The sequence below is a fragment of the Burkholderia sp. Ac-20365 genome (assembly GCF_017104715.1).
Classification (GTDB): domain Bacteria; phylum Pseudomonadota; class Gammaproteobacteria; order Burkholderiales; family Burkholderiaceae; genus Paraburkholderia.
In genome coordinates this window covers 1-57671 of record NZ_JAAGPI010000043.1, presented here as the reverse complement: position 1 = coordinate 57671, position 57671 = coordinate 1, and the positions used below count along the sequence as shown (strand labels likewise).

Here is a 57671-nt window from a genome sequence, read left to right as displayed (position 1 = left end):
GGATTCACCCACGCACCGAGCGCGACGAGCGCCACGAATATCGCCGCCACCGCGAGGTACACGCGCCGGATGCCGATCAGCAGCACCAGCGACATGACGAGGTAGAAAAACATCTCGAAGTTCAGTGTCCATCCAAGCCCCAGCACCGGTTCTGGCGCACCCGTCATAGGGTTGGTGGACGGAACGAAGAACAGCGACCGCAGGACGTACGCCAACTCATAGCAGTTCTTGTGCTTGAGTGCGGGCAGCGCGAGACCGATGCCGACCGAGAGCAGCGTCGCGGTCCAGTAAAGCGGCACCACGCGCACGATACGTTCGCTGATGAACCAGGCGGCGGTCTTGCTGCCCGGGCGTTGCCCTGAAACGATATACGTCATCACGAAGCCGCTGACGACGAAGAAGATATCGACGCCGAACAGCCCCTTCTGGTTGACGAGGTGCCACAGGTGCGATGCGGGTGCGCCGTTGCTGCTCACCTCGCCCGCCGCGTGGCAGAACACCACCAGCAAGGCTGCGACTGCGCGGAGTACCTGGATCGAATCCAACTTCTTCATTGCCTTGCCCCCAAAAGCCGACGCATGCACGCATTGCGCAATGTATCGGCACGCCGCGCGGGAGACCGTTCGAAAAGCCACACACCATCTGTGCGCGGATCCGCACCCACGGGCGCCCGTCTCACACGGTATGTCGACGCGATCATCGCCCCGCTTCCGGCTAGCCGGGCGTCACGGCTCTCACGGCATCGAACAGGTTTCGTGCGGCCTGTTTCCAGGTGAATATGTCCGCCTGCCGACGCCCCGCCGATATCAGGGCTTCACGCGTCGCTTCATCGTCGAGTACGGTTCGAATCTTCTGGCTCCACGCGTCCGCGTCGAAGGGGTCGGCATAAAGCGCGGCCTCGCCGCAAACCTCCGGAAGCGCGCCGAACGGCGCAGCCACAACCGGACAGCCCAGTGCCATCGCTTCCAGTGGCGGCAAACCGAACCCTTCCGTCAGCGATGGAAAAGCAAGCGCGCCGGCGTTGGCCATCAACCCGACGAGTTCCGGATCGGTGACCCGGCCAGCGAATCGCACGTTGGGCGGCACGGCATGCCCCAGATTCTCGAAATCGCCTTTGCTCGCGCCGCCGAACAGCACGAGCGTGACGTCCTTCAGTTCAGGCTTCGCAAAAGCCTTGAGGAGCATCGCGACGTTCTTGTGCTTCTGCGTGTTGGCGAGCGCGAGGACATAGCGCTTCGGCTCGAGGTTCAAGGTCGCAAGCTGCCGTTCGTCGGGCCGTACCTGCAATACATGGTCGCAGCCATTGTGTACGACCACGATCTTGTCGGCACTGGCCACGCCATAGTGCACGAGCTCTTTTCTGGAGAACTCCGATACGGTGACGATAAGCTTGTGCCTTCTGCCGATAAAAAAGAACAGAAACTTGTACCAGAGCCGAAACGACAGAGAATAGGATTCGGGGGCGGAATACACCTGGGCATCGTGTATCAGCGTCGCTGAATCGTGATGAAACAGTGGCCCGAGATTGCAAAGATTGAGAATGAAGTCCTTCCTGCGAGCCAGAGGAAGATAGGCTTGCTCCCACGCTATCCGGTGCATCCGGTGAAACAGTGGATTCTCCCGAACGCACAGAATATTGCGGTAAGGCGGCACCTTGACGCTCGTGCGGATGACGAGCGCATAGGGCGCACCATGAGCGGACTGCTCTGCAATCAACGCATCGGTAGCGGCAATGAGTTGCTCGGCAACCCTATGCACACCGGTTGGCTCCGCCCCGAAGAACTTGCCGTTGAACGCTATTGTCTTGTACATGCCGCACCGCCTCGTTCACAGATGGGCCGGCCGGGTTCGCCAGTCTTCATAGCTTTGCCGCCCGCTCAGGCGTCAGCCTGCCTCGCACGAAGTCCCACAGGCCGATCAGATTGCCGCCCAGGCGGCCCCGGCGGTCTATCCAGGGCTCCGGTGCAAAACTGCGCACGATATTGCTCGCGACATTGCGCAGAACATGGTCGAGCGCATCGCGCCTGGGCATGGTCTTCTTTCTCACCAGATAGAGCGGGTTGATGACCTGCGAATAGCCGAGCTTTCGGCCGGACACCCTGCCACGCTTGACACCCAGGTGCACGCCCAGTGCCGTATTGATGCGAACCACACGACCGCCGCGATTCCAGATCTGGCCGCCAAAGTCGCGATCCTCCTGCCAGCCATAAAGGACGAGGCGCTCATCGAACCGGAGCCCGGCAATACTGCTGGCCCGAAAGCCCATGTTGCATCCATAGGGGCCACCCGTCGAAGCGACACTCAGGCTATCCGGAACGTCTGTCACGCTTGCCAGAATGGCCTGTCCTTCTTCAATCGAATAGCCTGGCCCATGGATGCCATCGGCGAGTACCGTTCCCGTGACACAGGCAATGGAGGGATCGCTATCCAGCGCCTTGAGCAATTCCGCGATCCACGTGCGATGCATCAGAAAATCATCGTCGAGGATGATCACGACGTCGAAGTCATCGGGCACATGATCCAACGCTCTGTTGCGTTGTACGGAACTGCCGGGTCGGCCCTTGATCACGAGCAAGCCCGGCCGGCTTGCGAGCTTGCCGACATCCTCGTCCGTTACACAGGACACGATGATCAGATCGGGCTGCACGGTCTGCGAATCGACGCAGGCAACGACACGTTCGAGCACTTCGGCACGCCCGAGTGTGGGGAAGATCAGGCAGACCTTTGCCTGCCTGACGGACGACGGCAGCCTCATTTCGCCGGACGGCGCTACTTGCGAACAGACAGTCGAATTCAACATTCACCTCGTCGGCCAATGCATGCTTTTCTGGAAACGGAAAAACGGCAGTGCGTCCTGCGCGGGCCTCCATCGTCCACACGACGTCAATGGAACAGGCCATTCCTGCCAGCATCGCGAGAACCATGCTATCGGTGCCGCGGACGCAGCACTGCTGCCTACCCCACGCACACGCACGCATCCTGAGGACCGGAGCGTGCCGGGCACTCCCTGCGATTCACGACTTACCGCTGCAGGAAACGACACCCGACACTCATCCCTGAATGCGCCGCGTCCCCCATTCCTGACGCCTGGGCACGCGTTTCGGCGCACGCTGCGAAAGCGCGCTCGCTGCCGCCGCAAACAGGTAAAAGGTCGAACCCAGTTCGAACACGCCAGCCGCAAGCGAAGCGACGATCAAGGTCGCGAGCATGGCATGCCGTGCCGCGTGGCAGACGGCCCGTTCCGTCAGCGGGTAATGCGCGGACACGGGCGACAGCAGCGCTTTGCCCAGAAACATCCCGTAGCAGAACACGCCCACGGCGCCCAGGTTCGCCAGCACCACCACCGGGAAGCTCGATGCGCGAATGCTGCCCAGTCCCACGCCTACCCCATAGGTCTCGATGAAGTTGATCACGCCTTGCGTGTTCCAGCTCATCCGCTCGACGCCGGAGTCGCTGCCTGCCTTGTTCATGACAGTCGCATCGACGAAGTCGGCAAGCGCTTTCGCCACGCCCGGCATGAAAAGGATGACGTAGAGGGTGCCGAGCACGCCCGCGCAAGCGGCGATGATCCACATGCGCTGCTGGCGCTCGACAGCGTCCGGCGTAACACGACCGGGCCGGCTGAAGACCTGGACGCACATGTACCCTGCCAACCCCACATATGCCGTGCCGGAAGTGGACATCAGCAACAGTGTCCCCGTCGCGATCGCGAGCGCCCCTGACAGTTTCGAGCGATACCCGAGCATCCACAGATTGAGGCAAAAGGCGAACAGCGGCAGCGTGAAACTCGAAAACGAAGAAGTCTCGGCGAACGTGCCGGTGATGCGCACCAGTCCGCCCAACTCTTCCCCGCTCAAATCGGCGTACTGAGCCGTCTTGATGACCGAAATCACATCCAGACCGACAGCATGGGTGACGAAATCGATCACGCCCGCGGACACATCGAGGATGGTCAGCAGGAAAATGCCGTTCGCCAGTGCCCGGTATGCGCCGCGATACTTGAGAAACGCATACATGCACGCATACACGACGAGATCGCCGATCAGATAGATCGCCTGCGACAGGTTGCCGGATACGGGACCGAGCGGCTGCAGCACGGCGTTACCCGTGAGACTGCGGTCGACCGGGAACACGAACGTCGAACCCTCCAGCAGACGCGGCAGCACAATCGCGCCTGTGACACCCCACACGCAGGTACAGAGTAGCCAGAAGCCCGTCTTTTCCATCGAGAGCGCGTCGCCGATGCCCTTCGCACCAACAAGATTGAACGCCCGCAGGGCGAAGAAGACGAGAAAGAGTTGCGCCGGCATGATGCCGATCGAGCCCAGACTGAGCGCAAGCGTCATCGCGAACAGCGCAAATGCGGCCATCGCGTAGACCGCACCGCGAAATGACCCATAGAGCACCAGCAGCCCGATGATGATGACCAGGACTCCGTATATCGACGGCACCGCTCCCCCCCTCTATTCACCGCCCTCGTGCGTGATCAGACCTGCTTCGGCAAGGCTCAGGCAGACCGCCAGCGGCGAATCTCCGGCTCCTCATCGGCGGGTACGCTGCCAGCTTCGACTGCGCGCTCTATCACCCCGAGGAACTCGCGCCTGAAGCGCTCTTTCGTAAAGCGCAGCGCGTTGCGGCGGCACACTTCCGCGCGAAACGGCGGCAATTGCTCGAAGCGCTCGACAGCATCGACGATGGAAGCCACGCTCTGTTCGCTGAAGAAAAGCCCTGTCGCCCGTTCGGGATCCTGCGATTCGACGACGATCTCCCGCACACCGCCGCGCCCCAAAGCAATGACGGGCGTACCGCAGGCCTGTGCTTCGACCACCGAAATACCGAAGTCTTCTTCCCCGGCAAACAGAAACGCTCGCGCGCGCTGCATGTAGTCCACCAGTGCCGCATCGGGCTGATAGCCGAGCAGCGTCACATTGGGCGTCGCGCATGCCTTGGCGCGCGCAAAATCCGTCCCATCGCCGATCACTACCAGGCGGCGCGACGGCATCGCGGCAAAAGCCTCGACGATCAGCGGGATGCGCTTGTACGGCACCATGCGCGAGGCGATCAGATAGAAGTCCTCGCGCTCGCCGCCACCGAGTTCGAAGCGCTCGACATCGACGGGCGGATAGACGACGGTTGCATCGCTGCCGTACGCCTTGCGAATGCGCCGGCCCACGAAGGCTGAATTGGCGACAAAGGCATCCACGCCGTGCGCGGTGCGGTGATCCCAGATACGCATGTAATGAAGCAGCAGACGCACGATCCAGCTCTTCATGCCGCGCTGCATGCCCGCTTCGGCCAGATATTGATGCTGCAGATCCCACGCGTAGCGAATCGGCGAATGCACGTAGCTCACATGGACCTGATGCGGGCCTGTCAGCACGCCCTTGGCCACCGCATGGTTCGATGAAATCACCAGATCGTAGCCCGACAGATCGAACTGCTCGATCGCCAGCGGCATCAGCGGAAGATAGTGGCGAAACGATTTGCGCGCGCGCGGCAGATGCTGGATGAACGACGTATGCGCGCGTTTTCCGCCCAGCACGTCCCGCTGCTCCTCGGGGAAAAAATCGACGACGCTGTACAGATCGGCGTGCGGGAAGAGCTGGAGAATCTGCTCGACCACCTTCTCGGAGCCCGCATACGCGGCCAGCCAGTCATGTACGAGCGCTACGCGGCCAAAGCGACGAACGTCGTTGGCAGGAGTTGGAGCAAGCGTCACATTAGCCACGGCGAAATCTCCTCGATCAACCTGGCAGCCGTTGCGCGCCAGGTCAGTTCTTCCGTCCGTGCGCGGGCTCGCTCGCGCAGGCTTGCACGCAACGTGGCGTCGGCGGTGATCCGTTCGAGCAGGCGCGCCAGTTCCGCGGGATCGTCCGGCGACGTGTAGAGCACGGCATCGCCGCACGCTTCCTGTATGGCCGGCAGCCTCGAAGCGATCACGGGACAGCCCAGCGCCAGCGCCTCCACCGGCGGCAGCCCGAAACCCTCGTAGCGCGACGGATAGACAAAACATGCTGCGCGCCGGTAGAGCGCGGCCAGTTCGCCATCGCTCACGTAACCGAGATGCTTCACGAAGCCGGGCAGCGCGTCCTTGCCCGCCCCGTATACCCGCGAATCTCCGCCGCCCACCACCACGATGTCGAACTGCGCATCGTCGATCAGGCTCGCGGCCTCCGCCACGAGCCGAAAGTTCTTGTGACGGTTGAGGCTTCCGACCGCCAGCACGAAAGGACGCCCGTTCAGCTTCGGCGCCACCGCCTCTTCATCCTCCTGCACGCGCAGCATGTGCTCGCCGCTCTCCGACACGACGCCAATCTTGCCGGCTGGGATCCGGTAAGCGTCACACAGTTCGCGCCGCGAGAATTCCGACACGGTAATCACACGCTGCGATACCCGGCCGATGCGCGGCGCCATCAGGCGATACCAGGCAACAAAGGACCGGCTGTAGCTGTCGGGCACGCGGGTGGGCGCCGCGTCGTGCAGCACCGTCACCTGACGGCGGTACAACAGCGGCCCGGAGTTGCACAGATTAAGCAGCAATCCGCCGCGCGCAGCCCGCGGCAGCTCGAGTTGCTCCCAACGCAGCGAACCGCCCTTGCCGCTCGCTCGCAGCCCGACATGCCTGAAGGGATTCGACATACCCGTCAACGCCTCGGGCACGATGATCTCGGCGCGCAATGCGGCGACAAGCGGATCGCCCGACTCGATCATCTGATCGAGCGCACGGATGGTCTCGAACGCGAAGCGGTCGACACCCGTCGCACGGCGGCCGAGGAAGCGACCGTTGATCAGCAGATTGGGAGCAGGCGCGTGTTTCATCGACAGGGTTCCGGGCATCGCTCATAAGCGGACGTCGTCCGTGCATAAAGGTGCCGGTAGCACACGAACGGTTTCAACATGCCGCACCATGCAATTCATTGGCTTGCAGTGTGGCGGATCTCCGCGCCGATGAATGTTCGCCGACGCTCATGCCAGGCTAGTTCGCCCGCGCGGAGTCGGTACCGGGGAGTTGAAACCGGGTGATCGTGCGGATGAAGAGGTGCAACGCCGTGCGGCGTCTAACAGGAAATCGCATGCATGCTATGGCATCCGAAGCAATAATTTCCCGCCCGGACACCACAGCAGACAAGATTCGCAAGCGCGGCCGGAACCGGGCTTGTGCGCTCAGCGCTTGACCAGCCTTCTAACGGCATTCAGCGGTGCTTTCAACCGCACCACCGGCGTGTGGACCACTTCCGAAAAAGTCTTTGGATTGCGGTGTTCCAGCGTCGCGATGACGCTCCGCTTCAGGCTGTCGCGCAACGGCGATATCCCTGGCGACACCGGATTCAAACCCAGCATGCGCAGAAAGTAGTTAGCCTGATACACCCTCGCACGTCTTTCCAGCGTCTTCGTGCAGTAGTTGATACTGATGCTCACCGAGATATTGTCGTCGTTCTTTACCCAGTGCGGCGCGAGCGGCGGGTGATGCACGACTTCGCCCGGATTGAGCCGATAGACGGTACCGCGATCCTGCATTTCCTGCCGGTAATGCGCCGCTTCGAAGTTACCGCTGTAGTAGCGCTCGACCTCTTCGTCCGGTACCAGCTGGCGATCGGCCGCAGGGAAAAGGCATACGTCCTTCGAGCCTTGTATCTGGAACAGGAAGTTGCTTTCGTGATCGATATGAAAGGGCGTGGAGATCTTCGGCGAGGACAGCAACAGTGTCATCGATACAAACGTCATGTCCTTGCGCAGCGGAAAACCAGACAGACTTTCAAGCTCGGCGGTGATCGTGTTCAGAACCTCAGCGTACTCGGGGTCGTAGTCCTGCGCGCGGTTGAGCTTGATCCACGTGCCGTTTTCGCCAAGCCGGGCCACCGTCTCGGCCAGCCGCTCGCTTTCCGGCATGGCGCTGAACTTCGCATCGATCGAGCCCTGCTTGAAGTTGAGCGCACAGAAATTCCCGTTCCTTTCGATAATGCGTCGTGCAAGCCCAGTGATCCTCGGGATCTCGAACAGGCCACTCTGATGCAACGTATGGTTGAACTTGAAAGAACGCAGATTGAAATTGCTTTTGAATTCCTGACTCGACGCCCTGAGAATTGTGTCGCCTGAAGACGGCTGGCGTGATGTACCGCCCAACACAGCACTATCGATCGGCACAAACATGGCGCACCTTTGTCGGTTAGAGAGCACTTTTTGCAGCCTACTATCCGTGCTGTCGGCCACATGTGCGTTGACGAACATCCGCATCCAAGTTGATCAGCCGACGACCGCTCTAGATCTGGACCGGGGGAAAGTCCGGAGCGCCCAGATTCTCGATCTTGATGTAGTGCGGCAATTCATTTGCGGTGCTCGAGCACAAACCGGTCGTTGTTTCAGCGAATCCAATCCGCTTGAAATAGTCGTGACAGGTCGCGTTCTTTCCGGTGTCGACCAGCTCCGCCCGGATCTCCGGGCGTGCTGTCAGTGCCAGGCGGGTTGCAATCGCCCCGACGACCAGTTCCGCGCCGAGTCCAAAAACGCGACACGACAGAACGACCTGAACGATGTTCTCGCATTTGACAAGGCAAACGGAAATGATGCCGTTGTCGATCAGCTTGTCTCGCAGGGACGAAACAATGCAGTAACCGCCCTTGCTGATAAATTTCTCGAACTCTGACTTCTCCCATCTTTTGCCGGTCGTGTTGAACTGATTTGTCTTGTTGATAAGCTCGAACGCACGATCGAAATGCCGGGATTTGGGGGTCTTGATCAAGAAGAATGATTGACGAAGCTGCAACGAAGCCAGCCACGCTTCGCGCGAAACCCCGCTCGCAAGATCGGCACTCGCTTCGCGCCGGGAAATTGCACGAACAAGATCTGTACGTCGCGCGGACTCCTCCGTGACAATCGGGACCTGCGTTTCGGCCGATCGCAGGATGATGCGCCGCCAGTCGTAATGATTGCCGCCCAGGCAACGAATGTCGGGGATCGCCGACTTCACCTCGGACAGTTCCCGGTCGTTGTCGTCCATGAAGACGCAGTTGCCCGGGAGCACATTAACCTCCTTGATGATTTCAAGGATGTTCTGCGACTTGGGCTGCCAGTTGATGCGTACGCAAGCAAAATCGTCGAGCGTGATCGCTCCGCGCCAGATGCTGTTAAACCTTTCGACGGTGGGTGCTTCGTCATTCTTGCTGCAGATAGCCAGCAGTCCGCCACGCCTTTTGAAGTACATCAGGGCTTCCGCCAGGCCAATGGGCCAACCCTCGATGCGTTGATCCAGGCTCAGGCTCTCGGCCTCCGCAGCAACGCCCCGCCACATGGTGTCGTCGAGATCGACGATGATCAGCTTAACCGGATTGCGCTGTTCGACGATCTTGACGATCGTCTCGATCCGCGACAGCAGCGCAAGCGCAAATTCGCGGGAGGCAACTTCATACTTGAAAACATTGACGAGCGCCTTCGGCGCGTTCAGTCGATTGGCGTCGAGCTTGAAATCCCAGTCGTTGATAAACGACGCATGTGAACTGCTCGCGACGACATCGTCCTGCAAATGCCGGCGACCGATGAAATTCAATATCTCGTTGGAGTCGAGAAAGTAACAGTTATTCGTCTTCCGGACGGCATCGGACAACGACCGGTTGATCTCACGAACCAGGTTTCCCGGGGAAGTCAGACTGAACGGATCGATCACATCACCCTGGTAATTGAAGCCCGGTTCGAAAAATGACATGAACAGAACCGGAACCGACGTCATCTGCGCGGCGACCTGCGCCACCTTTTGCGAAACATACTCCCCCGCTCTTTCCAGCAAAGCGCGAGCCTCGTCGTCTGAATGCAGGCGCGAAAAGACCATGTCGACCACGGGCTCGGACGTCTGGGTCGCTTCGCCCAGAATGTGCCGCAGAGTCAGGCTCACGACGGCTACGTCGTCTGTCGGGGCAACATCCGGGATAGGTGCGTGGAATTTCGACCCCATGAGTACGTGCCGGATGTTGTGTCCGCATTCGACGCTCCGCCTGGCGATCATATCGACCCCGCACGTACCTAGCAGGAGTATGTTGAGCTTGCGCGATTCGATTGCGAGCGAGGTCGGCGGAAGCGGCAGGTTGACCCGCTTATCAGCGATGGACCTGTAAAACAGATCGCGGATAATTTGACGCATCATCAGCCCTCAGAATGAAAACCTTCTACGCCGCGAAGGACACGTATGCGCATCGCGAGAGCACGGTGCGTGCACGCGCAGAAAGCATCAGCGGCGAACGGGTGCGGACGTGAAGCATCACTAACGCGAAGCGTGCTCACTCGGTCTGCACACCATCGGCATGTTCCCCACGATTTAAGCAAAGCAGCGCCCGACTATCTGTGCGCCGACATACATACGCCCGCTCCCATCAAACCGGCCACGAATACCGGAGTCATTGACTCTCTACAACGCGGCGTTGCCGCAATGCGTATGGCCAGAATTGTCGAAATAGCGCGGCATGAGCGAAGGCGAACATTTTCCCGAGTGAAGATTGGCCATACTCCAAGCCGTCAGGTGTTGCGGCGGCTGCGCGCACACGGATGACGTCTGGTCATGAGCGATACGTTGAACTCCGCCAGTGAGACATCCCAGCGTGTGATTACCGAGTCTGAATGCTGTCGACGCTTGTGGTATGGCTCCTGGCGGATCGTCGCCGGTGAAAGAGGCGTTGTGTTGCAGACCGGCGAAGACATATTGCCGTCCACCGCGATTCAATATCGGTAATGGAGCATATCGATGGAAGCAAGTATCAGACTGCGCGATATTCAAATCGTCTGGGCCGCAAAGGTTTTCAGAATGGTCGGCGCGATCGGCTATGGCCGCCGTTTGATAGAAGGCGTGGGGCGCACCAGCTTCGGCGCCACGATCTGGGGCTCGATACTGGGATACCGACGCACCTTCCGGGCGCTCGACGAAGCCGAGAGAGCCGTCAAGCCCTATGCGAAAGGGGGTCATGAAAATCTCGCAAACCTGGCCTTGCATCTCGAACTCAATCGCGTAGCCAGACCGAGTGACTATGCCGCCTTTTATTACCTCCGGGATCCGATCCCTGCCATCAACAAGATATTCGATCTGGGCGGAAACGTCGGCAATCTCTACTACTGCTACAAAGACTATCTGCCGCTAAGGGCAGACGTGTCGTGGACAGTCTATGATTTACCGGAAACCATTGCGTACGGAAAAACGCTGGCAACCAGCCGAAACATCAGCAACCTTCAATTTACAGATGATTTGCGGCAGGCCGACGGCGTGGATTTATTTATTGCCAGTGGCTCTCTGCAATATTTCGACAAATCATTGCCTGAATTATTGCAAGGTCTGGATCGACGCCCCAAATATGTATTGATTAACCGGGTGCCGATGACAGAAGACCAGGATTTCGCAGTCGTTCAGGACGCGGGCCATATACGTGTTGCCTGCATGCTCCACAATCGCTCGAGACTCATCGCCGATTTCGAACGCCTGGGCTACAAGGTACTGGGTGAATGGCAGGCGACGGAACTGCGCCTTACCGTGCTGGACCGCCCCTCCTCCAGCGTCTGGGCCTACACGGGTCTCTGGCTCGAACTCGTCTAGCTGCTATCGCCGCGAAACGCAGATTCGCGGCGCCTTCTTTCGGCTGGCCCCGGGCAGCGTGTTGCATCACGCACCGCTCGCGCCACCACCGCTGAATACCTTTAGACAGATCGTCAAGCGCTGGGCGCACGCGATGTGCCGCGACGCGTTCAGTGTGCCCGAGCGCACGAACGGTGCGGATGTATCACTCTAGACTTCGAATGCAGGAGCGCACGCATATCAGACGCTCTGGTTGGCGGCAGGTCCTGAACGGACATACCGCCTGAGCAAGCCGCAAAGAACGCTTGCAACGAAATCGTCACGCCAGTCGGACAACCGCGGCATCTTCGCGAGGTAAGTATGGACTACGTCAGTCGCCCTCACTTTCTGGTGCCGGAAACGCTTCTGAGGGAAGCGACAACCTCGCCCACAGGCGCGCGTGACACGACTGCCCTGTCCAACCCGTTGCCCGCAAAAGCACCGGAAGATGGCAAACCCTGCCTCCTTTCACTCGTCGTGCCGTTCTATAACGAAGAGGAAATGATCGGGGCATTCTTCGGCGCGGTGATACCCGTACTCGAAGCCATCGACGGAACCCAGTTCGAAATCGTCTGCGTCAACGACGGCAGCCGCGATGGCACGCTCCGCATGCTCATCAGCATGTCGGATAAAGATAGTCGTATTCGTGTGATCGATCTGTCGCGCAATTTCGGCAAAGAGGCGGCGCTATCGGCGGGACTCGACGAAGCTCGCGGCGCAATTGTGATCCCTTTTGACGCCGATCTGCAGGACCCGCCCAATATCATTCCTTTGTTAGTGGAGAAATGGCGGGAAGGCTACGATGTCGTCGTCGCGAAGCGCGTGAACCGGCTCACGGATTCCTTCCTGAAGCGTCAGACCGCCGCGCTTTTTTACCGGATTCACAATTCGATGTGCGATACGAAGATTCCGGAAAACGTGGGTGATTTCCGTTTGATTACAAGGGAAGTCGTCGACGCGCTCAAACTGCTTCCCGAAACGCGCCGCTTCATGAAAGGCCTTTTCGCGTGGGTGGGCTACCAGACCGCAGTTGTCGAATACGTGCGCGAACCTCGCCTCGCCGGCCGATCCAAGTTTTCCGGCTGGAAACTGTGGAACTTCGCTCTGGAGGGCTTCACGAGTTTCAGCACGCTGCCGCTTCGCGTCTGGACCTACGTCGGTAGCTTCGTGGCGCTGGGCGCGTTTCTGTACGCGTCGTTCCTCATCGTGCGAACCCTGATTCATGGGGTCGCCGTACCGGGGTACGCATCGCTGATTTCGGCCGTTCTCCTGCTCGGCGGCGTTCAATTGATCGGAATAGGCGTGCTTGGCGAATACATCGGCCGCATCTACTACGAATCGAAAAACCGGCCGGTTTATCTGATCCGCCGCCGTTATCAATCTGCAGGCGTCGACGATGTCTGATGTCCGCCTGGCACGGCGGTTTGTTGTCTATGCCGGCGTCGGCGCAATCGGTACCGTCACGCAGTATGCGATTCTGATTGCGCTGGTTCACTCCGGCAGTACCTCCCCGGCCATTGGCTCGATGATCGGCGCGACCATCGGTGCTATCGTCAACTACGGCCTTAATCGCCGGATTACCTTCCGAAGCAGCAGCAATCCTCTGTCGACCGCACCGAAGTTTGCCATTGTCGCCTTGCTCGGCGTGCTGGCGAATGGCGTGTGCATGAAGTTCTTCGCGACAGGCCTTGAGCTTAACTATCTGCTCGCGCAACTGGTTACGACCGCCCTCGTTCTCGGCTTGACCTACCTGTTCAACTCCGTGTGGACGTTCAAAGACTAGAGTCGCCTCTCCGAGGCGCCCTCTAATACATCTATCATCGCCTCGCTCAACAAGGCCCATCAGCGGGCGACTTTCAGGTTGTGTATCTGAGTCTGTTCATCGGCTTCGCACCGATAGCACCTGATGGAAAAGCCGCGTTGCCCAACGAACAGAGAGCCTGATTCTCGCCAGTTACATTCGTCGCATGACTCGCCTGGCGTACACGCCCGACAGGACAGTCAGCAATCGAGGCTCATATCCCGATTGGTATCCGACGTTAAATGGCTCGTTTTGCTGATCGGACCACAAAACGGTTACCCAATATAAATGCAAACATTGAAAGCCTTCACATCCTGCTCGTCGCGCTCGCGATAGATATCGCATGACATGCATTTTCAGGCGATATCCGGCAGATCTCGAAGGCAGATAAACATGCAACGTTGCGCCCGGATCGGCGCAGACAATTGCGAAGTTGGCGCACCTGTCTGTCGATCTTCCGGCTGCGAACGCGGAGACGGCACATGGCAATCAAATGGCCAGCTGGGAATGCACAACTTTTCCTGTCCTGGATCGTCGTCGGCATACTCGGCATAGTCGAAGGAATTTACGGTCGCCCGCAATACTATGGCGACTGGATCTCTTATCTCAATGTCAGTTGGGCCGTTGCTCACGTCGATTGGCGAGAGATATTCAACCCCTTCTGGAATCCGGGCTATCCCGCACTGATTGCCGCGGCACGGTCGCTGGCCACGCCTACCACCGAGGGTGAATGGCATGCGATCACACTAATCAACTGGGTAATCTATCTGGTTGCCTATGCATCCTGGCGCGGTCTGATCAGGAATGCGCTTGCGCTATATTGGCCTGATTCACTTGCACTGACCCGCCATCCATTTACGATCTGGATCGGAGTGTGCGTTTTTCTGGGTGCCTGCCTTGGGCTCGAGACGGTCTCTGCCGTCTGTCCTGACCTGCTCGTGACCACGTGCTTCCTCCTTGGCTCGAGTCTGCTTCTAGCCCTGATCCGCCGGCGCGACCTGCTAACAGCGACATTGCTCGGTCTGATCCTGGGTATCGGTGTCTGGGTGAAAGGCGTATTCACGCCATTTTCCTGTCTGTTTATTCTGACTCTGTTCATTTATTGCTGCACGAGGCGCGGCTTGTGGCGAACATCCGGTGCGGTGGCGGGAACCTTCGGCTTGCTCTTCGCCGTCTATGTCGCCGGGATTTCCTGGTCCTACGGCGAATTCACGCTTGGCGCCTCCGGGATGCTGAATTTCCCCTGGCACGTCAATGAGCTACCGCATTTCAGTAACTGGCAAGGTGGGCCGGAGCAGTTTGGCCGGCCACTCCATCCAACCACCCAGCTTGTCGCGGACTTGCCGGCTTTCGGCTTCGGCACGCCTTTCCGGACGACTTACCCGCCCTATAACGACGTCGCATACTGGTACAAGGGCTTTCGGCACTTCTTCAGTCTGAAACTCGAGTTGATCGCGATCGGCCGGACGGTATGGAACCTGTTGCAGATACTCAAGTTACATCCATTCGTGCTCGCAGTCGCCGTGGCTTTACTGCTGCCCTTCGTCAGGCGGCCGTGGCGGGCGGCGCTCATCAAGACAATCATGCGGGTCTGGCCGTTGCTGCTGCCGAGCGTCGCAGGGTTTGGCACCTATATGCTCGTTCATATCGAAGAGCGCTATCTCAGCCCATTCATTATGGTGATCGCGCTTCTGACGTGGGCGCCATTGATCGACAGGACGCTGCACTCCCGTCGCCTGCTCACTGCGGCGTTAGTCATCATCTATAGTGCAGGCGCGTTCGGCGAACTCGTGCTTGCCAATACGGCTTCGTTCAAGCCGGTGTTTCGCCAGGCGGACTATCACGACGACCCGCAATGGCGGATTGCCAGCGCGCTGACTGCTTCGGGTTTACAGCCGGGTGACCCGGTGGCCGTTATCCGCGATACCGGTCCTACCGTCAGGGTCAGCTGGGCCTATGTGTCGCGCCTGCGCATCGTCGCAGAGTTCGGTGGCCTGCCATATCGTATCGAGCCCCAGGATCGAACCCGCTTTGATAAAAACGTCGAACCCCTCCACCCGGATTACAGCGAGGTGTTCTGGACGCAGCTTTCGCCGCAAAGGCGTGAAGAGGTCATGAAGGCGTTCTCCCGGAGCGGAGCGCGAGCGGTCGTGTCGCTATCGATGCCGAAGATTCTGCCAGGTCCTGGCTGGGTACCCTTGAAGGGCACGCCTGCCTGGCTCTACGTGTTTCCCGATGCGATCAAATAGACCTGAGGCGATAGCGTGTTCCAGATGAGGCGAAGCTGATGCGACGCGGCGTGCCGGCAGACAGGCTCAGGTTCCCGGCATGTCCGCGGGTGTGACTTCGAGCAGAATCACATGATCAGGTACATCCACGGCGAGTTGACGCACGTCGCGATGGTTTGCGAGCGGCGCAGCGGAAACGAGAGGATCGTATATATCGACACGGCTCGCGGTCGCGCCGAAGTCGACGTTGATGCGGGCCGGCGGGTTGGTGACGGGTGTGCCCGTCGCCCGGTTCCAGATCGACGTTTCGTTCCATAGCACCAGCACGAAGCGGCCGTCCTTTTTCTGCAAAAGCAGGCTGTTTGCCGATGGCGGCATATCCGAAAGCGTATACGCGAGCGAGTTGCGCGCCGCACCGTTTGTCTTGCGCGGCGCGCTTGCGTTCAGCACCGACGTGAGATTGTGAATCGCTTGAGCCACCGGCTTGGGGCTGTTGTCGACGCGAAAGAGCCCAAAGTGCATTTCAGCGCTCTTGTTCTCGGGATCGGGTTTCTGATCGAGCAGCTCGTACACATAGAGCCGCTTCACACCCGCTGCCGCTGCGTCCATGTAGCCGTTAAGCACGCCTTTGGCCTGCGTCGCTTCGTCGACTCCGATCATGTACCAGCCCGACTGAGGCATCGAGAAGTAGCCGAATTCGGTGATGACGACCGGCAGCTGGAATTTCTTGACACTGTGGATGGCTGAGGGCAGCCAGGCGCCGCCGGGTACGTTATAGGTTGGTTGATTGCCGTTTTGCGGGTACGCATGCTGGTTCGCGTAATCGGCGGAATCCGCGCGCGTCTCGACTGATTTAAGGTCGTAGCCGGTCAGGTCGTAGACGGGCACGCCCTTGAGTTCCGGCGTGCTGCGCACGCGCGCGTAGAGGTCGCGCTGCGCGGCGAGTCCGGCTGCCGTGCCCGTGAGGCCCTGATAAGGCACCGGAAAGTTGTCGATTTCGTTAAAGCCTTCGATAGCCGCAACACTGCCGGGAACCGCCGCGTTCAGCCTCGCTGCCACCTCGACTGACTCCACGATATTCCAGCGCACCAGGAAGTTGAATCTGACTCCACGCTGCGCGAGATAGGTGTAGCTCGAGAACGGCGCGCTTGGGCCCGGCGTGTAGTCGCGAACATGATGGATGCCGAGCCATGCCAGATTGTCGGCGACGTTGCGCACGTTGAGATACGCGCCATCGGTGTAGTTGACGTGAGTGACGACGCCGAGCGTATCGATGAAGGTGGTGGCCGGCATTGCGCGCACAGGATCGCCGGCCTGCACCGTCGATGCGGATACCAGCAGACAGATGCTTGCAGCGAGGCTTATGGCGGCACGGGTGGCTGCTACGTGATGCTTCACGGGGTATTCCTCGCGTGGGAAGGTTTGCAGGTTCCGTGCGCCATGCTGCACGCCGGCAACGCGATGCTTCTGCCCGTGCGGGAAAGGCATCCAGCAACATTCTGATGCGAGCCTGCGCTCCTCGTGTGTGCACCTGCGAACAGAAAGTGACGCAGTTTTCCAGCGTGTCTGCGCAGATTAGCGAGGCATCGTATGTCGAATGCAGTCGTATGTTTCGGTGACGTCGCGCGCAATTGATTCCATCTATCCAGACCCTTTTCTGGCCATGATCAATACCGCTCGATTAATTGCTGGATTGCGTACGGTCACACACAAAAATGCGCACTCGCTTGCGGCCTTGTAATGTCAGAATTAACACGCAACGCAGAGCTACCGCTTCTGCCAGGATTGGCGAACATGCAGATCGCGCCCCATACATGAACAAGCTCCAGTCTCTCACCGTATTGCGCGGCATTGCGGCAATCACCGTCATCTACTATCACATCATGACGCCGACCGGACACACGTTCGGCGAATTCGGTGTCGACATTTTCTTCGTGCTGAGCGGATTCGTCATCGCGCTCGTTCTGGACAGCCCCCGCATCACCGCGCAGCGCTTCCTCTCGGATCGCATTGCGCGGATCGTGCCGCTCTACTGGGTGCTGACGTTCGTGGTACTGGCCGGCACGCTTATCGCGCCCTCTCTTTTCAACTCGACGACCGCCGACTTCGGCAACCTGCTCAAATCGCTGTTTTTCATTCCCTACCGCAAGGAAAGCGGCCTGATCTTCCCGATGCTGTTCGTCGGCTGGACGCTGAACTACGAGATGATGTTCTACGTGGTCGCGGCAATCTCGCTGGTCCTGATGCGCCGCCACCGGCTGCTGTTCGCGTCCGCATTGATCTTCGTGATCTTTTGCGCGGCGACTGCAGCGCGTTCACATGACGTGTTCGGCGAGTTCTATTCTTATCAGCGCATATTCGAGTTCCCGCTCGGCTTCGTCGTCTATCGGCTGTGGAAGCGCGGCATGCTGATCAAGCCTGCACTTGCCGTCGGCATCGCGATCGCCGCGTATGTGTGGATGGCGTACGTGAACTGGAATGGACTGTCGCGTGGGCATCTGCTTTACTTCGGCATTCCCGCTTTCCTGATGGTCGCCAGTAGTCTGAGTCTCGAATCGAAGATCGGTTCGGGCCCGTTGACGAAAGGCGCCCTGCTGCTGGGCGATGCCAGTTACGCCATCTATCTGAGCCATCCGTACTGTGTCGAAGCCGCGCGCAAGCTGCTGTCCAATGCTATCGACGGCTTTGACGCCACTGCACCCGTCGGCGTGGCGATCATCATCGTCGCCGCGATAGGCGTAGGGGCCGCGCTTTACTGGTTCGTCGACAGGCCGCTGCACAGGAGCGCGCGCAAGCTCCTGCAATCCGTGCCGACGATACGCCTGCGCGGCTCCAGACTAACAGGCCTGAACCGCGAACTCGTCACCGCCGACGACGCTCCCACGCGCAACGTGCAAGTCAATCGCGACGCACGCTAAGCCGTACAGCGCGCCTCAGCCTGATCCAGTCGATACGCAATCCAGCGTGGTGTTCCTGCGATCATCGAAGCCGGTCAGGAACGGCGCGCCAAAGCTGTCCGAAGCTGGGTTGAGCGTAGTCTTCAGATATCCGTGTGCGGACGATAGCGGACGATAGCAGGCGATGTCGGGAACCGGCGTGACCTCTGATCGAGCGCGGTCATCAGTCATGTCTGACCCAACACCGCACCTACACCGCCAGGTGATTCGATGCCGGTAGCGCAGGCCGCATACCGACATGCACACGTCACGGAAATGGACAAACGGCCGGTACGCGCTTTCAACTGGCGCAGGCCGATTGCAGATTGAAGCGTATCCGGGGTTTCTCTTCGATACCCGCGCGACACACTCGCGCAAGCAAGCGCGTGATGATGTGCCGCCAGGGTTGTGTCGATCCGCCGTCCATCAACACGTCGCGTTGATACGGTCACGAACTCACGGACAGGGAATGTTATTGCCGTCGCGCATGACAGCCGTGACGGCCGTCATGCATTCAGCTCGCGTTGCCCGCGTCGCCGCTGACGTTGTCGTAGCTCGCATAGCCGTAGGCGGCGTACTCGCTGCCGTACTTGCCGGGCCGCGACGTCATGTCGTTGAAGACGACGCCGCGCACGAGCACACCGATCTGTTCGAAGCGGCGCACCGAATCGCGCAGTTCCGACACACTCGTCACCCCCTGGCGCGCGACCAGAAACACCATGCCCGCCAGATTGGCGACGATGCCGGAATCGGCAACGGGCAGGATGGGCGGCGCGTCCATCAGCACGATGTCGTACTCCCGGTCCGCCCATTCGACAAAGCGCCGGAAGCGGCTATGCCGAAGCAGTTCGCTCGCGTTGGCCACGTAGCCGCCGTTCGCGACGAAGTCGACCCCAGGCATGATCTGCCGATGCACCGCGCTCTCATAGGGCGTGCCCTGCATGATGTCCGTGATACCCGGGCTCGAACGCACACCTACCGAGGCGTTCAGCGTGCCGCGCCGCAGATCCGTGTCGACCAGCAGCACGCGCTGGCCCGACGCGCCCAGCAGCGCCGCCAGATTGACCGACACGAACGACTTGCCCACCATCGGCGTCGGACCCGCGAGCAGGACGACGTGATTGGGCGCATCGCGCATCGCGAACTCCAGCGCGCCGCGGAAGCTGCGCAGACTCTCGACGGCGGCATCGAATGACGCCGTGCACGCCAGCACGCTGCACGTCCCCGGCAGACTCTCCGGCAGGCGACGCGTGAGCGATTGCTGCATGCGGCTGCGCGGCACGGCGGCATAGACATGCAAGCCCGCGCCCGCCTCGATTTCGTCGACCATTGCAATACCGCTATTCATCCTGCGCTTGAACAGCACGAACGCCGAGCCGATGAAAATGCCCGTGAGCGAACCCGCTACCACGATCAGCGCGCGCTTGGGCCGGATCGGGCCTTCCGGAATCGCGGCGCTGTCGATCAGACGCGCATTCGACACCTTGCCCGCCTTGGCCAGACGCATCTGCTCCTTGGTGTTCAACAGGTTCGTGTAGATGTTCGTGTCGACCTGCACTTCGCGCTGCAGGCGCAGCACGCTCTGCTCGAGGGGCGGCAGCCGCTTGGTCTGCACGGCCAGTTCGGCCATCGCCTTCTCGGCCTCATCCAGTTGCCCGTTCATCGCGATCAGCGCGGGGTTGTCGGGCATGTAGCGTGCGTCCAGCTGGGCGCGCTGCTGCCGCAACTCGGCAATACGGTTTTGCGCCTGCGCCGTGCTCTGCAGCAAGGCCGCGGCTTCCGCACCCAGATCGACAGCGCCGTGCTCCGAACGGAACTGGTTGTATTCCTCTTCGGCGCCTTCGAGTTTCGCCTTCAGCTCCGGCAATTGCTGGTTGAGGAACGCAATCGACTTCTCGGCTTCCTCCTGCGTGCGCTGCACTTTCTGACGCATGTACTCGTTGCCGATCGCATTCAGGATCACGCTCGTTTTCACCGGGTCGCCGCCTTCCAGTGCCGCGCCGATCACCGACGACTCCTTGCCCTTCTCCGTGATCATCAGCCGGCTTTGCAGGTCGAGGGTCGCCGCAAGCTCGGACGAACGCGACAGCTCGAACGTGACGCCGGGGTGTCCGTCGATCGCACTCACCAGCAGGTCGATCGCGCCGCCCGGCACCTCCAGATGCAGCGTCTCGCCCACCCGGCCCGTCACGTCCATGCCGTTGTACGAAAGCGTGTACGCGCCATTGCCCTTCTGCGTGATGATGAAGCGCGTTCCGTGCATCCGGTCGGGCACGTCGAAGCGCGTCACGGTGATCGCCTCGTCACCCCACGCGTAGCCGCCGCGGCCCGACCAGTTCGACACGCTCAGGTGTGTCGCGATCCACCGGCCCACCACCGGGAAATAGCGCGGCGCAACGTTGATATAGAGCTGGGTGGCCTGGACGGCACGCGAGACGACCATCCGCGAGCGCAGCACTTCGATCTCCGCCGAGGCCGCTGTCTTCACCGCGAACATCGCCGACACATCGGCTAGCGCGTTTTTCGCGGCACCATCGCTATCCTCCACGTGGATGAGCATGTCCGCCTGATACACAGGGCGCGCGAGCATCGCGTAGACGAGGCCCACGAGCGTAAAGAGCGCCGCGATGATGATAATTGTCTTGCGGCCTTCATACAGGGTGTCGAGAAGCTTGCCGACATACCCGCCATCCGGCGGCATGATGCCGTCGTCAAGCGACCCCTCTAGCAGATATTCGCGCTGTTTCAATCTGTCTCTCCGTCGGTGCCCGTCGGGCACGTGCATCGATATACAACGATCAGTAGCCCAGTGCCCGGGTCGCCGATGCCGCCTGCGTCGCCGGCAGGATCAGCCCGATTACGCGGCTCCATTTCACGAGCGACGAGGCGTCGACGAACACGACATCGTTCGGCTTGAGCTCGAACGAGTCGGCCGTGGCCATCGCGGAGGCCGAGGTCGCATCGAGGTGGTAGACCACGCGCTGGCCCACTTCGCGGCCGCGCACGACATACACCTGCGACGCGTCGCCGGAAGTCTGGCTGATGCCGCCCGCGTCGCCGAGCGCCTGGTTCAGCGTCATGCGCCCATTGTTGAACGGCAGCCCGCCGGGCCGCTGGACCTCGCCGATCACAAAGACCTTGCTGTCGTTTGCCGCATAGACGCGTATCAGATCGCCGTCGCGCAGAATGATCCGGTCCGGGTTCACGTTGTTGCGGATCATGTCCGGCATATCGACTACCACCGTCTCATCCCCGCGCGTCAACGTCACCTTCGAGCGGTCCGACTTGTCCGTAAAGCCGCCTGCCCGGTTGATCGCCTCAGGCAGCGTCATCGCCACGTCGTTGAGCACCTGCACACCCGGCGATTTCACTTCGCCGTCGAGATAGACGCGTTTGCTGCGGTACGTCTCGACGCGCACCGTCATCTGCGGCTGCCTGACGTAGCGGCCGAGCTTGCTGGTGAGCATATCCCGAATGCCCATTTCCGAGAGCCCCTGGACCTTGATCGGCCCGATATAGGCGTACTGAATGAAGCCGTTCGCATCGACCGTATAGCCCGGCGCGACGGCAGGGGCGCCGGCCGTGCTCGGCCCGCCTCCCGACGCTGCGGCCGGCATGCTGAGTTCCGGGTGATCCCACACGACGATGCTGAGGACGTCACCCGGCCCGACCACATACTGGTCCGCCTTTGCGAACAGACTGCGCACATCGGCCGGCACGCCCGTCGGCCGCTCCTGCTGCTGTTTCGCGACCAGATCGTCGGTGATTTCGACGAGCGAGCCCGTGGGCGCGCGATCGCTACCCGACGCATCCTGCGAACCTGGCCGGCCCGCCGCGGCCTGCGCGGCACCCGCCGCTCCGGCCGTATTGCCCGAGGGCATACCCCGGAAGGTCATCCCCGGCGACAGCGCGCAGCCCGACAGCAGCACAGCCGCGGCGACTGGCGCTGCCCATCCGGATGCGGCCAGACGGATCGCGCGTGCGAGGTCGACCCTCGCACGCGAGCATACCGTTCGCCACCACGAACACAGGCGCGCAGCGCGCGCCTGTGTCATCCATTTCTCGCGAACTCGATTGAGTTGCATGGTCAAACCCCCATGTTGCGTGTGGCCGTCCCGCTGCGTACAGTGCGCAGCAAATCCGGGCCGATGCTGCTCATTTCACGATGCCTGGTGATGCCCTCTCGTACATGCCAATGCCCTGGTCGCCGCGCACCGCCAACGACGTTCAGATCACGATCTCCGCACAGTCCAACGTCAATGCAACGTCAATGCAACGTCAATACAACGTTAATACGCGCCGTTCCCCTTGATCACCACGAAGAACGTCTTGAAGAGAATGCCGATATCGGTGAGCAGCGACCAGTTCGTCACGTACCTCACGTCGAGCATGACGCGCGTTGCGTAGTCGGTCTCGCAGCGTCCGCTCACCTGCCACAGTCCTGTAATGCCCGGCGTTGCCATCAGGTAGTACTTGCTGTGCGCGCCATAGCGTTCCAGTTCCTGCGCGGTGATCGGACGCGGGCCGACCAGGCTCATCTCGCCGCGCACCACGTTCCATAGCTGCGGCAGTTCGTCGAGGCTCGTGCGGCGCAGGAAGTGGCCGATGCGCGTCACGCGCACGTCGTTCTTGAGCTTGAATTCACGCTCCCACTCGGCGCGCGCCACGGGGTCGCTCGCGAGCAGTTCTTCGAGCACCTGCTGCGAGTTGACCACCATCGAACGGAACTTGAGGCAGCGAAACTTTTCGCCATTACGGCCCACGCGTGTGTGGCCGTATATCGACGGACCGCCGTCCAGCTTCACGACCAGCGCAATCAGCGCGAGCAGCGGCAGCAGCGAGATGATCATGATCATGCCGACGGTGATGTCGAAGCCCCGCTTGATCGCATGCCTGATCGAGCCCGTACGCGGTTCGGTTTCGACCAGATCGGCATCCGTGTCCCCGCGTCTGAGCCATGCGGTGGCCTGACGGGCCACGCTGAATTCCGCAAAGAAAAGCGTATGCGAGGCGAGCAGCGAAATGCCCGTGGTCAGGGTCCAGTAGATGAACCACGGCATGGAAATCACGTTGTCGCGATGAATTGCGTAGAGCAAGGCCAGCCCGCAGAGCTGCACGGCAAGCCAGGCGAATGCCGTCCGGCCCGCGACGCTCGCGACGGGATGCCGTCCTCGCGGCGGATAGGTTCCACACGCGGGAAACACCGATAACGCCAGCGCCGCGACGAACGCGACAAGTGTCGGGTCGAGCTGGTGTGCGGGACCCACTGCGGCCACGTTGAGGCTCAGGTTCAAGTGCAGTGCGCCGAAAGCACCCAGCACGATTAGCGCGATATCGATCGCACGATGCACCAGCTCGGACATATTCCTACCCCACTGCGTCGCGTGTTCAATGGTCGATGTCTAGACGTCGTCGTTCGCACAGCCGGCGCTCGCACCGCAAAAGCGATCGTGTCCGGCAGCAACCTTGCAGTGCCCCCTTTTCGCTACACGTTTTTCGCTTTCGCGGGCCGCCAACTTTGTGCGGTCTCCTGTGATGTCACCGTCCGCCATTGATGCTGGCCGGTAATGCACAAATCACATCGATAAGGTACGGGGACGGCAACAGCGATTCCGTGCGCAATCCCACCAACGATTCGCGATCGTCGGATGCACCGTTGGTGCAACCCGATTAGATGCGGGGACAACATTGCGCGCTTCGTGCGCGAACGCACGCAACGCGTGTTCGAGAGGTTGAATTTGCCGCGAGATGATTGTCGGGAGCGAGAGGTGGTCAGCGGCGCTGCGCGTGATGACACAGGCGCGTCCTGATCTTCTGGTTGCCGCGACGTGTGCACGTAGTGCGCGCGTAGTGTGCGCGTAGTGTGCGCGAACGCACATAGGCTTGCGTTCAAGCTCGCTATGCGATCCGTTCGAGATGCGTCTGCGAACGTGTGCGTGCACTCATTGGCCGCCGGGTCTGCCGGCTTTCAGATTGGCAAGCTGGACTACTTGTGGGAGAACCGCGGCACGCGAATTCATCGAGGGAAATGATCTCGATGCCTGCCGTGTGTATCGCTGTCGAGCAAAGCGCGCGTATACCCGGATGTAATACGGTGAGATTCGTTTTCGCGCGATGTTGTCGTCGCTCGCTCAGGCGCGTGCGGGAGATACCGCGGCCGGTTCAGGGCGACGCAAGTGAGATGTGAGGATGCGGTCCAACTGTCCGACGTGGACCGCGTGCATGGGAAGGAAGAAGATGCGAGCCGTGCTCGCATCGGGTTGCGTCGCAAGTTGTCTCGCAGGACGCGAGGGGCGCCGGCGCGAGCCGGCAGCCGGATTCGTCAGTGTTTCGGATAGTCGATCGTCTCGACGCCGTTCGCCGTGCCAAGCAGACAGAGATCCGCGCCGCGCGTGGCGAACAGGCCCACCGTCACGACACCCGGCCACGCGTTGATGTGCGCTTCAATCGTGCGCGGATCGCTGATGCGCAGACCCTTGACGTCGATGATCTCGTTACCGTTGTCCGTGATGTACGGCGAGCCGTCCTTCGTCACGCGCACGACGGGCACACCGCCCATCGCCGTCACGCGGCGGCCGATTGCCGTGCGCGCCATCGGCACGACTTCGATGGGCAGCGGAAACTGGCCGAGCACGTCGACGACCTTGCTCGCGTCCGCGATGCAGACGAATTTCTCCGCCACCGACGCGACAATCTTCTCGCGCGTGAGCGCGCCGCCCCCGCCCTTGATCATCGCGCCGCCGTGATCGATTTCATCGGCGCCGTCGACATAGACGGGCAGCGATTCGATATCGTTCAGATCGAACACCTGAATGCCGTGCGATTGCAGGCGTGCCGTCGTCGCGACCGAGCTGGACACCGCGCCGCGATAGCGCGACTTGTGAGCGGCCAGCGCGTCGATGAAGCAGTTCGCCGTCGAACCGGTTCCGACACCGATGATGGCGCCTTCGGGCACGTTCGCGATCACGTAGTCGGCGGCGGCCTGACCGACCAGTTGCTTGAGTTCGTCTTGAGTCATAGTGGGAAATGCCAGAGCAAGCGGAAAACCACAAGTTTACCGGAGTCGAGGCGCGTGACCGGATTTCTTGCGCATGCTGAGCGCGGGCGTGTCAGACCGGCGCTACGTTCATGGCGCCGGCCGTGCCGGTTCTGGCGCAGCGCTCTGCATGTATTTGTCGAGCAGCGCCTGCGCGATCGCATCGGATTGCGCATCGGGATTACCCGAGTAATCGGCGGGACGGAAATGCATCTGGAACGCGGCGAACACGCGGCGCGTGCGCTCGTCGAACACGCCGTCCGTCGCCACTTCATAGCCGTAGGCTGCGAGCTTTTGCTGGAGGGCGCGCACGTCCACGGGCGCATGCGGGTCGCGGCCTGCGAGTTCTTTCGCGACGGTCGCGTCGTCGGGCCATGCGCCGACGCCTGCATCGTAGAGTTGCTTCCACGGGAAAAGCGGACCCGGGTCGATCTTGCGTTGCGGCGCGATGTCGCTGTGGCCGACGACGCGCGTTGGCGGAATGTTGTATCGCGTGACGATGTCTTTTGCGAGGCGGATCATCGCGTTCACCTGCTCCGGCGGATAGGGTTGCCAGGTGCGGCCCTGCGGTGTGTCGATGGGCCCGAGGTTCACGTTTTCGATGCCGATCGAGGCGGCGTTCAGCTCGGTTGTGCCCTGCCAGGAACTGAGCCCCGCGTGCCAGGCGCGTTGCGATTCGGGTACCAGTTGCCAGACGATCGGCTCGCCCTGCTTTTCTCTCGGATGGTCAGGGACGACGTAATGGGCGCTGACCTGTTCTTTTGTCAGCACATCGAGTGACTGCTGTTCGTCGATTTCGGTGTAGTGCATCACGAGGAAGCGGATGCGGGTGTCCTGGTATTGCGCTGTGCGTGACGTGTCCGTGTAGTACGTCGTGTGGTGAACGATATTTGACGAGCAGGCTGTTGTCAGTAACGTTGCAGCTAGTGCTAGCAGTGCCAGGCGGGTTGAGGCGGGCTTCATTGCTGTTGGGGCTCGTTTCTGGTTGCTGGCTCTTTCGCGGTTGTCGGCGGCGGCTTTTCTTCACCTCCGAAAGCGGAACACGGTATTCGCTGACCGGAATCGAGCCTGTCTGATTGGCTAAAAATCCTCGTCGAGGATTCTATCTCGTGGCCGAGCGACGCGCTCGCGCCGCCCGCCTCAGCATCTGTCCTGCAGGTGCGCGCCATCTTATTTCGGATATCTAATCTATCCAATTGAATTGAATGATTTCACCGCATTCTGCATTGCGACCTATTCATCTATCTAACCATTTAATTTAGATATGAAAGAAATATGAAATCTTGAAGCTAAAAACTTGCGGACGTACGGCTACGCACACTTGCGCCACACCGTCCAACGTATGCTTTTATCGTCACGTTGGATTGCGGTTCCTCCCAGGCGACGGGTGTAGCAATGTGCAGGCGAGCAAAGAATGCAAATGTCAGGTCATGCGCTTCGTTGTGCGCTGCCCGCAATTTGCCTCTGCGCTACGATTATCTCCATCTCGAACCAGAGGTTCGCGATTGGCTAGCGAGATAAAACATTATGAAAAATGCTAACCGATTCGTTCTTCTTGATGGATTGCGAGGAATGGCCGCGTTCGTAGTGCTTGTCTTTCATCTGGTTCAGCAACATACACTCACTGCGCTTCCCTATGCCGGCCTGGCAGTAGATTTTTTCTACGTATTAAGCGGATTCGTCATCGCTTATGCTTATGAGCAAAAAATCCTATCCGGCCAGATGCAAACGAGGGAATTCATTGAAGTACGGATCAAGCGCCTCTATCCCCTCATTTTTCTAAGCACCTCAATTGGAATATTGCTGGCCCTTGTCGCCGTTGTATTCAAAGATAGCATTACGATGTCGCAACTTCTGAAAGTCAGCGCACTTGGACTTCTGTTACTGCCGTCATTCGTATTCCCGCAGTGGCTAACAGCCTATCCGCTGAACATGGCCAGCTGGTCTCTGACCTTCGAGGCTTTTGTCAATCTGGTCTACATTTCAATCGTACGTCAGCTAACCAACAAGGCCCTGGTGTTGATCCTGGCGTCGAGCTGGGTTGCTCTGCTGTTTCTGGTGATCCATGCACATGGGATCGGTGGAGGGAACAATCAGGAAGGATGGTCTTTAGGTTTTCTCAGAGTCATGTTCCCATTCTTTGCTGGCATCGCATTATATAGATTCAGGCCACAGCCAAAGGAAAAACCAATAACTGGAATCATTCTGTTGCTGGTATTCCCTGTAATTCTGCTGATGGATTTTCGAAACTATGCGATTTGCAGCCTGATCTATGTTTCGATTATCTTTCCTGCAATCGTGTATGCAGGATCTGGAATCACCATCTCTCATCGGGCTAATGCATTCCTGCGCCAACTTGGCTTGCTGTCTTATCCAGTATATATAATGCAAGGGCCGATACTTCGCATTGGCGAAGAAGTCATAAAACACATTCACTCAAATACGTTGCTGCTGCTGTTTTCAGCATTCGAATTCTGTGCGATTGTCCTGGTTTCGTGGATTGCATCGAAATATTTCGACGAACCTGTACAGAGAATATTGCGCGGCCAGAAGCTGTTTCGTAAGGGTCACGTTATCCGGAACTCTTGAGAGATCGAAGCAGAGTGAAAGACAGATTTCGGGGTAGTCACGAGCGCGACTGAATGGGAAGGATGCGGCCCCGGTCGGGCCACACTCGAAGCACGAGGGCAAAGGCGGATGCTGGCGCAAAGGCCAAAGAAAACGGCCCGCCGCCCCCTGGCGTCGCAGAATAAAAAGCCTACTTCTTGACCGCCCTCTGCCGCACAGCTTCAAACAGACAAACGCCCGAGGCAACAGAAACATTAAGGCTTTCAACCGACCCAGCCATAGGAATCTGCATTACCTCATCGCACGTATCGCGCGTCAACCTGCGCATGCCCTCGCCTTCGGCGCCCATCACAAGCGCAACAGGCCCATCGAGCTTGGTCTGATACAACGAAGCGGTCGCTTCACCCGCCGTGCCGACAATCCAGACCCCTGCGTCCTTCAGTTCGCGCAACGCACGAGCGAGATTGGTCACCGTGATATACGGCACCGTATCCGCCGCCCCGCTCGCCACCTTCGCCGCGGTAGCGTTCAACCCGACGGCACGATCGCGCGGCGCGATCACAGCATGCGCGCCCGCCGCATCGGCGACCCGCAAACATGCGCCCAGATTGTGTGGATCCGTAATTCCATCTAGCACCAGCAGCAACGCCGGCCCCTGAATCCCGTCCAGCAGTTCGGCAAGATTCTGCGCCAGCGGCAGATCACCCGCGCGCGCAACGACGCCCTGGTGGCGCTCGGTATGCGCGAGGCCCCACAGCCGCGTCTCGTCGGCGGCGATCAGGCGTACGCCCGCCTCTTTCGCCACGGCCAGAAACTCGTTCATGCGGCGATCGCGGCGCGTCTGGTCGTAATAGATTTCTTCGACCGTCGATGAATCGTGACGCAAGCGTGCCGTCACCGCGTGAAAACCGTACAGAACCTTGAGACGTGACATGACTGAAACAACCTTTGAATGAGCGCGCCCGACTGAACCAGTCAAAGCACACCCGATGAGAACGAGCGCCGCGCGCCTTGAACACGCGCGGCGTTAATACAGATTCAACGCTTACAGCTTCAACGCTTCTTGTGCGCCTGCTTCGCCGCTGACTTCGACGCCGGACGCTTCTTCGACGCACCCGCCTTGCGCGCCGCGCGTGCTTCCTTCACAGCAGCCGTCTGCGCGGGCGGCGCCTTCTTGCGACGCGCACCATCGGGTTGCGGCGCGCGTTCGATCGAACGCACGCGCGGGCCGCCGAGATCGCTCGCCTTCTCCATCGCGCTCGCGCGATGCGATTGCGACTTCACCGGCATGTCGCGCACCAGACGGAAATCGATCTTGCGCGCATCGAGATCGACGCGGCTCACCTGCACGCGCACGCGATCCGACAAGCGGTAGCGGATGCCCGTGCGCTCGCCGCGCAGTTCGTTCTTGATCTCGTCGTACTGGAAGTAGTCCGAGCCAAGCTCCGTCACGTGCACGAGCCCTTCGATAAAGAGCGCATCGAGCTGCACGAAGATGCCGAACGACGTCACGCCGCTCACCATCCCGCCATACTCTTCGCCGAGCTTGTCGCGCATGAAGTAGCACTTCAGCCAGGCTTCGACGTCGCGCGAGGCTTCGTCCGCGCGGCGTTCGTTCGCCGAGCAATGCAGGCCGAGTTCTTCCCAGATCGCCGTATTCGGACGACCGCGGTTGCCGCGCTTCTCGTCTTCCGCCTGCAACGCGCGGGCACGCGGCGACAGCGCCGTGTTCAGCTCGACGCCGTGCGGCGTCTTCGGCTCGTACTTGCGGCCCTGCAGGATCGCGTAGATCGCGCGGTGCGTGAGCAGATCGGGATAGCGGCGAATCGGACTCGTGAAGTGCGCGTACGCTTCATACGCGAGACCGAAGTGGCCGATGTTGTCCGGACTGTAGACCGCCTGCTGCATCGAGCGCAGCAACATGGTCTGCAGCATCTGCGCATCGGGCCGGTCGCGGATGTGCGCCATCAGCGCCGCGTAGTCGCTGGCATGCGGCGTGTCGCCGCCGCCGAGCGTCAGGCCCATGCCGCGCAGGAACGTGCGCAGGTTTTCGAGGCGCTCCGCCGTCGGCCCCGCGTGCACGCGGTACAGGCCCGGCTGCTTGTTGCGCTTCATGAAGTCGGCCGCACACACGTTCGCGGCCAGCATGCATTCTTCGATCAGCTTGTGCGCGTCGTTGCGGTGCCGCGGCACGATCTGCTCGATCTTGCCCTGCGCATTGCAGACGATATACGTTTCCGTCGTATCGAAGTCGATCGCGCCGCGCTTCTGGCGCGCGGCGAACAGCGCCTTGTAGACGCCGTACAGATTCTGCAGTTGCGGCAACAGTGCTGCGCGGCGCGTCGCTTCCGGACCCTTCGTGTTGGTCAGCACGGCCGCGACTTCCGTGTACGTGAGTCGCGCGGCCGAATGCATCACGCCCGGATAGAACTGATACGCCTTGATCTCACCGCGCGCGGTGACGACCATGTCGCACACCAGCACGCAACGGTCGACATTCGGATTGAGCGAACACAGACCGTTCGACAGTTTCTCCGGCAGCATCGGAATCACGCGGCGCGGGAAATACACCGACGTGCTGCGCTCGATCGCATCGACGTCGAGACCGCCGTCGGGCAGCACGTAATGCGACACATCGGCGATCGCGACGATCAGGCGGAAGCCGTCGCCGCGCCCGACCTTGACCGGCTCGCAATACACCGCGTCGTCGAAATCGCGCGCATCTTCGCCGTCGATCGTGACGAGCGGCACGTCGCGCAGATCTACGCGATGCTTGATGTCGACCGGACGCACTTCGTCGGGCAGCTTCGCGGCGGCGTCGAGCGCGGCCTGGCTGAACTCGTGCGGCACACCGTACTTGCGCACGGCGATTTCGATTTCCATGCCGGGATCGTCGATATCGCCGAGCACTTCGATCACGCGCCCAAGCGGCTGCGAATGGCGGCTGGGGAAATCCGTCAGCTCGACCACCACGACCTGCCCGACCTTCGCCTTCTTCGTGTTCTGCGTGATCAGGATGTCGTGGCCGATGCGCTTCTCTTCGGGCGCGACGATCAGTGCGCCGTTCTCGTTGAGCAGCCGCCCGATCACACGCTTGTTCGCGCGGTCGGTGACCTCGACGATGTGCCCTTCGGGACGCCCGCGCCGGTCATAGCCGACGATGCGTGCCAGCACGCGATCGTTATGCATGACCTTCTGCATTTCGCCCGTCGGCAGGAACAGGTCGTCCTGACCGTCGTCGCGAATCAGAAAGCCGTAGCCATCGCGATGGCCCTGCACGCGGCCCGCGACGAAGTTCGACGGATGAGTGAGCTGATAATGCCCGCGCTGATCGAGTCTGATCTGGCCGTCGCGCTCCATCGCGGCGAGGCGCTTGAAAAACCCTTCGCGCTCCTGGCGCTTGATCGACAGTGCTTCGGCGATGTCGTTCGCTGCAAGCGGCGTTTCACTCGTGCGCAGCACGCCGAGGATTTCTTCGCGGCTTGGAATCGGATACGGATATTTGCTCAAGGGCTTGTCGATGATTGTTCTCGTTGCGTGGACGTCTGCGGATGGATGACGTTGCTCTATCTGAACTTGAACTGCAACTGCTCTTGCGACGGTGACGACTGCTCTCTGATTGCCGGCACGCGCGCGGCCCGGATCAAACGTCGGACCGATGACAGCGCCAGCCTTACTACTTGCGGGGATTCTAACACCCGTCTCGCCCGCCACGCGCCGCCTGGCGGGCGATTGCGCGATACACGACGCGCGCGTAGACGGGCAATACAGCGATCGAAAGAATGTTTTCAGGAAACGCTTGACACGCTTCTTCGGCACGCTATAATCTCGGTCTCTGCTTCAAACGCACCTTGCCCAGGTGGCGGAATTGGTAGACGCACTAGGTTCAGGTCCTAGCGGTGGCAACACCGTGGAGGTTCGAGTCCTCTCTTGGGCACCAAGATTCAAATGAAAGCCGCCTTCGGGCGGTTTTTCATTGTAGTGAGAGCACTGCTCTTCGCGCCGGTCTCCGGATTGCGTAAGAGCGATGCAGGAAGTTGCAGTATCGGTTGATCGTGTAGTCATTTGATGCGCGAACAACCAGACGAAAAGATGAAGCGTTTTTCGAAATACCGATTGACACGCAGAATCTTCTCGTTAAAATAGCGGTCTAGCTTGAGACGTGCCCAGGTGGCGGAATTGGTAGACGCACTAGGTTCAGGTCCTAGCGGTGGCAACACCGTGGAGGTTCGAGTCCTCTCCTGGGCACCACTCTCTCAGAGCTAAAACAGATCACCCCGTAATGCGAAAGCGTACGGGGTTTTTTGTTTTCTACGCCTGCTCTCTTTAGATCGACTCGCGCGACAGCTTGAACCGCACGTATCCATCCGTCATCCCTTCCCGCTTCATTCCAAGCTTCTGCGCCACGCGCTGCGAAGCGGCATTGCCCTCCGCAATCCCCGCAACCATCCATTCCATCCCAACCGAAGCAAACGCATGCGCGACGACGATGCGTGCAGCCTCGCTGGCAAACCCTTTGCGCCAGGCATTGCGCACGAGCCGCCAGCCGATCTCGACATCCGGGCCATGCGCATCTTTCGGAATCAGCAGCACCCAACCGATAAAACGCGTCGGTGCAGTGCGCTCGAAGATCGACCAGTAGCCAAGCCCTTCCGGATAAACACGCGTGATGCGATCGACGACAAACCGGCGATGCGCATCCGGCTCATGCCATGGACCATTCACATACCGCGTCACGTCGGGATCCCGATCCATTGCGATGCAATCATCCGGATCGGCAAGTGTGCGCGGCTTCAGAATTAACCGCTGCGAAGCAAAAGACGCAAGCAATCGCTATTCCCCATAATTACGATTAACAAACTATACCCAATCAGAATAACTACGTTAATTACATTTACCAGACATTATTCCTCATTCGACAATCGATTATCTAGGGATTAGCACTGACAAAGCGCCGATGTTTCATGCAGACGCTTAATGGTGGGCGTACACTCAGCAAGGCCTTGAGCTACGGGGTGCGGCGCGCGCTTATCGCCGCGTAAAGGCTTTTAAACAGCACGATCAATCGGAGACCGCAACTACCGTTGCGCGAGATCAGAGGAGAACAATTGAAATGAGCTGGACCCGGGAACAGAGAAACGTCACGATTGCAGCCTATTTAGGCTGGACGCTCGACGCATTCGATTTCTTTCTGATGGTTTTTGTTCTGAAAGATATCGCAAGCGAATTCGGCACTGATATCAAATCGGTTTCATTCGCGATCATGTTGACCCTGATGATGCGGCCCGTCGGCGCACTCATCTTCGGCTTCCTCGCCGACAAGTTCGGCCGCCGTCCCACGCTGATGATCAACATCGCGTGCTTCTCGCTACTCGAATTGCTGTCCGGTCTCTCGCCCAATCTCACCACGCTGCTCGTGCTGCGCGCGCTGTTCGGCATCGCGATGGGCGGCGAATGGGGCGTCGGCGGCGCGCTGACCATGGAAACCGTGCCGCCCAAGGCGCGCGGCTTCGTCTCCGGGCTGCTGCAGGCGGGCTATCCGAGCGGCTATCTGCTCGCCGCGCTCGTATTCGGCGTGCTGTATCAATACATCGGCTGGCGCGGAATGTTCTTCATCGGCGTGCTGCCCGCCCTGCTCGTGCTCTACATCCGCGCGCACGTGCCCGAGTCGCCCGCGTTCAAGACGCTCGAAAAGAGAGCGCGCCCGGGCCTCGTTGCCACGCTCAAGCAGAACTGGGTGCTGTCCGTCTACGCGATCATCCTGATGACGGCGTTCAACTTCTTCTCGCACGGCTCGCAGGATCTGTATCCGACCTTCCTGCGCGTGCAACATCATCACGATGCCCACACCGTGTCGTGGATCACCATCGTGCTGAACATCGGCGCGATCTGCGGTGGCCTCTTCTTCGGCTCGCTGTCGGAGAAGATCGGCCGCAAGCGCGCGATCTGCATCGCCGCTCTGATCGCGTTGCCTGTGCTGCCGCTGTGGGCATTTTCGTCGACGCCGATGCTGCTCGCCGCAGGCGCATTCCTGATGCAGATTTCCGTGCAAGGCGCGTGGGGCGTGATTCCCGTGCATCTGAACGAAATCTCGCCCGATGAGATTCGCGCGACCTTCCCCGGCCTCGTGTATCAGTTGGGCAACCTGATCGCGTCGGTGAACGGGCCGCTGCAGGCGGGCATCGCCGAGGCGCACGGTAACGACTATGCAACGGTGATGGCGACCGTGATCGGCATCGTGGCCGTGGTGATCGCCGTGTTTATTCTTTTTAGCCGTGAACGACGCGGCATAGATATGACACAATCTGCCGAACAGGTCGCGGCGACGGTACACTGAGCGCACGCACCACACATCGAACATAAGGGCGCTGCGCCCGGGCCAATGCAGCAAATACGAGGCCGCTCCGGTTCATTCCGGAGCGGCCTTTTTCGTCCGCGTCGTCTGCGAGGGCACGCGCGGTCGGACACTTTTAGAGGAATGCATCGACACTCACCTCTTGCCCGATCATTGACGTCCTTCTTATCCTGAAAAAAGAACGCACGTTTCAAATCAAAATTTGAATCGATTGTTTTAGGCCGGTGAGAGCCGGCAGGGAGACATAAATGACAACTCGCACGACGAGCCGCCAGTCCGGCGACACCAAATCGCGCATCCTCGATGCCGCCGAGACGCTCTTCATCGAATGCGGTTATGAAGCGATGTCGCTGCGGCAGATCACGTCGAAAGCGGAGGTCAATCTGGCCGCCGTCAACTATCACTTCGGCAGCAAGGAAGCGCTGATGCACGCGATGCTGTCGCGCCGCCTCGACCTGCTCAACCAGGAGCGCGTCAAGCTGCTCGACCGCTTCGACACGCTGCTCGGGCCGCGCCTGACCTGCGAGCACGTGCTGGGCGCGATGTTCATCCCCGCGCTGCGCGTCTCGCGCGATACGAAGATTGGCGGTAAGGCGTTCCTGCGGCTGCTCGGTCGCGCCTACACCGATCCGTCGCCGTTCATCCGCGACTTCCTGAACGGGCATTACGCGTCCGTGTCCGAGCGATTCTTCGAAGCTTTCCAGCGCGCGTTGCCGCATCTGCCACGTGAAGAACTCGGCTGGCGGCTGCATTTCGCGATCGGCGCGCTGTCCGGCGTGCTCGCAGGCGCAGATACCGACAGCCTCATCAACGAGTTCGCGCAAGGCAAGTCGATGAACGACCTGCAACTGATCGCGCGGCTCGCGTCGCTGATCGTGTCCGCGCTGAAGGCGCCGCTGCCCGATGCGAGCCAGTTGGCCGTGTTCGCATCCGTGCTCGGTGACGCAGGCGGTGCCGATATTGCGTGCGAGACGATATGCAACACACAGGCGGGCGACGCGTCACCACCTGCTGAAGCGACGGACCCAACCGCCGCGCAATCGCAACCGGCGCAGTCCACGCCGCGCACGTCGCAACTCACCGCACCGCCTGATGCACCGTACCGCACCGCGCCCAGCCCGTTCCCGCAAGCCGTGCAATCGGACCGGCAAACCGACACACGCGACTACGGCACGCACTACGCGGCGCACAGCTGACCGCGACGCTGGCGTCTCGCGCACGCGGGCGCCAGCTAACACACATTGCGCCGCGCCGCGCGCACACTCGCACTAGACGCGCCCCTCGGTCCGACGGGCACACAGGCTGCGACAGGGACAACGGCGGACATCCGTTCGCCATGCATCACGACAACTCGAAGAAATGGCGAGCCGCCGCGCATCGCGGGCCGCGCTCGCCCTGCAACCCGAAAAGAAAAGGAGGGATCGCCATGACGTGGTTCATCGTTGCGCTGATCGTCGCCGCCGGGGCGCTCGTCTATCTGCAGGCGCGGGCATCGTGGTGGCTCGCATTCCTCGTCGTGTGGGTCGCGGCGGCCTGGCTGACCCGCACAGCCGGTGTGACGGCGACCATTCTGCTGGCCATCGTGTTCGTCCTTCCCGCGCTGGTGCTGACCGTGAAGCCGTTGCGCCGCGCATGGCTCAGTGCGCGCGTGCTCGACGCGTTCCGCAAGATCCTGCCCGACATGTCGCCGACCGAACGCGACGCGATCGAAGCCGGCACCGTCTGGTGGGACGCCGAGCTATTCTCCGGGCGTCCGCATTGGGACACGCTGCTCGGCCACGGCCCGGCCACGCTGACGGTCGAAGAACGGGCCTTTCTCGACAACGAATGCGAGCAACTGTGCGATATCGCCAGCGACTGGGAAACGACGGCCATCTGGCAAGACCTGTCGCCGCAAGCGTGGCAGTTCGTCAAGGACAAGGGCTTTCTCGGGATGATCATCCCGAAGCAGTACGGCGGCAAAGGCTTCGGCGCGTATGCGCATTCGCAGGTCATCATGAAGCTCGCGACACGCTGCTCGGCGGCCGCCGTCTCCGTGATGGTGCCGAACTCGCTCGGCCCGGCCGAACTGCTGCTGCACTACGGCACCGACGCACAGAAGAACCACTATCTGCCGCGCCTCGCCCGCGGCGATGAAATCCCCTGCTTCGCGCTGACAAGTCCATATGCAGGCTCGGACGCGGCGGCGATTCCCGACGTCGGCATCGTCTGCAAGGGTATGTTCGAAGGACGCGAAACGCTCGGCTTTCGCGTCACATGGAACAAGCGCTACATCACGCTCGGGCCGATCGCGACGGTGCTCGGTCTCGCGTTCCGCGCGCTCGACCCCGATCATCTGCTCGGCGGCGAAGACGAACCCGGCATCACCTGCGCGCTGATTCCGACCAGCCATCCGGGCGTGAGCATCGGCCGCCGTCACTGGCCGCTCAATGCCGTGTTCCAGAATGGCCCGAACTCGGGCAAGGACGTGTTCATCCCGCTCGACTGGGTGATCGGCGGCCGCGCGCAGGTCGGCAACGGCTGGCGCATGCTGATGGAATGTCTCGCGGCGGGCCGCGCGATTTCACTTCCGTCGTCGAATGTCGGGATGTCGAAAATCGCGGTGCGCGGCGTGGGCGCCTATGCAGCCGTGCGGCGGCAGTTCCGCACCGCGATCGGCAAGTTCGAGGGTGTGCAGGAAGCGCTCGGGCGCATGGGCGGCAACCTTTATGTGATGGACGCCGCGCGCCGCCTGTCGGCGCACGCCGTCGATCTCGGCGAAAAGCCTTCCGTGATCTCGGCGATCTCGAAGTACCACATCACCGAGCGCAACCGCGAAGTAATCGACGACGGCATGGACGTCGTCGCGGGCAAAGGCATCTGCATGGGGCCGTCGAATTTCCTTGCACGCGCTTACCAGCAGGTGCCGATTTCGATCACCGTCGAAGGCGCGAACATCCTGACGCGCTGCCTGATCATCTTCGGCCAGGGCGCGATCCGCTGCCATCCATATGTGCTCAGGGAAATGGCGGCGACGCGCGAAACCGACCGCACGAAGGCATTGCGCGATTTCGACGATGCGTTCTTCGGCCACATCAGCTTCACGCTCTCCAACGCGATGCGCAGCGTCGTGTACGGCTTGACGGGTGGCGCACTGATCCCGAAGCCGCAGCGCGCACACGCGCCGCTCGCGCGCTACTACCGCGCGGCCACGCGGCTTTCGACGGTGTTCGCCCTGCTCGCCGACGTGTCGATGCTCGTGCTCGGCGGCGAACTGAAGCGGCGCGAGCGCATCTCGGCTCGCCTGGGCGATGTGCTGTCGCAGCTCTATCTGATCTCCGCAACCCTCAAGCGCTTCGAAGACGAAGGCCGCCACGACAGCGACCTGCCGCTCGTGCAATGGGGCGTCGAAGACGCGCTGTATCGCGCGCAAATCGCACTCGACGGTGTGCTGCAGAACTATCCGAACCGCTTCGCCGCGGGCCTCGTGCGCGCGCTGGCGTTTCCGTTCGGCCTGCCGCATCGCGCGCCGTCCGATGCGCTCGGCAGCGCGATCGCCGAACTGATGCAGACGCCCGGCGACTCGCGCGACCGGCTGCTTGCCGATTCTTACGTGCCGCATATCGGTGTCGACCCGATCGGCTACGGTGAACTGGCGTTCGCGCTGACGCCGCAGGTTGCGCACATCGAAAAGCGTCTGCGCGAAGCGATCAAACGTGGCCGCATCGGGCCGATTCCGCAAAGTCTCGCCGATCTCACCGGCTGGAACGAAGCGGCGCAGCAGCGCGGGCTGATCGACGAAGACGAACGCAAGCTGCTCGACGAGTACGCACGCTACGGCGCCGAAGTCGTGAAGGTCGACGATTTCCCCGCCGATTTCGGCCTGCTCGCCGATCTGCAACGCCGCAAGGAAGCGCTCGACAAGGCGCTGGAACTCGCCGCATGACGGCCGGCGCGGCGCATCGATCCGACAAAATCAGCCGACACGGGAAAAGGGACGTAACTTGCGGCAAGTCACAGGCTCCGTGCACACTGACGTTCATCCGTCGGGCCAGGAGCCAATAACGTGAACGATTCCTACCTGAACTTCGTCAATTCGCCGCTGGGCGCGCGGGTCGCGCGCTCGCTCGGCTTGCCGAAGCCCGAGGTTTTGCGCCGCTACCGCGCCGATGCGCCCGAGTTCGACGGCATCGTCGCCGTCGGCGCGGGCCCGGCGCCGCAACTGCTCGACGCACTCGCCGACGTCATCGCGCATATCGGCGTGACGAGCGTCGCGCACGCGAGCGCGGGCCTGTGGGTGCCGCTCGCGAATCGCCACGGACTGATGACGGGCCGCTTCGAACCCGCCGATCCCGCCGCCGGCTCGCAGGCGCGCGTGAAGGCGCTCGTTTTCGATGCGAGCGGCATCGAACACAGCGCGCAGCTCGATACGCTTTACGCGTTCTTTCATGACGCGCTGCGTTCGCTCGACAAATCCGGCCGGATCGTCGTGCTTGGCCGTCCGCCCGAAGCCTGTGCGAATCCGCGCCAGTGGACAGCGCAACGCGCGCTAGAAGGCATGACGCGTTCGCTGGGCAAGGAGGCCCGGCGCGGGATCGCGGCCAATCTGATCTATGTGGCGCAAGGCGGCGAAAGCGGCATCGAGTCGACCTTGCGCTTCTTTCTGTCGCCGCGCTCGGCGTATGTGTCGGGCCAGGTCGTACGAATCGGATCGGCCTCTGTCGCGATCGGCGACGACTTCGACTGGACCCAGCCGCTCGCCGGTCAGCGCGCCGTCGTCACGGGCGCGGCGCGCGGCATCGGTGCCGCCATCGCCAACGTGCTCGCGGCACAAGGCGCGCACGTGATCGGCATCGACATTCCCGGCGCCAGCGACGCGCTCGACGCCACCATGCGCCAGCTCGGCGGCACCGCGCTCGCGCTCGACATCGCCGCGCCAGAAACGCCCGCGCAACTCACCACCGCGCTCGACGAACTCGGCGTCGACGTATTCGTGCACAACGCCGGCATCACGAAAGACAAAACCATCGCGAAGATGACGGAAGCGGCGTGGCGCAACGTGATCGACATCAACCTGTCGGCACAGGAGCGCATCGACGACGCGCTGCTCGAAGCGGGCACGCTGCGCGACGGCGGGCGCATCGTCTGCGTGTCGTCGATCAGCGGCATTGCCGGCAATCTCGGGCAGACCAACTACGCGGCGTCGAAAGCGGGCGTGATCGGCCGCGTGCAGGGCATGGCGCCGTTTCTGGCCGCGCGGCGCATCACGATCAACGCGGTCGCGCCCGGCTTCATCGAAACGCAGATGACCGCCAAAATGCCGCTCGCGCTGCGCGAAGCCGGCCGCCGGATGAACTCGATGAGCCAGGGCGGCCAGCCCGCCGACGTCGCGCAGACCATCGCGTGGCTCGCGCATCCGGGCTCGGCGGGCGTGACGGGCCAGGTCGTGCGCGTGTGCGGACAAAGCCTGATAGGAGCGTGACGGCCATGGCGTTCTACGACTCCAGCTCGATGTTCGGCGCGCCGCGCACCAAAACGGTCGTGCTGCCGGAACTGCCCAAACCCGCCGCGCTGTATGCGCGCGCGCTGTCGGGCGTGATCAAGGGCTTCCAGCGGCACCGTTCGACCGACCTGCCCGCGTTGCGGCTCGTGCGCCCGGCCGTGTCGCTAGATTCGGTTGCGATCGAACGCTATGCGCGTGTGTGCGGCTTTTTCCCGGAACAGGGCATTCCGTTCACGTTTCCGCATCTGCTCGCGTTTCCGTTGCATCTGCTATTGCTGACGGACCCGGCGTTTCCGTGGTCGGCGCTCGGCATCGTGCATCTGGCCAACAGCGTCCACATGCGCCGGCCGCTTTCGTTCGACGATACCTTGCGCGTCGAAGTCGAATTCGGCGCGCGCCTGCGTCACGACAAAGGCCAGGCGTTCGTGATGCAAACGCGCGTGTACCGGCGCGGCGAAGCCGTGTGGGATGGCGACAGCGTGTATCTCAAGCGCGGCGTGGCGGCGAGCGGCGATCCCCTCGCGCCGCTGGAAACGGCTGGCGACGCGCTCACGCGCGCGGCGCGCTGGCAACTGCCGTCGCAACTGGGCCGCGACTACGCGAAGGCATCGGGCGACTTCAACCCGATCCATCTGTCGATGCTGTCCGCGAAAGCGTTCGGTTTTCCGCGTGCAATCGCGCACGGCATGTGGACGCTCGCGCGCACGGGAGCCGCGTTGCAACCGCCCAAACGCCTCGCCGACGCAACGCTCTCAGGCGAATTCAAGCTGCCGATGCTGCTGCCCGGCGAAGCGTCGCTGTGGACGGCCGCGCCCTCGCCCACCGCGCGCGAATTCGAAGTGCGCGATCCCGAAGGCGGCAAGCCGCATCTGCGCGGCCGCTTCCAGTGGAATCTGCAATGACGCCGTGCCGTGCCAGGCGCACAGCGCCGCACGGCATGCAACCAACCATGGAATCAACGCCCCGCCTGATCCGTTTCAAGCAGGTGCCGGGCGTTGCATGCGCGATTCGATCCGCCTGACAGGCGGACACCCAGACACCATGAGGGAGCCGCTCGATGCCTGACTCGTCACGACCGCCGTCAAACCCGCTAACCACGACACGCCGCGTCGCCATCATCGGCGGCAACCGGATTCCGTTCGCGCGCTCGAACACCGCGTACGCGACGGCTTCGAACCAGGACATGCTGACTTTCGCGCTGCAAGGCCTGATCGACCGCTACAACCTGCATGGCGAGCGCCTCGGCGAGGTCGCGGCGGGCGCCGTCATCAAACATTCACGCGACTACAACCTGGCGCGCGAAGCCGTGCTGTCGACCACGCTCGCGAAGGAAACGCCCGCCTACGACGTGCAGCAGGCCTGCGGCACGGGCCTCGAAGCGGCGATTCTGGTGGCGAACAAGATCGCGCTCGGGCAGATCGACGCGGGCATCGCGGGCGGCGCCGATACGACTTCGGACGCGCCCATCGGCGTCAATGAAAGAATGCGCAAGATTTTGCTCGAAGCGAATCGCGGCCGCTCGGCTGGACAGCGCGTCGGCGCGCTCGCGAAACTGCGCCCAGGCATGTTCTTCAAGCCGCTTCTGCCGCGCAACAGCGAGCCGCGCACAGGACTTTCGATGGGCGAGCATTGCGAGCTGATGGCCAAACGCTGGGGCATCTCACGCGAGGCACAGGATGTGCTGGCTTATGACAGCCACCGCAAGCTCACGGAAGCCTACGCGAGCGGCTTCTTCAACGACCTGATGACGCCGTTTCGCGGTCTCGCTCGCGACAACAACGTGCGCCCCGACCTGACGCTGGACAAGCTCGCGTCGCTCAAGCCGGTATTCGACCGCGACGCGGGCACGATGACGGCGGGCAACTCGACGCCGTTGACAGACGGCGCGTCGGCCGTGCTGCTGGCGAGCGAGGAATGGGCCGCCGCACGCGGCCTGCCCGTGCTCGCGTGGCTGACGTGGCACGAAACGGCCGCCGTCGACTTCTTCGAGAAGAAGGAAGGCCTGCTGATGGCGCCGGCCTACGCGGTGCCGCGCATGCTCAAACGCGCGGGCCTCGCCTTGCAGGATTTCGACTACTACGAGATTCACGAAGCGTTCGCCGCACAGGTGCTCTGCACGCTCGCCGCCTGGCAGGACGATGAGTACTGCCGCACGCAACTGGGACTCGAAGGCGCGCTGGGCGCCATCGATCGCGCGAAAATGAACGTGAACGGCGGCTCGCTCGCGACGGGCCACCCGTTCGCCGCCACGGGCGGGCGCATCGTCGCGGGACTCGCGAAGATGCTCGCGCAACTCGACAAGCCGGCGGGCACCGTGCGCGGCCTGATTTCGATCTGCGCGGCAGGCGGCCAGGGTGTGGTCGCGATTCTGGAACGGTAGAATCGCGCACCGTCCGGGAACGGAAGCACAGCGAACGATTCATGCACACGACACCTACAACGACAAAGCTGGAACAACGGGAGACATCACGATGACCGAGCCGACCACCTCGCAACCGGCGCCAATGCAAACGCAGATGCAGACGCAAACGCAAACCCAGACCCAGACACAGTCGCAAGCACAGCACGCGCCGAACACGGACGGCATCTGGTACGCGTCGTATGCGCCCGAGGTGCCGCGCGAGATCGACGTGTCGCAGTATGCGTCCGTCGTCGCGTTCTTTGACGAATGCACGACGCGCTTTCGTGAGCGCGTCGCTTATGTGAGCGTCGGCGAAAGTCTTACGTACGGCGAACTGGCGCGCAAGGCGACCGCCTTCGCTTCGTATCTGCAAAGCATCGGCGTGAAGCCCGGCGACCGTGTCGCGATCATGCTGCCGAACACGTTCCAGTATCCGGTTGCGCTGTTCGGCGTGCTGAAGGCAGGCGCCATCGTCGTCAACGTGAACCCGCTCTACACGGTGCGCGAACTGTCGCATCAGCTTAAGGACAGCGGCGCGCAGACCATCGTTGTGTTCGAGAACTTCGCGAAGACCGTGGAGGACTCGCTCGCCGGCACGCGCGTGCAGAACGTGATCGTCACCGCGCTCGGCGATCTGCTGAAAGACGGCTTCAACCTCAAGGGCAAGCTGATCAACTTCGTGCTGCGTCACGTGAAGAAGCTCGTGCCCGCCTATAACCTGCCGCAAGCCGTGCCGATGCTGAAGGCACTCGCGACGGGTTACGGGCGCACGCTCTCGCCCGTGCAGACCGCCGCCACCGACCTCGCCTTCCTGCAATACACGGGCGGCACGACGGGCGTCGCGAAAGGCGCGATGCTCACGCACCGGAACATCGTCGCGAATCTGCTGCAGGCGAAGGTGTGGGCCGAAAGCCAGTTGACCGACGAGATCGAAACCGTGCTCACGCCGCTGCCGCTCTATCACATCTACTCGCTGACCGTGAACGCGATGATCTTCATGGGACTCGGCGGGCGCAACATCCTGATCGCCAATCCGCGCGACACGAAGATGGTGATGAAGATCTTGCGCCACGAAACCTTCACAGGCATTACGGCCGTCAACACGCTCTACAACGCGTTCCTCGACAACGAGGAATTCCGCAACCGCGACTTCTCGAAGCTCAAGCTCGCGATGGCAGGCGGCATGGCGATGCAGCAGGCCGTCGCCGACCGTTTCCGGCAGGTCACGGGCAAGCCGATCATCGAAGGCTATGGGCTCACGGAATGCTCGCCGATCGTGTCGATGAACCCGGTCGATCTGAAGCACATGCGCGAGTTCGACGGCTCGATCGGCCTGCCCGCACCGTCCACGCAAGTGCGTTTTCGCAAGGACGACGGCAGCTGGGCGAACATCGGCGAGCCGGGTGAACTGTGCGTGAAAGGCCCGCAGGTGATGAAAGGCTACTGGAACCGTCCCGAGGAAACCGCCAAGGTGCTCGACGACGACGGCTGGCTCGCCACGGGCGATATCGGCGTGATGGATTCGCGCGGCTATATCCGCCTGATCGACCGCAAGAAAGACATGATTTTAGTGTCGGGTTTCAATGTGTATCCGAACGAGATCGAGGACGTGATCGCGATGCACCCGGACGTGCGCGAAGTCGCTGCCATCGGCATCCCGGACGTCGCGCAGGGCGAGCGCGTGAAAGTGTTCGTCGTGCGGCGCAACCCTTCGCTCACCGAGGAACAGGTGATCGCGCATTGCCGCAAGAATCTGACGGGCTACAAGGTGCCGAAGGTCGTCGAGTTCCGCGACGAGCTTCCGCAAACGAATGTCGGCAAGATCCTGCGGCGCGAGCTGCGCGATCAGGAGCTGGCGAAGCAGAAAACCTCGTGACGGCATCGCGCGCCTGAGCACTGCGTCGACGCGAAGCCTTCCGCGCTTTTGGGAGTGATCCATGCATCACCCGAAGATTGTGGAACTGCGTTCGCGTTGCGATCGGTCCTGCCGTGCGCGCTGGCCATGGCTGGCTGTCGCGCAACTGGTCTGCGCGCTGATCGTGGGCGCTGCGGGCGCGGCCGCCGCGCAGAACGACGCGGCCGCCCTCGCGCCACACGCGTCACCCGCGCTCGCCCCGCATGCCGACGAAACCGTGGCGAGCGTCGCGAAGCTGCCGCTCGAGCAGCAGGTCAAGTGGCTGCGCAACGCCGCGCAAACAGGCGCACTCGAACAGATGGACGATGCGACGCTCGTCGCGCTGTTCGAATCGTTCGATCCGCTCACGGTGCCGCGCTATATCGAGGAAGGACCGAACGGCTACCCTTCGTACGAGTTCACGATGCTGCGCCAGGAGCGCATTCGCGGCGTGTGGCCGCGCCGGCCCGATCACATGCTGGTGCGGCTCACGCGCGAGCCGCTGCGCATCTACGGCCGCTGGCTGCCGGGCGGCCCGCACGTCGGCCAGGAAATCATCTACGACGAATCCAGGCGCGCCGACGAAATGTATGGCCATCTCGGTGGCATCTTCAACATCATGCCGCTGTGGACCTCGATCAATGGCGCGCTGGCGCGCTCGCAGTCGAACCATCGGGTGCGCGATCTCGGCACGGAGTTCATCGCGCAGCAGTTTCTCGACGAAGGGAAAAAGTTCGCCAATGCCGGCATCACGCGGCCCGCGCAGATCGACGTGCGCAATGTGGACGGCGTGCGCGTGATTGCCTTCACCTATGAAACGCCGACGGGCCAGCCCGAGTATTACGCGAAGAAAGAAGTGCTCGGCCTCGACTTGCGCCATCCGTATTTCCGCATGGCGGAGTCGTATGCGAACGATGGCGAGATTTTCGAACGCATCGTGTTTCAGACGATCACGCCGAAAACCTTCGACGATATGGCGTTCGATCCGAAGAACCCGGAATACCGCTTTTAAATCACGTTTTGTTCACAACGTCAGCGCGAACGCGACCGATGCGCGTTGCGGCACGCTGAGCGCGTGCGTCATCGATGCAGCCGGCAGCAGCGCGAGACGCGCGAGCACGAAGAAGTCCGCGGCGCGCGCGACGCCGATCATCGTCAGCCGTTCGCCCGCGCGCGGCGCGAGCGTGTCGTACCAGAGCATGGCGATATCGGCATGCGGCGCGGCATCGAGGTCGATCACGGGTATGCACAGACGTGTCGCGTGCGCCGACAGCGCGGACGCTTCGGGCAGCGCCGTGTCGATCAGCGCGAGGCCCGCGCGCAGCGCGTCCGGATGACGCCACACGGCAGGCCAGGCCGCCGTTGTCGACAGCCACGCGCCTGCTGCAATGAAAGTGCGCCGCTGCATGTCCACGCCCTCTCGCCTCATGTATAGCCGCGCCAGTTGCGAAATGCCTTTGGCCAGATGCCCTGCTTGCCCGGCGACAGGATGCCCGCGGGATCGAGCGTGTCCTTGATCGTCTCCGACAGCCGCAGCAACGCGCCGTCGTTGAAGTTGTAGCGCGCCGCCGCGAAGTCCATATAGACGAGGTGCGAGCGGTACTCGCCGTAGCCCGCGCCGTGCGCATCGCTCATCCATGCGCGCAGCAGGTCGCCCGCGAGTTCGCTCTGGCGTGTGTCGCTTTTATCGAAGATCGCGGCGGCGATGTGATGCAGATGACGCTCACCCGATGTGAAGCCGCCGTAGTAGTCGAAACCGTATTCGTTCGCACGCGTTTTCGCGAGCGTGTACTGGCGCATCGCGTCGCGGCCCGTCGCCGGGCAGACGGGCGAAAAATCGACATGCGCGCCGCTGCCGCCGCGCCAGTCGAGCATGCGAAATGCCGTCATGGCCGGAATGCCCGCAAGGTTGCGATCGCCGCCGCCTTCGGGTTCGGCGTTGCCGTCGTACGTCTTCGACAGCATGCGCGCGCCCGGAATGCGGCCGAACGCGCGCTGCACGATGGTCTCCTGCGCGTCGATCACTTCGCGCTCGCCGTAGAGCGCGTAATGCAGATTCCAGCGGCCAATTTTCAGCGCGTCGATCATCGACGCAATCGCGCTCTCGGGCATCACGCCCTTGCCCTGATACCACTGCGAACGCGGCCCGATGCCCGCCGCGCGCCGCAGCCCGCCTTCGATCACCGCCTGATTCGTGATCGTGCCGTTCAGACGCAATGGCCGGAGCGTTTCGACGATTGCTTCCAGATCGTCGTCGCGCTGGAACTGGATTTCGCCGAGCCGATACGCGGCGGGTGCGGGCATCAGCCAGACGCCCATCTTCGTGACGATGCCGTAATTCGATTGCATGAACATCGGATCGAACGACGGCCCATAGCCGTGCCGGAACACCTGCCACGACGTGCCGATCTCGATTCCGCCCATGCCCGTGCGCACGACGTCGCCATTGGCGAGCACCACTTCCATGCCGCACTGCGCCGCTGCGTGATCGCCATAGGCCGTCGTGCCAAAGCCGCGTTCGAGCGTGTTGCCGACGATGCTGCCCCAGCCCGCCGCAGGCGGATCGACCCACAGCCTGTATCCGCGCTCGCGCAGATGATGATGCAGGTCGAAGTAGCTGACGCCGGGTTCGACGAGCGCATACGCAAGCTGCTCGTCGACGGCGAGGATGCGGTTCATCCGTTGGAGGTCGAGCACCACCGAGCCGGGCAGACGCGGCGCCGCGCCGCCGTACGCGAAGTTGCGCCCCGTCGACACCGTCCACAGCGGTACGCGGTACTCGTTCGCCACACGCAGGATCGCGCGGATTTCATCGACATTCGCGGGCAGCAGCGCCGCCGACGGCACGAACGATGCAGCCAGCGAACCCGGCGCGAACGGATCGGCGTAAGGCGCAAGACTCGCCGGCGACGCCGCCATCTGGTTGGCGCCGACGATCGCCTCGAAAGCGGCGAGCGCGCGATCGAACGTCGCGGCGGACATGTCCGGCGGCAGGATGCGTGTCAAGTTGTCCCCTTGTCCATTGTTCGACGTTATCAGCCCTGTTTGACCCGAGACGCCCCTGGAACACGCCGGGCATGTGCGCCACGCTCATCGCCGATGCCCGCCGCCCATGCCGCCCCACGTGTGACCGCCGCCCCAGCCGCGCGCGCCGCCCATCCCGTGAAAACCGCCGCCCGGCCGTCCCCAATGCACATGGTTCATGTGATGGAAATGATGGAACCGGTCGACGAACACGAACGACGCGCCGAAGCCCACGGCAACCGGCGGGCCCCAGTACCACGGGTCATAGTAAGGATAGGCGGGAATCGGATACACGACGGCCGCCGCGTCGCCGCCCTGCTGGATCTGCCAGGTCCCATCCGGCTGCTGGCACGCGAGCCCGCTGATCTGCTGCATCGTGCCGTCGATCTCCGCCTCGCCGACGATATTGCGGCACGTCGTCATCGGATCGTTGAGCGGTTCCTGTGCGGCGACGGGCGGCGAAGCCGGCACCGCGCATCCGGCGCACACGCACACCATTGCACCGACTACAGTCAAAGTACGCATAATCTGTCCTGCCCGACGGTGCGGTGTCGCAGCACGTAAGCGCGCCGTCGCCGTAAAGACGCCATCGATTCGCCTTGCAGGACGCGCGCGGCACACGGCCGCCGGATGCTCGCCGATAGCGACGAAACTCGCGCCTGCATCAATTAAACGCTTGCGCGCTGGAGGCTATTCCTGAGGGTCGGGACGCGGCGGCGAACATCGTGTTACGCGATGTTTCCGGCCATCGAAAAGATGACGCGTGAGCGTTATTGCCAGGTTTCCGGGCGGCCACCGAGTTCGCCGCACACTTCGATCGCAATCGAGCGCAGCTTGTCTTCCTCGATCGGACCCGACAGCGCGTAACCCATGTGGTCGTTGATCCAGTAGAACGTGCGCCGGTTGCCGTCGCGGAACAGGCGGAACGCCGTCTCGTCTTTCGGGATGCCCGTCACGTAGAGCGTGAGGCGCGCGCCGCCAGGGTTCTCGTACATGAATTGCGCGGCGGGCCCCGCCTCGCCCGGCAGCAGCCGTCCGCCGACGAGCGTGTAGCCATACTCCTGCAACGACGGCACGGACAGATGCCGGTTCAGGCGTTTGGACAGCCAGTTGATCAGATGCTCTTCCTCGGCGGCCGCGACTTCGACAGGATGTCGCCGTTCAGGCGTGTAGACGGCATAGGCAATATCCGCGCGACGCGCGAACGACATCACGTCGCCATTGCCGCCGCCCGTGAAACGCGGCACGAGCGGGCCGAGCGCAAGCGCCAGCCCGGCACCAACGGCGAGCCAGCAGGCAGCGACGGCAACGCGCCGCCACCACGGCACCCGCGCACGCAGCACGATGAACGGCGGCTCCTCGCGCTCGGGCGCACCACACAACGCCTGCAGCGCGGCCTTCTGCGCACGCCACGAGGCGACCTGCGCGGCCGCCTGCGGGTCGCGCGCGAGATGCTCGCGAACTGCGGCGCGCTCGCTCTCGGGCAGCTCGCTGTCGACGAACGCCGACAGCGCGCGCAGATCGGGCGTGTTCGCGGAACCGGTAGTGTTTTCGTCGTTGTTCATAGCGCGCTTTTCACCTGCTCTTCACCACTTTCAGCGACGGCGACTTGTGCACGGGCCCTTCCGTCAACAGGGACCGCATATGCTCGCGGGCGCGGGACAGCCGCGACATCACGGTGCCGATGGGCACGCCGAGCGCCACGGACGCCTCCTGGTAGCTCAGTTCCTCCACACAGATGAGCAGCATTACTTCGCGCTGCTCGACGGGCAGACAATAAAGCGCGCGCTGCACATCGCGCAACACCAGACCATCGACTTCGCCGCGCGGCGCTTCGAGATTGCGCCACGGCGCGCTCTCGTCGTCGACGGCGATTTCGCGGCGCACGCGCAACTGGTCGATGTACAGGTGCCGCAGGATCGTCAGCAGCCACGCGCGCAGATTGCTGTCGGGTCGAAAACCTTTCCAGCGCGCGAGCGCACGCTCGGCCGTATCCTGAACCAGATCGTCCGCCCAAGCTGGGTCGCCCGTCAGCGCGCGCGCATAGCGCCGCAACTGCGGGAGCCACGAAATCACTTCAGCTTCGAAGTTCACCCGGCGCAAGCCGTCATGCGAGCGCAGGCGTCATCAATAACCGCCGCTGCTGCCGCTCGTGCCGCCGCTGCTTGCGCCCGACGAACTCATGTCACCCGTCGACTGACATGCGGTCAGCGAGAGCGACACCATGCCGAGCGCGAGCACGACGAATACAGCCGATACCAGTCTGGACACTTTCATGTAAAACCCTCCTGCACGGTAAAGCGCGAGCTTGTCGCGCGGCCATGCGTTGAACGGGCGGCACACACGCACGCGCGGCACCTGCCGCGACGCCGTGACCTGCCGGCGACCGCTGACGAACAGTTGACCAACCTTCCGCAAAGACGGACGCACACTGCCGACGCGTACTGCGCTTTTCCGTCCTGCCGCCTGACGGCGTCGCGGCCTTGCATGCGATGCCTGACCAATAAACGCTCGCGACGGGCGATTTATTCCGCGATATCGTTCATTGCATGCAGGGATGGCGGCCAAAAATGCGAGCGCCGGCGCGTGCCCGACACGGCGAACGTTGGCTGGCGCGCATAGCCATACAGGATTTCGTAACTCAACGTTACACTTGACCTTTAATGAGTGCTTCCGCGTCCACAAGTGGTTATAGTGGGCGTCAGCCCGTTCAGACTTGGGACCCGTCATGTCGGCATAGAGCGACAACAGGTAAAATCCCGTCGAACAACCGTTTCTCTACACACAATTGTCCATGCCTTCCGCAGAATCGCATCCGCAAAACGACTTTATGAACGCTGCGCGCAAAGAACGTAAGCGCGTTGAGATTTATCTCGTCAATGGCATCCGCCTGACGGGTTGCATCGAGTCGTTCGACCAGTATCTGGTGATGCTGCGCACGCCCGTCGGGCTGCAAGGCATCTACAAGCGCGCCATTTCGACTATCCAGCTCGACACGGGCACGCGTCCCGCGCCGCGCGCCGGCCGTCCGTCGCATGGCGATCATTCGGCACGCGGCCCGCATGGCTCGCGCGAGCATCGTGAGCCACGCGAACCGCGTGAACCGCGCGAGTCGTATGGTGGTTCGCAAGGGCCGTCGGACCGTTCTTCCTCGTCGGACGCCCCCGTCGTCGTCACCCGCCGCCGGCGCCTGTATGGCTCGGGTACGGGCAGCGACCAGGGCAATAACGGCGGCAACGAATAAGGTTGCACCGAGGGCCGCGACTGCGGCCCGTTCTTCGTTGCGATTGCAGGACCGGGCGCGCGTTTCGCGCGCCTGTCATTTTGTAGTAGCCAACATGCTGATGGCCGGCTAGCCGGGACGGCTGGCCAGCAGCTTCAGCATCCTCTCGATCCGCACGCCCTGCTGGGCTGTCAGTTCATATCCGCACTGCACCCCGAGCACGCGCCGCCGCCAGTAGCAGGCGTTCAGCAGATGCACCATCGGCTGTCGCATTGCCCATTCCAGATGCTCGAGTTCCGATTCGACAACATGTGACGCGTTCAAGCGTTGTCCGCTGCCATATCCGTTCGGTTGCATGGTCGCCCTCGTAAGCCAGCCGCACCCGGCGCTTTGTTGCGCGCCGTCCCTTGTGTGACATTGATATAACGAATCATCTGGCGAAAAATTCCATCGACCTGCATGGAACCTACAACATGCTTTCGCGGTCTTCAACCTGAGTCGCGGATTGGCGTGCAATTCACGCGACATCGGCGTGCGTTCGTCCTATGCCGTTCGCACGGAGGCTGCGATGGGCCGATTGCGCTATGCTGACTTTTCGATGCTGTCCCACACAGTCACCTCTTCGTAGCGGAGCAAGTCATGTCCACCTCGAAACACCCCAAACCGAAATCACCCAACGAACATCCGTCCAGCGACGAACGTCTCGACGAGGCGCTGGAAGAATCGTTTCCCGCCAGCGATCCGATCGCGGTCGATCCGGATGACGACGATGATGACGATCGTGCAGGCAAGCAGAAAAAGTCGCACTGAAGGGAAGCGGATCGCGGCGCGAGCACGGACGTTCGCGAGCGCGGAAAGGATGAAGACGTTGGATTGACGCGCGGCAGGATGCGCGCTCGCGTCGCCATGTGTACGTATGGCTCGACGCGACGGCCGAACGCAAAGGCGCAGACAGACGAAACCTCGCACCGTGACCTGCGGGCAGGCACGGCGAGGTTCAGGTGATATGTGTCGGTTTGAACCGCGCGGCCGTCGAAGGCCGGCGCGGCTCATCCAGCATCAATGCACGGACAGGCCGCTGTCGAGCTGACGCTGCAGGTCGCGCACCTGGCGCTGCGCCGCACGCAACTGCTCCTGCGACTGCGCCTTCTGCTGCGCGAGCGCCGCCGCTTCCGCGCGGGTCTGCTGCTGCATGCTGTTGACGATGGTCTGCTGCTCGTGCGCGATGTTCAGATCGGCCTGCAGACGGCTCGCACGATCCTGCGACAGCGCGACGAGACGGTCGGTGTAGGCTTTCTGCGCCTCGAGCTTGGTGCGACGGATTTCGACGTCAGACAGTTGCGCCGTCTGACGCGCGAAGTCGCGATAGATCTGCTCGGCGCGCGCTTCGTCCTGCGTCTTGATGACGCGCCAGAAGTTCTTCTGCTGGAAGAGCGCGACGTAGTACGTCATGTCCTTGCCGTAGAACAACAGACTGGCCCCGTAGCTGCCGTTGTAGGTGGTGCGCAGTTCGGTCAGGTCCGCGGTGTGAATCTTCTGTTGCAGTTCCGCGACATTGCCCGACGCCGACTGCTTTGCTTCATCCGGCGTAAGCGCAATCGTTTGGCCGGCCGCGCCGACAGGAGCGGCGGCTGGCGTCGCTTGCGCAACGATCACAGCGACAGGATCATCCGTGCCGTTACTGGCAGAACTCTGCGCGTAGACCCCTTGAACGCCCCCGAAAACGATCATTGCCGACATCACGATGTGTCGAACTTTCGACTTCTGGTCCATGTAATTTCTGCTCGTGTCGTGTTTTAGTTTTGCAAAACCGTCTAATTATTACTCACTTTCACGAGTTTCGGGTTCCTCGTCGAAAATTTGGTACTTACGCATTTTTTCCCACAGCACCTTGCGGCTGATGCCGAGGTATTGCGCCGTGTCCTGGCGGCGCCAGCTGTTCGCATCGAGCGCGGCCAGCACACGGCTGCGCTCGGCCATATCCCATTTGCTGCGATCGACGAGCACTTCCGCCGCGCTCTCTGCCGGCACGGGTTGATTGCTGCGCGCCACCGCCAGCAGCCGTTGCAGACGCACCGCATCCCACGCGCCGATCTGCCGCACCGTCACGCCGATGCGCTCGGCGAGATTGCGCAACTCGCGCACATTGCCGGGGAAGTACGTGTCGGCGACGGCGTCGGCGAGCCAGTACGGAATGTCGGGTAACGACGCGAGGCGCTCGGCCCCGACTACGGACGCAATGAACGCCTTGAAGATCGCGATCTTGTCGACGGCGCCCCGCTCTTCCAGCGACGGAATTTTCAGCTCGATCACGGCGAGGCGGTAATACAGGTCGGCGCGAAAAGCGCCGTCCTTGACCTGCTGAGGCAGGCTCTTGTTGGTCGCCGCGACGAGCCGGAAGTCGAGCTTCACCGGCGTCGCCGAGCCGATGCGCGTGACGGCGCTGTCTTCCAGCACGCGCAGCAGCTTGACCTGCTGGTACATCGGCAGATCGCCGATTTCGTCGAGAAACAGCGTGCCGCCGTCGGCCTGCTCGAAATAGCCCTTGTGCGCGCCCACGGCGCCCGTGAAGGAGCCTTTCGAATGCCCGAAGAACAGTGACTCGAAGAGACCATCGGGAATCGCGCCGCAGTTCACGGCAACGAACGGCCCGCGTCCGTAGCGCGAATGTTTTTCGTGCAGCAGTTGCGCGATGCGCTCCTTGCCGACGCCCGTTTCGCCGTGCACGAGCACGCTCGTGTCGCAATCGGCGAAGGTGTCGACTTCGTGAAGCAGCGCCTGCATGCATTCGGAGTTCGCGACGAGCGCACTCGACTCGAGCGTCTGCGCGGAATGGGCGCGCAGCTGCACGACCAGCTTCGTCACCATGCTGCGCAGTTCGGCGCAGGTGAAGTCGAGCGGCAGCACGTGCGAGTACTCGGCGGGATACATCGCCGGATCCTGATCGCGCGGCGCGGCGCCGACCCAGATCATGGGCATGCCATGCGTCGCCTGCAGATCGCGCACGATAAAGCCGGCCGTGTCGATCACGGAGACACTGATGATCGCGAGCGACGGCCGCACCGACGTGCGCTCCGCCGAAATCGCCGTATCGTCCGCGCGGATCACCTCGACCTCGAAGCTCGCCATGCAGCGCGCGACGCGATCGACGATATCGGCCTTGCCCTCCCAGACGTACAGGTCCAGTTCCTCGATTTTCGTGGTGGCTCTCATAGGCAGGAATTCATTAATGGCCGTTTTTTCAGTTGACGAGCTGCGCGTCGCTGCACGACAGCGAGATCGCGTGGACCGTGCTGACGCCGACCTGCACGCCGAGCAGTTGCAGCAAGGGGACGAGCACAGTGTCCAGGCTGCCGAGCACAGGTTGCAGCGCGTTGGTAAGGTTTTGCAGCGGACTGAGCGCGGCGTTCAACACGTCGCTGCCGACGCTCGCGCCGCCGACGGTCAGAAACAGCGACCCCGGCAATTGCGCCATGACCTGTCCCAGCAGTCCGCCCGTCGCCGATCCCAGCGCGTTGGCATTGACCGATTGATAGTCGTCGCCGTCGCCCGTCTGTCCGTTGAACGTGAGCGTGGCCGGATTCATCGCACCCAGCGACAGGTTCAGGCCAGACAACGGCGTGGCCCGCCCCGCATTCACATCGACGGTAACCGGTGGCAATAGCGGCAGCGGGATCGTCAGCGAAGCCAGCCTGGCAGGCTGCTGACATCGCATGGCGCTCGTAGTGTTGGTGAGGTTCAAGCCCGCGTCCTGGCCGAGACACACCTGCGCGACGTTGGTCGAGCTTACTCTTACCGTGCTGGTGCTCGCGGCTTTGGTGCTCGCACATTGGGTCTGCGCGAGCCCGGCCGTGCCGTTCGCCCCTTCGATGGCAAGCGGCAGATCGACGGTCGCCAGTGATGCGACCGACAGGTTCAGATCCAGGAACACCCGCACCTGCGCAGCATGCGCGCTCGTCCGGTACGCGCCCGTGCCGTCCACACCCGCCTCGCCCACGGCAATCACGGGCGGCTGCAGGATCGCCGCCTTCGCAGTCAGGCTGGCAGGCAGCGTAATCCCCGGAATCGCGGACGGATTGAGCGCCGCGCCGAGATCGAGCGCCGACGTGCCGTGCGCGAGTTCGGCCGCCACCAGCAACGCATCGAGCGCGCTGATCGACGCCGATGCCGCCGCCTGCTTGTCCGCGAGACCGATCGCGAGCAGGCCGGGAGCGCCCGAGCCGCCGTCGCCCAGCGCAATCGCCACGCCGCCGCTTGCTGCCGCCTGGACCGTCGTCAGCGCAGATATCACGTTGGCGCTCGCGATGTTGTTGCGGCTCAACACGCTCGCCATCGCCGAAGCCAGATTCGAGACCGTCACCTTCGCGCCCAGCAGTTCATTGATCGACGCCGCGCCCAGCTGCGTGGCGAGATCGCCGAGGCGCACATTGGTCGACGCAAGCGCCTGCCATGTCGCGACATCGAGCGAGACGTTCGCGTTCAGCAACGCGCCCAGCAAGCCGTTGACCGCGCCGCCCGATAGCGACGCCAGATTCGACGTCAGCGAAAACGACGCGGTATCGGAAGCCTTGGCGGTCGCCACGGCCTGCACGTCGCGCGCCGGGCCGATGAAGAAATGATTGACGCTTTGCGTGGCCGTCACCTGCACCGCGTTGAGCGGCGTGGCGCCCGACGCGTCGAACTGCGCAGCGCCGCTTGCCGTCGACCATCTGCCGCACGTGACGCTGACGGGCGTATCGCCCGTATAGCCGTTGCGCACCGCCGCCTGCTGCGCGGAAGTCGTTGCGCCCGCGCAGCCGCCCGCCATGCCGATGGTCTGCGCGCCCGCGACCGCAGCAAGATCGGCCGTGCGCTGCAACTGGCGGCGCATCAGATACACATTGCCGACATCGAGCGCGCCCAGCGACGCGACGGCTGTGCCGATCCACACGGCCGCGAGCACGGCTGTCGCGCCGCGCTGGCGGCGCCGCGCGAATCTCTGCATCGTCGATGAATGGCGGGGCGGAAGCGAACGCATGTCAGCTCTACTGTGCTCCGCCCGAGTTCGTGTAATCGACGTGCAGCTGATTGCCACCCCCGCCCACCGACGAACCGAACGACACGGGAATCTTCGCCTTGAACGATTCCATGTAGCGCTGATACGCGAGGCCCGCTTCGTCGCCGAGCATCGCGAGCGGCGGCGCAGCCTGCTCGCCGCTGCGCTGCAGTTCGAGCCAGTTGAGCGTCGAATGGCCGACTTCGCTCGCGCGCGGCTGGGTACTTTGGGTGTCGGCGGCAGTCGCGTTGCCCGCATCCTGTGCAAATGCAGTGGCCGTCGCGCACAAACCGCTTGCGACGACACACGCCACGCCGATGCCACGCCATCTCATGTTCGTTTTCATCGTTCTCCCCCTGATCCTGTGCAACCGCACACGCATCGCCGTCATTGCGCGAACCGTTGCAGCACGCGCTGCGGCTGATCGACGCTCTGCCCGGCCTGCACGCTCGCCACGGGCGCAAGCGGCGCCGATGCAGCGGCAGGCGGGCGCGGCTTCGCCGTGCGCGGTTCGCTGACGCGGCGCGCGCGGCTCGCGGCCGCCACCTTCGCCGCTTCGTCGCGAATCTGCGCGCGCACTTCCGGCGTGATCTTCTGCTCCTTGACGAGCGCCTGCGCGCGCGCCGTCTGCCCGTCCGCGAGCAGATACAGCACGATGTTGCCGATGACCTTCTGGTTGTGTCCGTCGAGCTCGGCCGCTTTCATCAGCGGCACGCGCGCGCCCGCGATATCGCCCGCGCGCAGCCGGGCATAGCCGAGGTCGGACAGCGTCGCGACATCCGTCGGCGCGAGCGTGGCGGCATGATCGAGCGATTGCGACGCGTGCTCGAAATCGCCCGACGCGCCCGCCAGCAAACCCAGCCCGCGGTAACCGCGCGCGGCGAGCGGCGTGTTCAGCAGTTGCGTGTAGGCGGCGGCGCTCGCGTCCGGCTGATCGGTGGCGCGCAATGCATCGGCGCGCAGCAGGATCGAATCGGGCGATGCGCCGTATTGCTTCTCGTAGGCGTCGATATGCGCGAGCGACGCGTAATACAGCCCTTGCGCCTGCATCCGGTCGATCAGACCGAGATACATGCCGGGCGTATCGGGCGCGGCATCGCGCGTGGACTGCTGGAGCTTCGCTTCGCGCTCGGCCTGTGGACCAACGCCGTAGCCCGCTTCCTTGACCGCGCAACCGCCGAGCAGCGCGCAGGCGAGCGCCAGCGTGGCGAACCGCATCGCGTTCGAACGGGTTCCGGGCCGATAGCGCGTCGTCGAGTTGTAGTTGTTCATCACGTTTCGTTTTCCCTAACGATGCGTCGACGCCGACAACGAATGCACGACGGCGAGCACGCCCGGCCCCGCCGTCACGATCAGCAGCGCGGGCAGCAGCGTGACGACCATCACGCCCGTCATCTTGACGGTCAGGCGGCCGATGCGTTCGCGCAGCATTGCGCGGCGCGCTTCGCGCAGGCGGTCGCCGAACTGCTTGAGCGGTTCCTGCACGGCGCCGCCGTGGCGATCCACCTGAATCAGCAGGCGCACGATCGCGCGCAGATCTTCGTTCGCGTAGCTCGACGCGAGCCGGTGCAGCGACTGTTCACGCGTGCGGCCCGCGGCGGCCTGGCGCTGCGCGATCGCGAGTTCGCCCGACAGCACGGGCAGCACGTTGCGGAAATCGTTGACCATCACCTGCAGGCTTTGATCGAGCGACAGACCGACGCCTTGCAGCAGGCGCAGCAGATCGACCAGCATCGGCAACTCGTCGATCACGGCCTGACGCCGCGCCGCCGCGCGCCGACGCACGACGATCTTCGGCAGCATGAAGCCCGCGAGCAGCGCAATCAGGACGAGAGCCGGCCCGCGCGGACCCTGCGGATGAAAACCGATCGACGCAAGCGCGATGACCGGCAGCACGAGCGCGCCGCCGATCCGCGCGATCAGGAACAGGCCGCGCGCGCGGGCATCGACGAAACCGCACTGCTCCAGCACGCGCCGGTCTTCCTCGGCGACGATCTGGCGGCCCAGCGGCGTGTCGAGCCAGCGCATGCCCGCTTCCGACGCGCGCGCGATCAGCCGTTGCCATCCCTTCGATGCGTCCGATGTGCGCTCCCATGCCGCG

46 protein-coding genes and 2 tRNA genes (1 of these 48 running past the window's edge) are annotated in these 57671 nt (G+C 62.3%); 18 read left to right on the top strand and 30 right to left on the bottom strand.

The window, feature by feature from the left end; all coding sequences use genetic code 11:
- The 8 genes from G3O01_RS38990 to G3O01_RS38955 all read right to left on the bottom strand — a co-directional run.
- Nucleotides 1-554: the 5' portion of an acyltransferase gene (locus G3O01_RS38990; protein ID WP_205812725.1), read on the bottom strand. The gene continues 550 nt to the left of window position 1, outside the view; only the first 554 of its 1104 coding nucleotides appear in the window; its start codon is at nucleotides 552-554; its stop codon lies off the left edge, out of view.
- Nucleotides 555-714: 160 nt separating this feature from the next.
- A complete protein-coding gene (locus tag G3O01_RS38985) occupies nucleotides 715-1812 on the bottom strand; it encodes a glycosyltransferase family 1 protein (RefSeq protein ID WP_205812723.1) in 1098 nt (365 codons plus the stop codon).
- 46 nt (nucleotides 1813-1858) lie between these two features.
- The gene (locus G3O01_RS38980; RefSeq protein ID WP_205812721.1) at nucleotides 1859-2755 is read right to left on the bottom strand and encodes a glycosyltransferase family 2 protein; all 897 of its coding nucleotides are present in this window, start codon (nucleotides 2753-2755) and stop codon (nucleotides 1859-1861) included.
- A gap of 295 nt (nucleotides 2756-3050) precedes the next feature.
- Nucleotides 3051-4451 (bottom strand): hypothetical protein, encoded by a 1401-nt coding sequence (locus G3O01_RS38975; RefSeq protein WP_346779256.1) that lies wholly within the window; start codon nucleotides 4449-4451, stop codon nucleotides 3051-3053.
- Nucleotides 4452-4507: 56 nt separating this feature from the next.
- On the bottom strand, nucleotides 4508-5728 hold the full coding sequence (locus G3O01_RS38970) for a glycosyltransferase family 4 protein (protein WP_205812714.1): 1221 nt from the start codon (nucleotides 5726-5728) through the stop codon (nucleotides 4508-4510).
- Nucleotides 5716-6819: a glycosyltransferase family 1 protein gene (locus G3O01_RS38965; protein ID WP_205812712.1), complete on the bottom strand. Its 1104-nt coding sequence runs from the start codon at nucleotides 6817-6819 to the stop codon at nucleotides 5716-5718. The genes G3O01_RS38970 and G3O01_RS38965 overlap by 13 nt, the downstream gene beginning before the upstream one ends.
- 345 nt (nucleotides 6820-7164) lie before the next feature.
- Complete coding sequence (locus G3O01_RS38960) at nucleotides 7165-8229, bottom strand: cupin-like domain-containing protein (protein WP_241024646.1); 1065 nt, start codon at nucleotides 8227-8229, stop codon at nucleotides 7165-7167.
- A 31-nt stretch (nucleotides 8230-8260) separates the two neighbouring features.
- Nucleotides 8261-10135: an HAD-IIIC family phosphatase gene (locus tag G3O01_RS38955; RefSeq protein ID WP_205812710.1), complete on the bottom strand. Its 1875-nt coding sequence runs from the start codon at nucleotides 10133-10135 to the stop codon at nucleotides 8261-8263.
- Nucleotides 10136-10729: 594 nt separating this feature from the next.
- On the opposite strand from G3O01_RS38955, the gene G3O01_RS38950 reads away from it, so the two are divergent.
- The 4 genes from G3O01_RS38950 to G3O01_RS38935 all read left to right on the top strand — a co-directional run bounded on the left by G3O01_RS38950 (nucleotide 10730) and on the right by G3O01_RS38935 (nucleotide 15637).
- On the top strand, nucleotides 10730-11569 hold the full coding sequence (locus tag G3O01_RS38950; protein ID WP_205812703.1) for a methyltransferase, TIGR04325 family: 840 nt from the start codon (nucleotides 10730-10732) through the stop codon (nucleotides 11567-11569).
- Nucleotides 11570-11908: 339 nt separating this feature from the next.
- Nucleotides 11909-12991, top strand: coding sequence for a glycosyltransferase family 2 protein (locus G3O01_RS38945; protein ID WP_205812701.1), 1083 nt, complete (start codon nucleotides 11909-11911; stop codon nucleotides 12989-12991).
- Nucleotides 12984-13370 carry a GtrA family protein gene (locus G3O01_RS38940; RefSeq protein ID WP_205812700.1) on the top strand — a complete coding sequence of 129 codons (387 nt, stop codon included), beginning with the start codon at nucleotides 12984-12986 and terminating at the stop codon, nucleotides 13368-13370. The genes G3O01_RS38945 and G3O01_RS38940 overlap by 8 nt, the downstream gene beginning before the upstream one ends.
- A gap of 500 nt (nucleotides 13371-13870) precedes the next feature.
- Nucleotides 13871-15637, top strand: a complete 1767-nt coding sequence (locus tag G3O01_RS38935; protein WP_205812699.1) for a hypothetical protein — start codon at nucleotides 13871-13873, stop codon at nucleotides 15635-15637.
- Nucleotides 15638-15703: 66 nt separating this feature from the next.
- On the opposite strand, the gene G3O01_RS38930 is transcribed toward G3O01_RS38935, so the two are convergent.
- Nucleotides 15704-17014 (bottom strand): calcium-binding protein, encoded by a 1311-nt coding sequence (locus G3O01_RS38930; protein WP_346779255.1) that lies wholly within the window; start codon nucleotides 17012-17014, stop codon nucleotides 15704-15706.
- Between the two features lie 416 nt (nucleotides 17015-17430).
- Here G3O01_RS38930 and G3O01_RS38925 point away from each other — a divergent pair, with 416 nt between their 5' ends.
- Nucleotides 17431-18534 carry an acyltransferase gene (locus G3O01_RS38925; RefSeq protein WP_205812698.1) on the top strand — a complete coding sequence of 368 codons (1104 nt, stop codon included), beginning with the start codon at nucleotides 17431-17433 and terminating at the stop codon, nucleotides 18532-18534.
- Nucleotides 18535-19066: 532 nt separating this feature from the next.
- On the opposite strand, the gene G3O01_RS38920 is transcribed toward G3O01_RS38925, so the two are convergent.
- The 5 genes from G3O01_RS38920 to G3O01_RS38900 all read right to left on the bottom strand — a co-directional run bounded on the left by G3O01_RS38920 (nucleotide 19067) and on the right by G3O01_RS38900 (nucleotide 26551).
- Entirely contained in the window at nucleotides 19067-21301 is a 2235-nt protein-coding gene (locus G3O01_RS38920) for a GNVR domain-containing protein (RefSeq protein ID WP_205812697.1), read from the bottom strand.
- Between the two features lie 49 nt (nucleotides 21302-21350).
- Nucleotides 21351-22637: a polysaccharide biosynthesis/export family protein gene (locus G3O01_RS38915; protein WP_205812696.1), complete on the bottom strand. Its 1287-nt coding sequence runs from the start codon at nucleotides 22635-22637 to the stop codon at nucleotides 21351-21353.
- Nucleotides 22638-22841: 204 nt separating this feature from the next.
- Nucleotides 22842-23915, bottom strand: a complete 1074-nt coding sequence (locus tag G3O01_RS38910; RefSeq protein ID WP_205812695.1) for a sugar transferase — start codon at nucleotides 23913-23915, stop codon at nucleotides 22842-22844.
- A gap of 959 nt (nucleotides 23916-24874) precedes the next feature.
- Nucleotides 24875-25570 (bottom strand): ribose-5-phosphate isomerase RpiA, encoded by a 696-nt coding sequence (gene rpiA, locus G3O01_RS38905; protein WP_205812694.1) that lies wholly within the window; start codon nucleotides 25568-25570, stop codon nucleotides 24875-24877.
- A 108-nt stretch (nucleotides 25571-25678) separates the two neighbouring features.
- Nucleotides 25679-26551 carry an N-acetylmuramoyl-L-alanine amidase gene (locus G3O01_RS38900; RefSeq protein WP_205812693.1) on the bottom strand — a complete coding sequence of 291 codons (873 nt, stop codon included), beginning with the start codon at nucleotides 26549-26551 and terminating at the stop codon, nucleotides 25679-25681.
- A 564-nt stretch (nucleotides 26552-27115) separates the two neighbouring features.
- Between G3O01_RS38900 and G3O01_RS38895 the strand changes: the two genes are divergently transcribed.
- Entirely contained in the window at nucleotides 27116-28177 is a 1062-nt protein-coding gene (locus tag G3O01_RS38895; RefSeq protein ID WP_277403085.1) for an acyltransferase, read from the top strand.
- Nucleotides 28178-28346: 169 nt separating this feature from the next.
- Here the strand turns inward: G3O01_RS38895 and rlmB are convergent, their stop codons facing one another.
- Together rlmB and rnr are read right to left on the bottom strand one after the other, a co-directional pair.
- A complete protein-coding gene (rlmB, locus tag G3O01_RS38890; RefSeq protein WP_205812689.1) occupies nucleotides 28347-29090 on the bottom strand; it encodes a 23S rRNA (guanosine(2251)-2'-O)-methyltransferase RlmB in 744 nt (247 codons plus the stop codon).
- 119 nt (nucleotides 29091-29209) lie between these two features.
- The gene (rnr, locus tag G3O01_RS38885; protein WP_205812687.1) at nucleotides 29210-31666 is read right to left on the bottom strand and encodes a ribonuclease R; all 2457 of its coding nucleotides are present in this window, start codon (nucleotides 31664-31666) and stop codon (nucleotides 29210-29212) included.
- A gap of 343 nt (nucleotides 31667-32009) precedes the next feature.
- Between rnr and G3O01_RS38880 the strand changes: the two genes are divergently transcribed.
- Nucleotides 32010-32096, top strand: a tRNA-Leu gene (locus G3O01_RS38880).
- A 224-nt stretch (nucleotides 32097-32320) separates the two neighbouring features.
- Nucleotides 32321-32407 (top strand) — tRNA-Leu (locus tag G3O01_RS38875).
- A gap of 75 nt (nucleotides 32408-32482) precedes the next feature.
- Here G3O01_RS38875 and G3O01_RS38870 read toward each other — a convergent pair.
- Nucleotides 32483-32986 carry a GNAT family N-acetyltransferase gene (locus G3O01_RS38870; RefSeq protein WP_205812684.1) on the bottom strand — a complete coding sequence of 168 codons (504 nt, stop codon included), beginning with the start codon at nucleotides 32984-32986 and terminating at the stop codon, nucleotides 32483-32485.
- 283 nt (nucleotides 32987-33269) lie between these two features.
- Between G3O01_RS38870 and G3O01_RS38865 the strand changes: the two genes are divergently transcribed.
- The 8 genes from G3O01_RS38865 to G3O01_RS38830 all read left to right on the top strand — a co-directional run bounded on the left by G3O01_RS38865 (nucleotide 33270) and on the right by G3O01_RS38830 (nucleotide 45300).
- Nucleotides 33270-34493, top strand: coding sequence for an MFS transporter (locus G3O01_RS38865; RefSeq protein ID WP_205812682.1), 1224 nt, complete (start codon nucleotides 33270-33272; stop codon nucleotides 34491-34493).
- Nucleotides 34494-34759: 266 nt separating this feature from the next.
- Nucleotides 34760-35707, top strand: coding sequence for a TetR family transcriptional regulator (locus tag G3O01_RS38860; RefSeq protein ID WP_205812680.1), 948 nt, complete (start codon nucleotides 34760-34762; stop codon nucleotides 35705-35707).
- Between the two features lie 230 nt (nucleotides 35708-35937).
- Nucleotides 35938-38436, top strand: coding sequence for an acyl-CoA dehydrogenase (locus tag G3O01_RS38855; RefSeq protein ID WP_205812678.1), 2499 nt, complete (start codon nucleotides 35938-35940; stop codon nucleotides 38434-38436).
- A 120-nt stretch (nucleotides 38437-38556) separates the two neighbouring features.
- On the top strand, nucleotides 38557-39972 hold the full coding sequence (locus tag G3O01_RS38850; protein WP_205812676.1) for a 3-oxoacyl-ACP reductase: 1416 nt from the start codon (nucleotides 38557-38559) through the stop codon (nucleotides 39970-39972).
- 5 nt (nucleotides 39973-39977) lie between these two features.
- A complete protein-coding gene (locus tag G3O01_RS38845; RefSeq protein ID WP_205812674.1) occupies nucleotides 39978-40895 on the top strand; it encodes a MaoC/PaaZ C-terminal domain-containing protein in 918 nt (305 codons plus the stop codon).
- A gap of 155 nt (nucleotides 40896-41050) precedes the next feature.
- Nucleotides 41051-42373: an acetyl-CoA C-acetyltransferase gene (locus G3O01_RS38840; RefSeq protein ID WP_205812672.1), complete on the top strand. Its 1323-nt coding sequence runs from the start codon at nucleotides 41051-41053 to the stop codon at nucleotides 42371-42373.
- A 91-nt stretch (nucleotides 42374-42464) separates the two neighbouring features.
- Nucleotides 42465-44270, top strand: coding sequence for an AMP-binding protein (locus tag G3O01_RS38835; protein ID WP_241024644.1), 1806 nt, complete (start codon nucleotides 42465-42467; stop codon nucleotides 44268-44270).
- Between the two features lie 61 nt (nucleotides 44271-44331).
- Nucleotides 44332-45300: a DUF1571 domain-containing protein gene (locus tag G3O01_RS38830; RefSeq protein ID WP_205812670.1), complete on the top strand. Its 969-nt coding sequence runs from the start codon at nucleotides 44332-44334 to the stop codon at nucleotides 45298-45300.
- Nucleotides 45301-45312: 12 nt separating this feature from the next.
- Here G3O01_RS38830 and G3O01_RS38825 read toward each other — a convergent pair whose 3' ends face one another.
- The 6 genes from G3O01_RS38825 to G3O01_RS38800 all read right to left on the bottom strand — a co-directional run bounded on the left by G3O01_RS38825 (nucleotide 45313) and on the right by G3O01_RS38800 (nucleotide 49589).
- Nucleotides 45313-45696, bottom strand: coding sequence for a hypothetical protein (locus G3O01_RS38825; RefSeq protein ID WP_205812663.1), 384 nt, complete (start codon nucleotides 45694-45696; stop codon nucleotides 45313-45315).
- A 17-nt stretch (nucleotides 45697-45713) separates the two neighbouring features.
- Nucleotides 45714-47294, bottom strand: coding sequence for an FAD-binding oxidoreductase (locus G3O01_RS38820; RefSeq protein ID WP_205812661.1), 1581 nt, complete (start codon nucleotides 47292-47294; stop codon nucleotides 45714-45716).
- 84 nt (nucleotides 47295-47378) lie between these two features.
- Complete coding sequence (locus G3O01_RS38815) at nucleotides 47379-47837, bottom strand: hypothetical protein (protein ID WP_205812659.1); 459 nt, start codon at nucleotides 47835-47837, stop codon at nucleotides 47379-47381.
- Nucleotides 47838-48082: 245 nt separating this feature from the next.
- Complete coding sequence (locus G3O01_RS38810) at nucleotides 48083-48877, bottom strand: anti-sigma factor (protein ID WP_205812658.1); 795 nt, start codon at nucleotides 48875-48877, stop codon at nucleotides 48083-48085.
- Between the two features lie 10 nt (nucleotides 48878-48887).
- Complete coding sequence (locus tag G3O01_RS38805) at nucleotides 48888-49406, bottom strand: sigma-70 family RNA polymerase sigma factor (protein WP_205812656.1); 519 nt, start codon at nucleotides 49404-49406, stop codon at nucleotides 48888-48890.
- A 33-nt stretch (nucleotides 49407-49439) separates the two neighbouring features.
- Nucleotides 49440-49589 carry a hypothetical protein gene (locus G3O01_RS38800; protein ID WP_205812655.1) on the bottom strand — a complete coding sequence of 50 codons (150 nt, stop codon included), beginning with the start codon at nucleotides 49587-49589 and terminating at the stop codon, nucleotides 49440-49442.
- 517 nt (nucleotides 49590-50106) lie between these two features.
- Between G3O01_RS38800 and hfq the strand changes: the two genes are divergently transcribed.
- Complete coding sequence (hfq, locus tag G3O01_RS38795; protein ID WP_205812652.1) at nucleotides 50107-50556, top strand: RNA chaperone Hfq; 450 nt, start codon at nucleotides 50107-50109, stop codon at nucleotides 50554-50556.
- Nucleotides 50557-50664: 108 nt separating this feature from the next.
- Here hfq and G3O01_RS38790 read toward each other — a convergent pair whose 3' ends face one another.
- A complete protein-coding gene (locus G3O01_RS38790; RefSeq protein ID WP_205812645.1) occupies nucleotides 50665-50892 on the bottom strand; it encodes a hypothetical protein in 228 nt (75 codons plus the stop codon).
- 282 nt (nucleotides 50893-51174) lie between these two features.
- Here G3O01_RS38790 and G3O01_RS38785 point away from each other — a divergent pair, with 282 nt between their 5' ends.
- Nucleotides 51175-51345, top strand: coding sequence for a hypothetical protein (locus G3O01_RS38785; RefSeq protein ID WP_205812643.1), 171 nt, complete (start codon nucleotides 51175-51177; stop codon nucleotides 51343-51345).
- Nucleotides 51346-51594: 249 nt separating this feature from the next.
- Here G3O01_RS38785 and G3O01_RS38780 read toward each other — a convergent pair whose 3' ends face one another.
- The 6 genes from G3O01_RS38780 to G3O01_RS38755 all read right to left on the bottom strand — a co-directional run.
- Entirely contained in the window at nucleotides 51595-52308 is a 714-nt protein-coding gene (locus G3O01_RS38780) for a DUF2968 domain-containing protein (protein ID WP_205812641.1), read from the bottom strand.
- 48 nt (nucleotides 52309-52356) lie between these two features.
- Entirely contained in the window at nucleotides 52357-53748 is a 1392-nt protein-coding gene (locus G3O01_RS38775; RefSeq protein WP_205812639.1) for a sigma-54 dependent transcriptional regulator, read from the bottom strand.
- Nucleotides 53749-53776: 28 nt separating this feature from the next.
- Nucleotides 53777-55552, bottom strand: a complete 1776-nt coding sequence (locus tag G3O01_RS38770) for a TadG family pilus assembly protein (protein WP_241024642.1) — start codon at nucleotides 55550-55552, stop codon at nucleotides 53777-53779.
- 7 nt (nucleotides 55553-55559) lie between these two features.
- On the bottom strand, nucleotides 55560-55916 hold the full coding sequence (locus tag G3O01_RS38765) for a DUF3613 domain-containing protein (RefSeq protein WP_205812637.1): 357 nt from the start codon (nucleotides 55914-55916) through the stop codon (nucleotides 55560-55562).
- A gap of 41 nt (nucleotides 55917-55957) precedes the next feature.
- Nucleotides 55958-56788: a pilus assembly protein gene (locus G3O01_RS38760; protein ID WP_205812735.1), complete on the bottom strand. Its 831-nt coding sequence runs from the start codon at nucleotides 56786-56788 to the stop codon at nucleotides 55958-55960.
- A gap of 69 nt (nucleotides 56789-56857) precedes the next feature.
- The coding region (locus tag G3O01_RS38755) for a type II secretion system F family protein (RefSeq protein WP_205812636.1) at nucleotides 56858-57671 on the bottom strand (814 nt) is incomplete at its 5' end.

What these genes read in the sequence shown, in the direction of transcription:
- G3O01_RS38985 (WP_205812723.1), bottom strand. Translation starts at nt 1,812, where the DNA reads ATGTACAAGACAATAGCGTTCAACGGCAAGTTCTTCGGGGCGGAGCCA.
- G3O01_RS38980 (WP_205812721.1), bottom strand. Translation starts at nt 2,755, where the DNA reads ATGAGGCTGCCGTCGTCCGTCAGGCAGGCAAAGGTCTGCCTGATCTTC.
- G3O01_RS38965 (WP_205812712.1), bottom strand. Translation starts at nt 6,819, where the DNA reads ATGAAACACGCGCCTGCTCCCAATCTGCTGATCAACGGTCGCTTCCTC.
- G3O01_RS38960 (WP_241024646.1), bottom strand. Translation starts at nt 8,229, where the DNA reads ATGTTCGTCAACGCACATGTGGCCGACAGCACGGATAGTAGGCTGCAA.
- G3O01_RS38955 (WP_205812710.1), bottom strand. Translation starts at nt 10,135, where the DNA reads ATGATGCGTCAAATTATCCGCGATCTGTTTTACAGGTCCATCGCTGAT.
- G3O01_RS38950 (WP_205812703.1), top strand. Translation starts at nt 10,730, where the DNA reads ATGGAAGCAAGTATCAGACTGCGCGATATTCAAATCGTCTGGGCCGCA.
- G3O01_RS38945 (WP_205812701.1), top strand. Translation starts at nt 11,909, where the DNA reads ATGGACTACGTCAGTCGCCCTCACTTTCTGGTGCCGGAAACGCTTCTG.
- G3O01_RS38940 (WP_205812700.1), top strand. Translation starts at nt 12,984, where the DNA reads ATGTCTGATGTCCGCCTGGCACGGCGGTTTGTTGTCTATGCCGGCGTC.
- G3O01_RS38935 (WP_205812699.1), top strand. Translation starts at nt 13,871, where the DNA reads ATGGCAATCAAATGGCCAGCTGGGAATGCACAACTTTTCCTGTCCTGG.
- G3O01_RS38925 (WP_205812698.1), top strand. Translation starts at nt 17,431, where the DNA reads ATGAACAAGCTCCAGTCTCTCACCGTATTGCGCGGCATTGCGGCAATC.
- G3O01_RS38915 (WP_205812696.1), bottom strand. Translation starts at nt 22,637, where the DNA reads ATGCAACTCAATCGAGTTCGCGAGAAATGGATGACACAGGCGCGCGCT.
- G3O01_RS38910 (WP_205812695.1), bottom strand. Translation starts at nt 23,915, where the DNA reads ATGTCCGAGCTGGTGCATCGTGCGATCGATATCGCGCTAATCGTGCTG.
- rpiA (WP_205812694.1), bottom strand. Translation starts at nt 25,570, where the DNA reads ATGACTCAAGACGAACTCAAGCAACTGGTCGGTCAGGCCGCCGCCGAC.
- G3O01_RS38900 (WP_205812693.1), bottom strand. Translation starts at nt 26,551, where the DNA reads ATGAAGCCCGCCTCAACCCGCCTGGCACTGCTAGCACTAGCTGCAACG.
- G3O01_RS38895 (WP_277403085.1), top strand. Translation starts at nt 27,116, where the DNA reads ATGAAAAATGCTAACCGATTCGTTCTTCTTGATGGATTGCGAGGAATG.
- rlmB (WP_205812689.1), bottom strand. Translation starts at nt 29,090, where the DNA reads ATGTCACGTCTCAAGGTTCTGTACGGTTTTCACGCGGTGACGGCACGC.
- G3O01_RS38865 (WP_205812682.1), top strand. Translation starts at nt 33,270, where the DNA reads ATGAGCTGGACCCGGGAACAGAGAAACGTCACGATTGCAGCCTATTTA.
- G3O01_RS38860 (WP_205812680.1), top strand. Translation starts at nt 34,760, where the DNA reads ATGACAACTCGCACGACGAGCCGCCAGTCCGGCGACACCAAATCGCGC.
- G3O01_RS38855 (WP_205812678.1), top strand. Translation starts at nt 35,938, where the DNA reads ATGACGTGGTTCATCGTTGCGCTGATCGTCGCCGCCGGGGCGCTCGTC.
- G3O01_RS38845 (WP_205812674.1), top strand. Translation starts at nt 39,978, where the DNA reads ATGGCGTTCTACGACTCCAGCTCGATGTTCGGCGCGCCGCGCACCAAA.
- G3O01_RS38840 (WP_205812672.1), top strand. Translation starts at nt 41,051, where the DNA reads ATGCCTGACTCGTCACGACCGCCGTCAAACCCGCTAACCACGACACGC.
- G3O01_RS38835 (WP_241024644.1), top strand. Translation starts at nt 42,465, where the DNA reads ATGACCGAGCCGACCACCTCGCAACCGGCGCCAATGCAAACGCAGATG.
- G3O01_RS38830 (WP_205812670.1), top strand. Translation starts at nt 44,332, where the DNA reads ATGCATCACCCGAAGATTGTGGAACTGCGTTCGCGTTGCGATCGGTCC.
- G3O01_RS38825 (WP_205812663.1), bottom strand. Translation starts at nt 45,696, where the DNA reads ATGCAGCGGCGCACTTTCATTGCAGCAGGCGCGTGGCTGTCGACAACG.
- G3O01_RS38815 (WP_205812659.1), bottom strand. Translation starts at nt 47,837, where the DNA reads ATGCGTACTTTGACTGTAGTCGGTGCAATGGTGTGCGTGTGCGCCGGA.
- G3O01_RS38810 (WP_205812658.1), bottom strand. Translation starts at nt 48,877, where the DNA reads ATGAACAACGACGAAAACACTACCGGTTCCGCGAACACGCCCGATCTG.
- G3O01_RS38800 (WP_205812655.1), bottom strand. Translation starts at nt 49,589, where the DNA reads ATGAAAGTGTCCAGACTGGTATCGGCTGTATTCGTCGTGCTCGCGCTC.
- hfq (WP_205812652.1), top strand. Translation starts at nt 50,107, where the DNA reads ATGCCTTCCGCAGAATCGCATCCGCAAAACGACTTTATGAACGCTGCG.
- G3O01_RS38790 (WP_205812645.1), bottom strand. Translation starts at nt 50,892, where the DNA reads ATGCAACCGAACGGATATGGCAGCGGACAACGCTTGAACGCGTCACAT.
- G3O01_RS38785 (WP_205812643.1), top strand. Translation starts at nt 51,175, where the DNA reads ATGTCCACCTCGAAACACCCCAAACCGAAATCACCCAACGAACATCCG.
- G3O01_RS38780 (WP_205812641.1), bottom strand. Translation starts at nt 52,308, where the DNA reads ATGGACCAGAAGTCGAAAGTTCGACACATCGTGATGTCGGCAATGATC.
- G3O01_RS38775 (WP_205812639.1), bottom strand. Translation starts at nt 53,748, where the DNA reads ATGAGAGCCACCACGAAAATCGAGGAACTGGACCTGTACGTCTGGGAG.
- G3O01_RS38770 (WP_241024642.1), bottom strand. Translation starts at nt 55,552, where the DNA reads ATGCGTTCGCTTCCGCCCCGCCATTCATCGACGATGCAGAGATTCGCG.
- G3O01_RS38765 (WP_205812637.1), bottom strand. Translation starts at nt 55,916, where the DNA reads ATGAAAACGAACATGAGATGGCGTGGCATCGGCGTGGCGTGTGTCGTC.
- G3O01_RS38760 (WP_205812735.1), bottom strand. Translation starts at nt 56,788, where the DNA reads ATGCGGTTCGCCACGCTGGCGCTCGCCTGCGCGCTGCTCGGCGGTTGC.